Below are 57,671 nucleotides of genomic sequence, written 5' to 3'. Positions count from 1 at the left end.
CTGCTCATGCCTGACATATTTCTTCCCTTCAAGTTTTCGTAGTCTACGGTACACCCGGTGGATATTAGGTTCTCGAAACTTTAATAGAATCTGTTTGGCTGTCACCATTCCATTCCTCAAAATAAACGTAAGATACTCCAAATCTTTCTCTTTAAGCGAAGTATACTTTAGCATCAACTTCATCATCCTCTTCTAGCAAATATAGGAACCACTCTCCCTTTTAGCAGTTTACCAAAAGCCATGCTGATTGCATAAACCAAAATCGAAAAACAAACCGCAAATACAAACACAACCACTTTAAGAATTTTCACCGCACACCAGCTGACCAACACATAGAACAAAACCAATAAACCCAAATAGGCTTGCAGCCATTTATTCAGCATAGAGAACACAAAACACCTCCTTGAATTTTTATACATTTGACTTTATATTTCTACACTACTCACTACAACCAACACCCCATCAACCACCTCCATTTTTATACACTTACCAACCTTCACTTGAACTTGCCTTTATCCTTTTTCCCTTGAACTTTTCTTTTGATCTTGACCTTGTACTTATCCCTTGAACTTTATCTTTTACTCTTGAACTTTATTTCTTATCCTCCTCCCTCTTTCACACCAGACTCCTCATTTCCTCCCCGCCACCCCACTCACACTTTAGATTGACCTCCGCCTTTATTTAGTAGCAGAAGACCTCGGCTATGTTTACGTAGTATAGGCGAGGTCTTCTGCTGGTTACGAAAATAAACAGGAGTCAATCTGCCCTTTGTTTAATGGGGTTGGCGGCCATTTTCTACCGCAAATATAATGCAAATTGAGTTTCTTTTGATTTACGTATTTAAATCTATTGAATTTTCTTATAATTTCCTTTAAGACCAGTGTAGTATACGCACACCTGTTTGGCAATGATTGTAAAGGTAATTCGTTCCATATGCTCACTTGTTATTTCATATATGTGATATTTTTACTATCTAATCATAACAATTCTATATATCTCCCCAGCCTTTTTCTTAACCTCCTCCCTTCACTTCTATCTAACTTCTTCTGCACCTGATTTCCCTAACATAGATTAAAAGTTTAGATTTAAGTCCTGAATTACACATTGACTTAATTTGAATACTGATTGCATATACTAAATCTTTTCTTAATCTCCATCCCCTACTTTTTAATCCCTTTCCCTCCCTGATCTCCTTGCTCGCTTATCAATCCTCAGCCTCATTTTTTTTAGCGATATTCTTACTTTCGTATCGAGAGTAAGAATCGAAGCGCTAAACAGCTTTAATCACCATCAGCTTAAAGCACTAATTAACAGGATTCAGCATTAATTATTAGCAAAAGTTTGCAACAATCTCTTGCCTTTGTTTTAGTTGGTTGACATATTCTCAAGAAACTCTAGTTAATTACACCTAGAACCAATAATAATTGAACAGAAAGCTTTTAAAAGGCATTCCCCAAGAGTAGAAGGAGAGGTTACTAGATATGTATAGGCAGAAGAGACAATTAATTTTAGGCAGACGAATGGATAGTTAATTGCTTGTCAAGAGGCGCTCCGCGAGCGATGTTTAAGCCTTTTTCAACTGCTAATAGAATACTATCCATCTCGAACTTGCGAACATCTAATGCCTTGATAATGCTCTTATAAAAGGCTGTTTTCGTTTGCTTCAGCTGAATTAAATAGTGGAATAGATGTACTTTTGTCGTAAAACCAGAATTGCTGTTTCTCCCTTTTCCAAAGCACTTTTTGTATAGTTTAGTAGATTTCTTAAATACAACATTCAGCATGGATCTAGAGATTCCGATTGCTTCAGAAATCTCTTTCTGCGTGCATTCATAGAATGGTTTGTTGGCTGTAATATTCTCCTGGATAAAGTTGATCACGTCTTGCTCCCACTCATACCAATGTGAGCGTTCACGCTCTTCACGAGGTTTCGCGTGTTTATGCCATCCTTGTACACCAAAAGAAGACAGACCACTCCCCCATGTTTCTAAAAGATGAGATACATAGTCTTTGCTAGCGCCTTTATATTTACCAGAATACGCACTTTTTATGGACTTCTTCAGTTGTGGAAGTGTTACAGGGTACTCCAAGTTCGAATTGAACTCATCGAGTAGATTAAAGGCTGCGTCTTTACTCTTCCCTGCCGAAAAGCACGCTAAAGCGATCGTGAAAATAACGTTATCACGACCCATTAAACCCTTCTCCCCTTTTATGTTTGTCAAACGTATTAATTCCTGAAACCATTCCTGATCGAGTGCATTAAAGTTGCTCTCTACAGAGCGCACCGGATATAGGTGCACACCTTCATTATCGGACTCTTTAGAAGACCAGCTGATCAGTTGCTTCATGGAATATACATACTCTGGGTTAAACCATCGAATGTTTTCCTCATTTGGCATACGGAAGAAACCAAAGTCGTTGCATGCTAAATCAACGCCTTTGATGCCTCTAGCATAGGATTTTCGTAGATTACTAGATATGGTTTTTGCAACAAATAGACCTCTAAAGTCATTTTTATTCGAAATGAACAGAGGATCTTCAAGTATGTAATACAACTGGAACCCTTTTGGTGTTTCTAAAATTAAAGTCGGCAAGCCGATACTTTCGTCTAATCCGTGGATCAGTAGATCATTGACCGTAACACCCTCTTTCGTATCACAGTCAATCACAAAACAGTTTACTTGTTGGAGGTTGTCTTCAGCATGGCCTTTTATGTAAGTACGTCGAGCATCTATGTAAGTCAATGTATTATATATATTTGGTGTCCAATGGGACACGTCGTTCGCAATGTTATATAAAGATTCTTTGGATGTGACCGGAAAACCTTTCACTCCTGCAGCTGTCGCAAGATGTTTCTTCTCTTTGACCACTGCCACAGATCCTTTTTTATTTCTTCTACTGTTCTCTTCACGCATCGCTTGAATTTGTTCAGCCATAGATCCTTTTGATTGCTTTGGTTTATAGCGAGTTAACCCATCATGGATGATTAGATCGATAACATTTTGATACACTTGTCCCATTGTTTCACCTCCCGAATTATCGGGATAAATAACCAGGACACGACAAAAAAGGCGTGATCTCTGAAACCTGTAAACGCACTCGTCCGTGCACAAGTTAAAAAGATCACGCCTCACTAGAAACCCTGTCGTTTTTTGTATGATTTTTTACCAAAAAGTAACATAGAAAAACTGTAACTTCGGGTTGAAATACATACCAAAAGGGTAGTATAATAAGTGTGTAGCTAATTAACCTGAATCCCGGCTAAGGAGTGTCAGGTCAAAAGTCATTTTAATCGTAGCGTTTGGCGACGCCGTGATCGATTAAAATGGCTTTTTTATTTATCCTACATCTATTAATTTTTTAAAAGGAAATATGTATCGATTTTTAATGATTTATGTACATCTCTGTTGTGAACTACTCTACAACAGTTTTTTTTTTTTGTAAATAGTGGAATTTTACAATTCAGTTTAAAATGTATCATAAATGATAATAGATAAATATGAATATATGATAATTTATCTATAGATAAATAAAGGAGCTACTTATTTTTTGGGTTAATTTAATTTAGAGTGGTTTAATACCTGCCGTTGTTATCCTTGCTATTTAAGTATTTTTGCGGTTTAGGAACATTCATTAATGTATCATACTCAAACTTGATGTATTATAGATATTATCATATTTATCTATATTTAAATTTATCTATATGAATATAGATATAAAAAAATATTTTTGAAGGTAGGTAGATTTTGTGGCACTTACACTATGTGTAGGCAATTATAAAGGCGGCGTAGGAAAAACAAAAAACAACGTAATGAACGCTTACGCACTAGCTAAAAAGGGTTATAAAGTACTTGTTGTTGACCTCGATCCTCAAGCAAATTCAACCACTGTACTTGTACGAACGAAAAGAGCTCATTCTTCGGAGATATTTAGTTTTGAAAAAACACTTATGTCAGCGGTGAGAACGGGTAATCTTGAAGGTTTAGAAGTCCAGATTATTGATAATCTTTGGCTACTCCCTTCTTACATCGACTTTGCGAACTACACCACATTTTTAGATATTCAATTTGGAATTTTAGAAGAAGATGATCCAGATTATCATGAAGTAACGAAAAACAAGATCACTTACTTTTCAAAGCTATTAGAACCATTAAAAGATAAATACGACTACATCTTTATTGATGTACCACCGACTAAATCTTATATTACTGACAGTGCTGTTATGTGTGCAGACTACATACTGATCGTCTTACAGACACAAGAGCTATCCCTAGATGGAGCTCAAATGTATTTAAAAGATCTTCAGACATTAGCTGATGAATATAATGGTGAATTCGAAATATGTGGAGTACTACCTGTTTTAATGGATGGAAATGCCACCTTAGATCAATTTGTTTTAGATCATGCTGCTGAAGTGTTTGGAGAAGAAAATATTTTTGAAAACAAGGTACATAACATGGCTAGGTTAAAGCGTTTTGACAATACTGGGATTATTGAAGTAGATCAACATGATAAGCGAGTGATTAAATTGTATTCCAAAGTAGCAGATGAACTTGTAAGCAGAATTAAATACTTCGAAGAAAGTGGTGATACAAATGACTGAAAATAACCGAAAAAAGCCCTCTGGTTTAATAAAGCAACCTAGAGTAGTGCCTGAACTTCCTGATAAAACGGTAATCAAAGAACAAAAAACAAAATTAAAAGAAAAACAAGCTGACCAGGAATCTGTCAAAAAAATAAATCTTAATCAACAAAGTAACATTAAGGTTTCTCTAAATACGAAGCAGCAAATTGATATATTATTAAAATTTTCTTCTCACAAATTTGCTTACGAACTCATTGATAGTATGATTGATAACTATGTAGATACTGCATTAGACGTTGATCAAAAAAGAGCATTTAAAACTTTGAGCAAGCTTATAAGCGAATAAACAAAAATAAACCCACCCATATATAGCTTAACCAATACAGGATAGCTTACCACTCTATAATAATTCAGGGGTCGAGGAACTTTCATAATCGTGGTATTATTAATCTACAATTGCATAGTAGGGTGGGCGGTTGAGCCTCTCATAAGGGAGGTGCAACTGATGGACTTAGACACAGCGATGTTTATGATAGCGTTAATTACATTAATAGTCCTATTAATCGATAGAAAAAAGTAATCCACCCTGCTAGTTTGGCGACTGAGGGTGGATTACTTCTGTAATTGCTTTAGACTGCCAATCGCTCACTTTGCGATCGCAATTGTATCTATAACCGTATGGGCGCAACCATACGGTTATTTATATTTTTATAAAAAAAACGATAATTTATTCATAGTAGTTTGAATTCCTAAATAAAGTATATCATTTTTTAAGAACAAAATACACAATAATAGTTTAATATATAACGCATATTTGAGCTTAAATATTGGACATATTACAAATCCTCCACCATTGAATAGCTCGCCAGCTTAAGATGGTTTTCCTTCTGCGTCGATCCTCCCCCCCTTTGAAAATACTCTGTCGTAAATGAGCCATTAGGTGTTAGCTGCACCTAGTGGTTTCTTTTTATTTTATGCAATGTCTACTATCAATATACAGCCCTGTGAACTTAAAGTGAATTATCCTAGTAGCTGAAAACAACTTTCGGTGTAATAACTATTGCAAATATTTTTACTGACAATATCCCTAATATTCTTAAAGATATTTTATAACATATTTATTAAACAATTATTAGAAATTAGTCGAATAATATAAAGAGGTAACGGGTAAACTCCCCCTTTAAATTGTACTTTTTAAGTGGATTTAACGATTAAAGTATTACATAACTTTCTAGACGGGGTCCCACCAACATTTTGACGTAAAACCCACGCTAATACATTTTTTGGTAGTAAAATGGTATTTTTCCCTACTCTAAGCTGATTCCCTTTAAGGTAAAGACTCTAATGAAAAGGGAATTACTTTTAGGGATGGATTTAGGGAACAAAAATAATCAGTTTTTAACTATCAGATCAGCGTTTTTCAAAACTCCCTAAAACGACCATTTAGGGGAAAGTCTTAAATACCAGGGTTTTCAGCCTTAGCGTGGGAAATATGATAAAAAGTTGGAGCTACCCCTAGACAAGATATTTAGTTTTAAAACAAAGATTGACGGAGGTAAAACTATGGGAATAACCACTGATAACAGACAAGGAATTATAGAGTTCCGAGGTACTGTTTATGATAACGGATACGGTTTAATTCCTCAAAAAGTAATGAGGGATGATAATATCAATGCTACTGCTAAACTTATTTATGCTTACCTTTGTAGTTTTGCTGGAAAAGTACCAGAAGAAGAAATTATGTTTAAAGAACTTGGTATAACAGATAGCACATTTTACAAGCACTTAAAACAATTAATAGAAATTGGATATGTTTCAATTAGTAAAATAGAAGGTCCCAATTCTTTTGACAAAGTGTATTTTATAGAAGCCATTCCAGAAGTTGCAGCCAATAAAGCAATAAAATTATTAACCAAGAACACTATCGAATCAGATACACTTTCCCAACGAACACATCAACATAATGCTAAATCAAGTAATGACACCAGCAAAACAATGAATACCAAAAACATCTCTTTAGCAAGGGAACAAAACAAAGCTATCCAAAATGGATTTAGAGGGTTAGTAGAGAATGTAGAAAAGCATTATTTGCTTCCAATAGAAATACGTTCATTACTTTATCACCATGCAGAAAAAGTAGAATATCTCATTAAAACCGAACAGTTTTCATTAAGTCTTCTACAAAGCAACATATCTACCTATACAAGACTATTTAGTTTAGAAGTGTTATATGCTGCTTTAAATGCTGCGTTAAAACAAGATGGACTTCCAGTTCTAAACGTATTTGTTGCTCAGTTAGAGGATTTTAAAATGGAAGAAGAATTAAGCGGAAAAAACCAGCTGCCGAATGAAATTGATCAGTTAGATTTACCAAATGAACTAAAGAAAGCACTTTATAATCTACTAATAGAATTAGAATATAAAGAAAAGAATCGCTATTTATTAATTTATCGTTCATTAAAACTTATTAACCAAATTTACTTAGATAAAAAACCATCAAAAGATGCTTTCAAAAAAGCATTGCATTATTTAGCAATAGATCCCCAGGTTAGTCATGTGAAATCTCACTTTGAACGAAATTTAAGAGAATATGATACACAATCTTATAGAAATACATACCAAGATCGATCTTATTTTAGAAAGAACAATAACAATGTCACCCAATGGAAAGACCGAAGTATAGATCTATCACAATTTGATGATATTGATCCCGATGACTTATTATAGGAGGAAAAACAATGAAAACTAACCTGCCTAATATCCGAGAATTTGATTTTACAGAAAAACACTTACGTTTTTATGAAGCTGCAAATGAGAGTGCAATATTAAAATGGGATGCAGAAAGAATATTTATCTCGTTAATGTCAGGGATAATAAGTAAAAAGCGCGAAGTAACACAAGAGGATGAAAAGAAAATGAGCCGTATTTTTCGTGATATTGCATGCTCGAGAGGAGAAAGTCCTTCAGCTATGTGGTTCTGGACCGATGACATGCAAGCAAGGTTTGATGAGCATTATAATAAGTACATCCTTCCATCTATAGAAGGACATACGCGTGAAGCAATTCCAGCTCTCCCACCTGAATATAAAGAGGATTTATTGGAATCCTTAAATAATTTGTTCAAAAAAACCAAAATCTAACAATCATTCCAATAGACTTTGAAATAAAAACCACCCTTGAATAGCTCGGCAGCTTAAAGGGTGGTTTTATGCCTGTGTTGAGCTTTTCCAAATGGAAATACTCTATTTATAATAGCTTTTAGACATTCTAACATCTAATAGCTATTTCTATTATATGCTTTTATTATTATTTACAAAATGGGATAATTAATTTTTTCTAATGCTTAATTAAGCATATTTAATTGGCTTCGATAAATTATATATAGCAGAATCTATTTTGAAATCTAAAGAACCAGGATGATACAAATAAAAACGATAATTTCTATCCCCCATATAAAGCCAAAACTTCAATGCTTCCCCACCATAAGTAACCGCAGAAGCTATATCCAAGATATTCTTAAATGTGTAATCAACTTTTTTCTAAGTTAGTAAAAAGATATTTATAAAGTTTTTCTACTTCTTTTCTCCTACTCACTCCCGTTTCAATGCTAAACCTAGGTTTTAATGAAATCATATAATTCCTATTGTCTATAACATACAAAAAATCCGGGACATTTTGCTTAACTTCAGTTGCTTTAATAGGTAATGAAAGATCTCCATTATTCATTTTATTTTGAAAATACGCATCTTTTAACATATTTTTCTTTTCATATTCATCCATCAAAAAAATATTCCCTATTCCTTCTGTAAAAGCAGTATAAACTTGATTTTCTTCATTGTAATCAGTTATCTCTGTAATTACATTTTTTTTGTTTTTATCTTCTTCAACAACTGAAAAACTATAGATATTGTTAATTCTATAATCTAGTTGGAAATCTTTTACTGACTTAATAGCTATTTTTTCAGCAACCGAATGGTTAGATACTTGTTGATTTACTAATTTTCTATAATCGTGGTACTTTGGATACAACTTAAAAAGCACGCTTTCTAAAACCACTATTACTATCCCCTTTTATTTTATTTTTCACTTATACTATGTATCGGAAAATCAAGTTGAACGTTAACAAAACCACCCCTATTAAATGGGTGGTTACTTAATTCAATAATTATCTGCTAAACAATCGTTTCCAAAAACCAGCCTTACTCTCTTTTTCTTGTTCTTTCTTCTCGATGGTTTGTGTAAACTGTTTTACAAGTTCGTCTTGACGTTTTTGAATTACTTCTTCATCGATTCTTTTTATAAGATCGTCTTGATTAATGGAAGGCGCAGGTTCAGCTAGCATAGTTTTTAGTTCTGTCATTTGTTCTCTTAATTGCTTGATTTCTTGTGCTTGAACAAGCAACATTTCATCTTGCTTTTTTATGTGAATTTCTTGTGCTTTCATTTGTTGGCCAAGTTCCTGAAAAAAAGCTATCATTTGCTCCTTACCGATTGCTTTTTCAAGCATCATCACCATTTTATCTTCTTCTTTTCTCTCCAAAACATTTTCTAAAGCATTATTCCTCTCAATTTCTAATAACGCAGCCTTTAAGGAACCGGTTCGCGAGACTACTTCAGCTACCTCTAAAATTCTATCAAAATCTTTTCGAAAAAATTTCCTGCCGTCTGTATCATGAACACAAAACGGTAATAACCCCGCACTTTCCCACCTTTGTAGCTTTTGCCGATCAAGTCCAAGTTCTTGAGCAACCAGTCCAACACTTAAGAGTTCATCTTCATTCATAACACGACCTCCTGATGTATCATTCAAGGTGTATTACGTAATACATCTTGAGCATGATATATATTACGAATTAATCACTAGTATACGATATAGATATTAAAATTCCTTTAATTTATATATATAAAATATGTATTATTGCTATTTACACATGCGTAATACACTAAAATTCTAGGGATTATCAATTAGTTAAAATGAGCTAACATAGTATATTACTCCACTTTATAAACTTACCTTTAAATTCAAAACTATATAAAATCACTTTTTGTTAACAATGTAAAAAAAGTTAACAAATTATATAATAACCTTTAAATAATTGATATAAACCTTTTTGTTTTATGTATTTATAACTATTAAAAATGTTAACAAATTACTTTCATCCTATTCTTATGTGTGCTAAAATGTTAACAAACAGCAAATATAATTTAAGGAGAGATTTAAATGAATGTTAAACGCATGAACACGGACTTTGGAAATTCTATTAACATGAATCTTATTGATGGTTATTATTTTGAACTCCCTACAAATGTCGTGGAACTAAGCAAAGAGAAAGCTGAGGGTTACTTCGTAACTTCGATTGACTCACCACAAGAATTACTCAAAAATCTCCTGGTTTCTTGCACTATTGATAATGAAGAGAGATATTTTTTAGTCGGAGAAGTTGCTGAGGATCAAATTCTTGGAAACAATCATATTCGAAAATTACATAATAAAGCTGAATCGCATATCCCATATGTTTTATTTCTTGCTTCAAATGCTTATTACTACACTATCAAAAATGAAAAAGAAGAAGATAATAAAATTGAAATTGATTACTTTTCTACAATGCTTCCTATATGGCTTCTATTTAAACTAAATAAGTTTAGTGAAATGCAACAAAAAATGGCTCAAAGATTTTTAGGAACTCATTCTGTAAAGATTCATACACCAGGGTTTGAAAAGGAAATCTCAATTGAAGTAAATGAGAGTAAATGCAGAACAGAGAGTGAAGTAGCTAGATGGGCAATTAAGAAAACGTTCGAACTTGAAGATAATTCAGATGCAGAACAGTTTAAGAATCATGATGTGGTCATGGTAGATTTAGGCGGAGGTTCAGGGGATCTATGTTTATTACCAGCTGGTTTAAACGCCCCAAGAAGTCGTGAATCAATGGCATTCATAGCAGATATCCCATTTTTAGGTCACATAGAAAAACTAAGAACTGAAAAATTAATTGAACATTTTGATGATGTTAGAGAACTTGAAAACTTTATTGTAAAAAATATCGGCAAGTCTAAGATGGAACGAAGGGACGGAAATAGTGGAAAATCTGTTGATCTTGCTGCTCCCATTAAAGCCGCATTAAAAGAGTGGACATCGATAGTTCTTTCGAAAATAGAAGATGCTTTTCCTTCTCCAAAGGACAAAACTTATAAATATTGTTATTTTGGTGGTGTTGCACCTGTAGTTCAAGAAGCAATAGAGGAAATTATCAAAGAAAAATACGGTTCTGACATTTTGGAATCTAATCATATTTTCTTGCCAGAAGCTCGAAAACTTAACTTGTATGGACTAGAAATTTTAAGTCGTGCAGACACATTAGTTAAGCCTTAATGGAGTGATTACATTGAAACGAAAAGCTACATTTGCTATAAGAACAGATCATATGTCTGAACGTGTATATAACTGTTTTGAAACCAAGTCTAAAAATAGAGAACTCAAAGACTATTTAATAAGCTTAGTCGAAAGGGACCTTAATGGAACCTTACCAGATCAATCATTGGCAGGTAGTATCTCCGAAATGAAAAGAGAAATGCACGAGCACTTTAAAGACTTAGCAAAAAGGATAGAAAATATTAATTTGTCGACGTCGCAAAATTTCAGCAAAGAGTATGAATCAAAAGATGAAGTTATAGAAGGACAAGTCATTTCAACGGAAGAAATCAAAGGTTCCATAGATGAAACTTATGATTTAGACTTTTAAAAAGCCCTTTTCAATACATTCAAGACCGGACCTTTTTAGGAACGGTCTTTTATTTAACCTTGAATACTTTGATACCTGGTTTCTTTTTAGCAGCTTTAACAAAATCTTTTAATTGTTTTTTAGTTAATCCTAATGAAGCTGATACATTAGATTTGGACATATATTACAACCTCCAAGAATTAATTTGTTCGTATTTTTATTGTTGACAGAATTTTTAAATTTTATACGTTCTATCCTCTAACCTTTCTCCATATAAATGACTATCTAACAAAATAACAAAATGACGCTGACATATTTAATGAGAAGAGAGCAAATTATAGAGGGGGAGAGGGGTATATGACCTTTATTAATCCATCTTATGGGAAGAAACAAGAAGGCGCAGCTAAACTTTCAGAAAGAAAAACCGTTCGGAAATTGAATAAAGACAAGCCTCGAAAAAAAAGATGTGATGCTAAGTTTGACATTCGTGTTTATGTCACCGAAGAAGAAAAAAGGATAATAAAATATTTAGCTTATAAAGCTAATATGCCTGTAACTCCATTTTGTACTTTGTTATTGAAGAAAGCTTTAACAAGGAATTTCGACTTCCCAGAAGTTGATTATAAAGCCTCCGGAAAGCCAGTAGAAATTAAACTAGAAAAAGAGTTTAACGACATATTAATGAATCACACATTTGATTGGGACTGTAGTAAAAGGAAGGCTGCACATAGAATATTAAGTTTTGTATTAAAATTAGAGGGCGGTACTCTATTATGAGGGCATATAGCCAAGTAAATATTATTGGAGAAGAATTAGACCGCATTGAAGGATCATATACAGATTCTTTTCTCTCGAAGGTTATTGACAGAATGTTAGGGATTAATAATAATGTCTTTCTAACTATTAGTATGCCTTCCGTAATTGTGATCCGTTCTAGAACACTGTGTTATGACATCACTAAAGATATTAAAGTGAAGTTTACACAAACACATCTCCTTTCCGCGTTATATGAAGATTTTTTACTATATCTTAGGAAGAGTAACAATAATCTTCATGAAATATATAATTGGCTAGTTGTTCGTGACACATCATCCGTTAAAATTAATGATTATTCGTTAAATAATGAGGTCGATAGAAACGGTGAATCGGTGGATCGTTGTCATATAAAAATCGGTATAGATCGCGAGGATGCATTAAGGGGAGAGAATTTTTTGTTAGACTTGGAGGATTTTTATCCTGGTCATCATTTCACCTTAGAATTAATATTAGAAATCATATTTACAGATTTTATCAATGAGTATAAGCAGGGTAATGTAAAGTGCATCGCCCAAAAACTAATAAAATATACAGAAAGTAAAAATTAAAAGTCCCTTAGCGTTTTATAATTATTTTTATCCCAATCACCTTAATAAAGGTGGTTTTTTTATTAAAATTGTGAAAAAATTACAAATATAGGGTTTTATATTAAAAGCACATCTTCGCCTGATCTAGTGAGAAAGGAATTAAACATGGCAGTCATAATGAACGCTAATGAAAGAGACAAAATTCTAAATGCCCTCGACGATGTTCAAATCGACTTTCTAAAGCTGCACCTCAAAAGAGGAAAGAAGACAGTATTTGCTAATTTCATGGCACGGGATAAAGGATTAGTATTTCCTGAAGATGTGCCTAGTGAAGAGATTGAAATACTACTTGATGAGTGGATTCTTGAGGATTATATAGATAACGGTTTTGTTAATCGTGAAACACCTTGTGAATGCGGCAGACCACTTAGGTATCAATACATCGTTAAACATAAGGGAACAGGAACTGTACGAAGATTTGGTATTACCCATTTTGAAGAGCATACCGGTATTCCTCCAAACCTTATTAAATCAATCGTTAACGGTTTTAATTTTATCGATTATGAACTGGATGAACTGCTATATAAGATAGCCACCGGATGGCAGATTCAGAATGAACTTCCGTTTATTACTGAAGACTACATCTTTCCTTCAGACATGCAACTGCATGTGAACGCCAATGTTCCACTGCTTAATAGGCAAGTTAAAAGGTTGAAACTTGCTTATTTAGCTGCACTAGAAGAGGAACAACTACTTAGAAGGGAAATAGAAGTAGAGGTTCGATCAAAACAGAATGATAGTGTTGGTGAGGAACTGGATACTTGGCAAGAAACTTTTTTTGAGAACCAGGAACTACCTGCCATAGACATTGGCCACAAAGATTTTGTTATAGCTGAATATAGGGATATAATAATGAAGTTTCTGGATCAGGGGATTAGTAGTGCCAGGGTAATATGTGAGTTATTAATTAAAGAACACGGAGCATCTAGAGAGAGGTACAGCACTAGTAAACCAAAAATTTACCCATCTGTATGTATGCACTTAGAAACTTTAGTAAAGCAAGGTAACCTTGGTCTACTTCGCACAAAAAACACTGAAGACCGTTACTATGAAAAAACTTCTACTCCAATTAAAGTTTAAAATGTTAAAAAGGAGCTCAAGATGTATGGTATCTCGAAAAAAGCAATTGCGTAAGAAGCAGTGGGAAGAACTTGATCTTGCGAAATTTAAACTTTTACCCTCGGCTAAACCACCTTTTTTTCATGGTAGCACTGTAAGGAAAGCAGCCCAATATTTTTGGAATAAGAAACTTCGTCCAGCAGTGTTAGAACAACAAGAGAATAAGTGTTCCATCTGTGCGTGGGTACCCGATAAGGAAGAAAACATAAAACGCCTTCATTTACATGAGTTGGAGAATTACGATTTTCAAAATAAAGTATGCCACTTAATAGAAATAAAACTCATTTGTAGAGATTGTCACTCGCTTCAACATATTGGACGAACAAAATCAGTGCTTAGTAAGGAACAATGGGAAAATCTAATGCAACATTTCATTAAAGTCAATGGTTGCTCTCCAGACGTTGACTTTGATTTAGTATTAGCCAAATCCATACAAAGTGAGGGGCATTTTGAAGCCCAACGTAAAATGACTTTTGAAATGACGTTAGAAGAAAGAATGGAACTTGCAAAAAAGCCGGTTCGCTTCACTATTAACCCTGAAATCCCTCTTGCTGAAGAATTAAAAGTACAGCTATCTAAACGGGAATTGTTGTATGAAGGCAATGACTAATATCAAGGTTATTCGAGAACCTGTTGCCAATGATAGGGACAATAATATCCCACTACTTTGGCGGGGTCTTGCCAATCATAAACAGCAGTACTTTGCTTAGAAGAAATCTCGCTACATGGTAATACAATGGAGGTGTTTTTGTATAGAACAAAAGACAGGCGTTATATTGTAGCTATACCTAGCATTCACTGGTCTACAGAGTTTAGAGAAATTGATAAAATTACTTTACAGACGGATCATCTTAAAAACTCTTTAAACTATCACTTGTATGCTGGTGACACAAATAAATTAGTAACCTCAATCATTAATCTTATTAAGAACTGCGCATAGTAATTTACGCAATAAGAATGATTAAATAATAAAGAAGAGTAATACATAAGCGAACTACAAATATGAATAACTTAGATTTATTTGTACTGTATCAGTTATTAGCATTAGTAAACTCATCAAACTTATCATTAAAAACATTTAATTATTCGACGGGTCTGATATTCCATAACAGTCATGTTACAACCTCCTTTAGAATATTTTCGAAAGAGTTCTTTAATTTTTCTTCTAGTTCTGACTAGACTGAAAGGGAGGAAATAGCTTGTATAACGTTTTATTATTTTGTGATCCTGGTATTGATGACTCATTAGCCATTATGTATGCACTCCTAAACCCCAAAATAAATGTAGTTGGCATTGTTTCAAGCTATGGTAACGTACCCCAACAACAAGCCATACAGAATGTAGCATATCTCCTTCAGCTTGCAGGAAGAGAAGATATACCAATCATCTCTGGCGCCAGAAGTCCTCTTAGTGGCGAAATTGCTATCTTTTATCCTGAAATTCATGGAGAGGAAGGACTAGGGCCAATACGTCCACCAGACACTGTTCAACGTGAAGTTGTAAACTTTGATGAAATTTTTAAAATCATTAATACTTATGCCTATAACCTTTACATTGTAGACGTTGGAAGGTCTACTTCATTAGCTATCGCATTCTTGTTAGGCGGTGATGAACAACTTGGTAAAATAAGTGCTTTTTATAGTATGGGTGGTGCTTTTTTAGTCCCCGGAAATGTAACACCTATAGCTGAAGCTAATTTTCACGGAGATGCTCTAGCTGCAAATCTGATACTAAACAAAGGAAGAAATGTTTTTATTACACCCTTAAACGTTACAAACTTCTCAATTATTAAACCTGAAAACATTGAACTTATTACTTCTCAGCCATTTAATGCTTTTACTTTTTTAATAAAACCCATATTTGATTATTACAACACAGCATATAAAAAACTAGATCCTAGCCTCTCGGGCAGCCCATTGCACGATGTATTTACTATGTTTGCTTTAGTTAATCCGGATAAGGTATCTTATATAAGTCGAGAAGCATCCGTATCTATAAACTTTGACAATACTAAAGGACAAAGTATAGCTGATTTTAGAAAAAGATCAACAGAATCGATTTCAGAAGCAACTGACCATATCGCTATATCTTTTAATTATGATGCGTTCATAGAAGATTTTATTAATGTGATGACTATGCGCTACAACTAACTATTACATTTACAAAATAAATGTGTATACAGCCTGGACTTAAATAAGATCAGTAATAATTCAATAGGGTTGATAAAATTAAAGACCGCAGATTTCATTAATCTGCGATCTTTATATGTCTACCTATCATTTATTGCTCTTTCTAATGTAGATGTAATTGAGATGTTTTCAAAATCCAAACCCAATTGTATAGCAGTGTGTGCTATTTCAGGTCTTATTCCAGAGAGTGTACTTTTCACTCCTAAAACATCTAATGTGTTAATTAATTGAAAAATTTGGTGTGCTACCATCGTATCTATTATTAATACACCCGATAAATCAATGAGGAGATGTTCAATTTCTTTTTCAGAACATTGTTTTAAAGTTTGTTCCAGTATATGTTTAGCTCTTGCGGTATCAATTTCTCCTATTAGAGGTAGTAGTCCTGTATTATTATTTAAACAAATAACTGGTGAACTCAATTCTAAAATCATTTCCTTTGACGCCTCTAACTGCCTATTAGCATAATTAGTAATTTCTTGCGTAAACCAAACCATCACCTTTGCAAATGTTTGAGTAATAACATTTTTCCAAAGGTTCTCCGTCTCTCTCGAATACTGATTTGGGTTTTGTTCAATAAATTGATTAATTAAATTAATATACTGTTCTTGAGATTTAAAGAATTCTCTTAATATAAAGTGTATGGGAGTATCAAGATGTTCTTCATCTCGGGCAATATTAACAATCCAAGGTTCAAATTTCAACAAGAAATTAGACTCAGATTCCGCTTCATCAAAGAGTGTACAAAAACGCTTATGAAATTCATAGTTTTGTTGCTTAAAAGTATTAATTACTTGAGGATCAGTTGAAGAATACATTACCTTTGGATCGCTTTTATCAAGTGACTGATACCAATCTTCGGTCAACTTCCAAGTTTTATCTAACATATATAAGTATAATTCATTATTTTGATGCATAATTTTCAGTCTCCTGCAAAAATAGTGTATATAACCATATTAACATGGAAATTAGGTCCAATCGGACAAAATTTCATTAGTAATGTTTCTCTAAAATGTTAATTTTACTCAGTTGTATTTAGTTATCTGAGAATGAGGAATTAAACATTTAGGGATACTATCAGTTTTAAGAAGGAGTGATTACATAATCAATCTTAGAAGCAAAGAAAATATATTACCAAAAGATGTAAAGATGAAAGACTTAACCTTCGTAGGTGCTGCAACAGCTTCTGTTATTTTTCTTGCATATAAGCAGAATCGAATTAAGGCTAAAGGCAAATTGAAAGATTTATAACGTTCTATATCTCTGGTTGTAATTGAAGAAACACAATTACCTATTAAGACATAAAGCCCCAGTTTTATTTGATAACGAGATAGCGAAGGATGAATGAAGAATTTGTATGAAATCACAATACTAACAATCAAATTAAAGAATAAACCAAAAGCCATACCCAGGGGTTTATAATGCAAAAGTTACTCTGTAATACCAGTTCTTAAAAGGGAGAAATCAACTTTTAAATCATATTGAATATGTTTGTATTTTTGGTGCCATTGACTTTTTGTTAAATTAGCATGTCGAACAGAACTTCTATACGCTTCACCAAAACCAAATACATCTGAATTTCTTTTTTTACAGTACTCAATGGTGTCAACGATTTCTTCTTTCATTTTCTTTCTTATCTCTCTCTCTAATAGATTAACATTTTTGGGGTTCATGAGATCTATTGCCCCCTGAACTTCTAATAATCTTCCCTTTATCTTTAATTCTAAATCAAAACTCGGCACATTTTTTTCAATAAGGTCGAGCCCACTTGAATTTTTTATGGTATCAATAACCGCTGTTACTGTATGTTTTTTCCCTTTATCATCTTTTAAATCAAAAGTTAATTCTATACTCCCCGCATTGTACTCATCTCTAATTAATTTAACAAAGAAGCTTTCCTCAACTGTTAATTTACCAACCATTTTATCGTTCCTCATAATTGCATTACCAGATACACGAATAGTTTCACCGTCCCTGATTATTAACGGTAATATGGGATCAATCCCCTCTGAAAAATAGCTTTGCTGCACACTCTGCAGTGTAGCATTTGATATTTGTTCTTTCTCCGTTAACTGTTCTATCTGATTATATAATTGCTGGCCAATGTCAGGGATATTTTTATACTGATGTTTTAGAAGTTCCTTCGTTGATCCCTCAACAATACCAAGGTACGTAAGGTCACTTATTGATGGGTCTCGAGCAAGAGTATCAACATAAGGTCTTATACCTCTTTTAGCTAACTTTTCATTGTACAGAGCTACCCTAAGCTGACCTGATTGAAGTGCCTTTGAAGCTTTTAGATTTCCCTCTATCCTTCCTCCTTTACTTGTTAGAGCATCACTAGAAATAACATCTATTTTTTGAGGAGCTTCTGGATTAATTTGCATCACTACCATTGTGGACATTATCTTCTTCCCTACAGGATCATATCCAACCGTTGTAATCAGTCCAATATCTTCTAGAACTTTTTGTTCTGCACAACCACTAAGAATTAAAGTTGTTGCAAGAATAAAAATACTATTTTTAATTTGTTTCCTCATGAGCTGACCCTCTTTCTTAACCATGCAGTAGCATATAGAACAAACGGATAGCAAACTACTACATAAAAAGCAAACTTTGCAAAATAGTCGTTTATCATGTTAACTTGTGTTCTGGTTACGATAAACTGTACAGCTATTAAAATAATTGCAGAAAAAAACCACACACTCTTATTTTCTTCTATGTTAAACATCCGTTTTATACCTCTGCATGCAGACCACATATAAAAAATTAAGTTAGGTAATATTATTAACATCCAATAAGTAATGGCAACATATTCAAATCTTTCAATGAATGGAAGTCGTACTATTTTAAATAAAGACAACGTTGCCCAAATTGTTCTCTCGAGTTGCATACCACTAAAGTAGATAATAGCGACTATCATTAATGCCACATAAATTATAGTTGAAAAGAGAAGACCGAACTGAGCAAATTTTTGCACCTTTTTCTTTTCCTTTATATAGGGATAAATAACATATAGAATCTCAAAACCCAACATTGTAAATGTCATATTATAGGCACCTTTTAACAAACTTAGGATATCTGCTTCCATCATAGGAAGCATTTGATCCCATCTTGCATATTGGAGTGGGTAAACTAAGAATACTAGCAACCAAAGTGAAAGTGTTACACTAAAGAATGCTATTCCAACCATGCTTCGAATACCAGAAGTAATACCGTAAACGACAAGTAATATGATTGATAATGATAAAAACCATAATGACAACTCAGGGAAAACCCATGCTTGAATAACTTCTATATAATTTCTTAATACTACAAAAAAACAAATAAGAACGTAAAAAATATAAATAGCGTTAAACAGTCTTCCAAAAAAAAAGCCATAAACATCATAGTGTATACCATATATATCTGAGGATTCATACAGTTCTAGAGTCTTTATAATTACAAAAACAAGAATACTAGTACCTAAACCTGCAATAAGAACAGAAATCCAAGCATCTTGGTGAGCATCTCTATAGATTATTCGTTGGAAACCTTGTAGACCAACACCGATTTGAGTGGCATGAACAACAAAAAAGACCAAAAAAGCATTTACTAAATAGTTAGATTTGATTTTTTGCTGTACGTGCATATTATAACCACCTCTAGTTCACTTCATCTGGATTATATTTTTGTTTGTCTGCTGGTCTTGTCAAAGCTTGTCTTTTGTAGATAAAACGAAACGGAAGGCGAACAATACTATCAACCCAATCTTTAAATCGAGGGGGGTAGAATGGAGCCATGTAGGGACTCCCAAGTGTTGTGAGTCGTAATAAGTGAATCATGATAAAACAAAAACCAAACATGATACCATAAAAGCCCCAAAAGCCTGCTAAAATTAATATGGGAAATCGTATGACACGTATTAAGCTACCCATTGGGTAACTTGGAGTTGTGAATGATGCTAAAGCACCTAAAGCCACAATAATAATTAGAATATTACTCGTAAAACCGGCCTGTACAGCAGCAGTTCCGATTACAATACCACCCACGATACCCATTGTTTGCCCTACTTTTGTAGGTAGTCTCGCACCGGCTTCCCTTAAAAGTTCAATAATAAACTCAAGTAGTATCGCTTCAAATAAGGGTGGAAAAGGAACCCTTGATCTTGACTCACCCAAAGGGACGAGTAATGCTTGAGGAATTACTTCGTAGTGAAACGTAAGTGCTGCCACATAAAGTGCTGTGAAAAAAACAGATAAAAACACTGCTGTAATACGTAACAAACGAACAAAACTCGCAATTGGCCAACGAACATTGTAATCTTCCTTGCTTTCAAAGAACTCTATAAATGACAAGGGGCATAAAATAGCCATTGGGCTCCCATCTACTAAAACAGTAATCTTACCGTTTAACAAACCATGGCATACTCGATCTGGTCTCTCAGTTAACAACATTTGAGGAAAAATAGATAAAGAGTTATCATTGATTAATTGATTTAATTCAGCACTATCTAACAATCCATCTATATCGATTGATGACAGTCTTTCCCTCATTCTTTGAACAAGATCGTTTGATGCAAGACCTTCTATATATAGTACTGAAACCCCAGTATTTGTTCTTCTACCAATAATGTAAAACTCATTTTTTAAATCAGGAGTCGCAAGTGATCTCCGTATCAAAGATACATTTGTTGAAAGACTTTCATTAAAACCTACTTGTGAACCAATTACTTGTGATTCGTTTTCTGGTTTACTAAGTGACCGATTATTTTTACTTGGAATTTTAATTAAGATCACTTCTTGTATGCCATTAGTATAAATACACACGGAACCCTTTAATACCGAGAGTAAGGCATAGCTTATGTCACTTGATTTTTCTATATCTCCTACAGATATGACGTTAATGACATCATCTATCTTATAGTTTGTTTGATTATTTAGCCTTCCAATTATATTCAGGTTAAACTCACTTTGATTTACTTGGTTATCAATAAAGAATAGTGTAAGATTTGAAATTGTTAAGATCTTAAGATCTGAAGTCTGGTGACATTTCTGTAAAAGGTAGTCCACTAATTGTGATGAACTATCAAGCACACTGTCTAAATTCGTTTCTTGGTTATCGTTGTTATTGATATGGTGGTTCTTAGAATTTCCCTTTCTAAACATAGGCACACCCCCACATTTAGTATCTACCCAGAAGATATTTTTTATACTAGAGAGATAACATGTATCATTCTTAGCCTCTGCACAATATTTGTAGTTAATGAATATATTAAATAGCTGAGAATTTCTCAGTAACTTAAATAATAACCGTATAAGCTCTAACCCTTTTTACTCCAATCGCCTCTACACCCAATATAGAGGTTCTTTACTTTATAATAATCATTAAAAGCCCCCCTCAACTTTGTTTGAGGGGGGTATTGTATTATTCTGTTAATTTTTATTTACAGAATTTGAAAGGCAAATTATAATAATAAAACAAGTAAATTGATAGGAATTATTGAGTAAATAAAAAAATATTATGGAGGCTTAGTAATTTTGCTTGAATCGAGTAGGATAGTTATAGACTTTTTAATTGAAAAACTTACATTTAGTGAACTACCTAATGATATTAGAAACCAACTATATAACCTTAAAGTAATTAAGGAAAATGGCGATCTTGAAGAATTAGGTAAAATGATGAAAAGGTCTGCACAGTATTATGTAACTGATAAAGGTTTAAAATAATTATGCAATATATATAAAGAGATATTAATAGCATTACTAGAAGGTGAAACTAAATTTCATGATATTCCAGAACCTGTGACGTTGATGTTAATAGAATCCAGAATAACCAATTTAAGTGGTGAGATCCTTTTGAACAAGGAGACAATAGAAATCTTGTTATCATAAATTCAAGACTTGCTAACATGTAAAAATCATGAAACTCCTAACGTCAATTAGGAGTTTTTTATTTTTACTACCGTTTTGGTCAGTATTCAGAAAAAATCGAATTAATTAACATTATCTCCTTTTCAGTAAGCGAACTCTGTAAGTCTTGTAATATAATTATCTTTTTTTCCTCTAATCGATTATATTCTTGCCGTCCGAAATCAGTTAAGCTAACTTGCACCTTTCTTCTATCACTTCTATTATATGTTCGTGTAACAAGTTGTTTAATTGTTAACTTTTCAATTGTTATTGAAGTTGAAGCAGGATTAGTGTTTAAAAGCTTAGAAACTTCACCAATATACTGCCTTTCTTTTTTGGCGATAATGCTTAAAACTTGCATTTGCTGGTATGTAAGTTTTTCTCCTTCAATCATAAACTGCTTAAAACCATCAAGATACCTAATTACCTTGTCTATATCCAACACAATTTTATTAATTTTGTTCACCTCTAATATTTAAGTAATAGAATAATGGTTATACACTATTTTTAACTAATTTCATAAAAGAGAATATCCTATGCTCAAGTGTATTCCCTTTATTTGATACTGTCGATAGAAATGTATTCCATATATTAGAACTGAAGTATAAGAACAAAATAAAAACGTACTAAACGAGGACTAAAACACTAAAGAGAGGCTATAAACTAGAATTGCAAACAGAAAAAAGTACTTGAGGATAATCTCAAGCACTTTTTAGTTACTTCTTGATTTAAGAACTAGCCAAAAGTATTGGCACTCATATATTATTCAATTTTCAAAAAAAGGTTCACTTCTTTAAAAAATTGGAACTATATCCCGAAAGAATTACCTCTCTAATTAAAAAGACTCATAAAGGTTGCTTTACCTTCATGAGTCGCCGTTTTTCATTCTTTTGTTTATTTACTCTTTCCGATTGGTTTTATTGTTATTGTCTTTTTCATCTTTAGGTGAGTTTAAATCATCAAACTGACGATCTTTTGCGATTGTATGGGGTTTATTTATGTCTACGTCTATAAGATTGCTTTCTGGCTTTGATGAGTCTTTACGGAAATCTTTTAAGCTCGTCTTGTCTTTCCATTGTGCTGGGTCTGGACTTTGAATCGCTGTCTCTTCCATCTTTCGGCTCCACTTATTAAGGGTACGTCCAGCCGCATCACGACCACCAAGTCCAAAGGCTAAACCAAACGCAATCGTAAATCCACCTAAAATGAGAATGAATGCAGCGTTTACGATTGTTTTCGCTACTCCAAGCTGATCAAGGGCCATAAAGAAGGCAAGTGTGATAATCGTATACTTCGCGATGCTACCAAGCAGCTTCCCTTCTGTTTGCTGTTTGATCATACTCTGAACAACACGTTTCACAAGGTCTCCAGCATAGAAACCGATTCCTAGTATTAACACAGCCGTTAACACCATCGGGATATACGCTAGTACAACTGATAAAATATTGACTAAGCTCTCTAGCTTAACGAGCTGAAGCGCCTCAATAGTAAACAACAGCACAACAACCACTTGAGCTGCATATCCGATTATCTCAGAGATTGTGAACGTTTGATTTGTTTTATGAAGTGATCCAAGCCCCATCTTATGAAAGATGCCATTGAATCCAACTCGTTCTAATAAAGAGGTAACAGCTTGTTTCACCCATTTTCCAAGCCATAATCCAACAGCTACTAAAAGGATAGCAACAATAATATTCGGAATCATATCCATGATCTGACCTAACATTCCGATGGCAGGACCTGAAATCCCATTAATATCAAGCGTTTCTAAAGCTGAAATAACAACTGGAATTAAGATAAATACATAGACGATTGTTCCAATGATCTGAGAAAGAGATGTCTTATTTAGTGCACGATCCGCACCAAGTTTTAAAGCTAGACGGTCTGTACCAATGCTCTCTAAGAAATTAACGATAATCTCTTTAACGATCTTAGCAACGAGCCACCCTACAAAAAGAATGATTGCTGCGCCGAGCAATTTTGGTAAGAATGCGAAGAGGCCTGTCAGCATACCTTCCAATGGTTCAGAAATGGCATCAATGCCTAAAGCAGATAATACAGCCGGCAGGAACAATAACAAGGTGAGATAAAATACTGCTTTTGATGCAGAGAAAACTGCCTTGTCAGATTGACGAGGATCACGGGTCAGTTTCCAACGATGTAATAACCTTTCAAATCCTGTATTCTGACCCAGTTTTTTCACTAGAAGGGACAATCCTGATGCGATCAACCATGCAACTGCTGCGATAAGAGCTGCTTTTAGTAGGTTAGGAATCGCTGCTGCAATCACACCTAATGCATTTGAGATCGGTTGTGCGACATACGGAAGACTAAGCATGTTCAAAAACATGACAATGGCTACTGCCATCAGAATCCAAAATACAACTTTACTAATTACATCTTCAGGAGAATATTTACTGGTGCGAGTTTGTTCCACCTGATTTTCATGGACATCAGGTTTTATCCATCTCGCTACTTTGTTGTCAAAATTTGTTTTGTGTAAAGCTTTTTTAACTGCTTTTGCAACCAACGAGGCGATAAGCCAACCAGTTAATAAAACTAAAATAGCAAGAATTAAATCAGGCAATCTTCCTAAATAAACCATCCAAGAATCTATTACTCCATCGAAGTTGTACATTGTTTTCCTCCTTTTTTAGTTTGTTCTTTAAAAGACTACATAGGCTCTAATTTCCCAATGCATCAATTGTCTAAACTAGATACTTCATAACCAAAAATGTAATTTTTAGGGACAATTAGATTAGAATGATGGAGAAAGATAGTGAAAGATAATGTTTTGGTTAAAACAAACATGAATCCTCTACTTTAAGAAAATCTCATGACCGTTAAGAAAAGGATAGTAAACCAGATCATAGTTAACATAACACTATTACTAGATATATGAATAATGGAAGAAATGAGAATTAAATGCAGTACGTTTAAAAGAAGGTCTTTAAAATAGGAAAAAACGTGGCAAAAATCTGGGTGATAAATAAAGAGTTAAATTAGCGATACGAATGTATTTGAACAATGGATACCCAGTAAAAAATTTATGGAAGGCACTTTTATTTATTGAGGATTTTGGGACCTGGCTATTCATAAACACAACTTAAATAATGAAGCAATTTATTCCTCACTTCAGATAAAATACTTGAAAAAATATCCCTTATTCTGACTAATGGGGTTTATAAATAAATCTTAATTATTATTCAGTTTTTTTTTCAATAAACGTCTTCTATCTTTCATAAAGCGCTCATATAAACTGACATTCATCTGTTATATTTTCCCACGTATTACTCTTACTCCACTTAAACATTCTGAACACTCTAAGTTTTTCTTGTAGCCACCTCGAAAACCACAAAAATGCTCATTACTTAAGTAAAGAAAAGAAAGGAGTAATAATAATTAAGAGGGACAAACAAAAAACTGCTACAGAACCAAATCCATTCTTTTGTTTCCATAGTAATATGGAAAATCCTAATGTATAGAAAAACGTTCCAATCATAATCAGCCATATAACAAAGACCATTTAATCCCTCACTTTCTCAATACTTGGAAGCTCACTTTGTCGTCCAAATTCACCAAATTTTATGGTTGTGGTTACTTCAACCTTAATTTTAGGGTATGTTTTCATCCAATCAAAAGCTTCATACTGTGGTACGGTTAGAAAAGATTTTCTTGCTATCAATGACCAACCAAAAGGCTCACCTTTAAACTCGTTTTGACTTTTTTTGACTAGTTGGTTTAATCTTTGAGTAATCCGGGCATTTAAATACGACTTAAGTTCTTCTCTTTTTTTTGGATTCTTGGCGTAGTTTATCATACTGTGATCTGTTAAAACTTCAATCTGTAAAGGAACGGCAACAGATAAAGATAGCTTCTTTGGGTTGAATTTTGTTTTATTATGCTTCGTTTTAGCAATCTTCATTGTCATTTTATACTTAGGATCCACCATATCTGGTATTGTCGTGTAATATGACGAGTTTCCAGAATAATCGTTTAATAATTGCGCCATTCGTGTTTCCTCACCATCTAGTGTTCCTATCATCCTACCCTCTTTAAAAACGGCAGACCCTAATATTTGTGTTTCGTTTGTCTTTCCTTTTGTGTCCATCTCTCCAGCCAACAGTGAATTTGCCACATTCCTTTTTCTTTGCGTTGATCCAAAGACACTCAAGAATAGATCTCCATCAGCTTCGGTTATACGAAAAAAACGAATCAAATCAGATTCGGGATAAGACCTGCTTTAATACCATGCTCCATGATGAGAGTGAAATATTTATGAGGGCGTGTTTCAAGTTTAGGCTTATTATGCTCAATAAATGTTTTAGCTTTCTCTTTTGTAACAATCAAAGAAGTACTTCTTTTAATCTCTCTATCCTTTGTCGTGTCATACATATATCGTAGAAATCGTTTATCTGAGGCAAAACTTTTAGAAACAATAACCGCACTTAGAAGATCATAGGAAATCTCTTTTGCGATTACGGAATTAGCCAGATTTCTGGAAGCAATTACATCGTTGGCTGTAAATGCAATAATTTCCGTTGCGGGTTCATTTGTATTTCCCCCTTGTTGTGAAGCATATTCTTGATTAGAGATAAGGTAAGTAACATTGAGCATATTATCTTTACCTTTATCAAGCCCAATGGCTACAACAAATGCTTTCTTATCAATTTCAACTTGATCCCAACAACCGGTTAGCGTCAGGATTAAGGATAAAGACAAAATTATTGAAAATAAACGATTCATTATCTTTTTAAATCTCCTTTCCATTTTGATACGAACAAAAGGAGAATAGGAAAAAGAATAAATAAGGGGGTCAAAAATTGCAGAAATGTTTGTCGAATGATAAAGAATGAAAACGTTGGAGTTTCTGGAATTAGGCCTATAAAGACAAAGACGATGGCTATAGATGGAATCAAGTATGAAAATTCCTTAATGTTAAAGATTTCTCCGAATAATTGGGCATTTAAAAATAAATAAAAGGAGAACCGTATGAACGTTGCAATTAGCCAAAACGGAAAGAAAAATGTCTCGATGTTTGGTAAAAAACCTAGGTTAATATAACGGATGGTTTCATGAAAGGGATAATTCAACATCAATACAGGCTCATAATCAAACAGCACAATAAATGCTAGCATGGCAACTGATATCTCAATCACAAGAACAACTAAAGAGATGTAAATACCATTCTTAAACCCATTCTTACCGGCTATATAAGGGGCGATCAACCCTAAAAAAAGAAAATCTGCAAATATAGATGTATAGGAAGTACTGGATTTTACGATTTCCCACTCTCCTGGTCCGAAAAAAGGGTGAATGAAATCCAAATTCCCCTGAGAAAAAGTAAGGATTAAAGCAAATATTAAAGAAACCTTGATACCAAAAAAAACAATCCAAGCAAATGAACCAATTTGTTCTAGTCCTTTTTTTGCTCCATATGCACATGTACACATGAGTACAATATAGACAATGAATGGAGGAGTTTTTGTAAAATACATTGTTCCAATTATATCCGTATAGATGGATGAATCGATGATAATCGCTGTGGAACAATGACCCAAAAAACAAAGAGAATAGTTAATCCTATTTTTTTACCGAATACTAAAGTGGTAACTTGAGTTAGGTTTTTACCATTAAACTTATCAAATACATGCAATAAACAATAAACCGGTATTAGGGCGATTACTGCAATTTCAAGCACAGACATCCAGGCGGCGTTTCCAAATTTTTCGTATAAAATGGACGGTGTGTCATCCGCCATCTTAGTTCCTATAGTAAGGAGGATAATAGCGATAAATTCCCGAATACCAATCTTATTCTGAATTCTTTCCATGATTCTTCCCTCCTTTTACTGAATCATAAATTTTAAGATAACCCGGCCGAAACTTTTCATTTCGTAACAGTCTCCGAAAGACTGTATCTTTTGATGAAAGATACGCCGGTGTCATTGGTGATAAATAAGGAACTCCGAAAGACCTTAAAGAGATTAAATAAAAAAGTACAAAAGTTAACATGGCTGTGACGCCATAAAAACCCATTAAGGATGCAGCAAGAAGAAAAATAAATCTCGATAATCTTACTGCAAAATTTAAACTAATTTCCCCAATTGCGAACGAACACAAACCACCGAGGGCTACAACAATGACGACCATAGGACTTACTATATTTGCCTGAACAGCAGCTTGTCCTAGTATTAGCGCACCTACAATTCCTATTGTTGGCCCTATAGGTGTGGGTACTCGAAGACCTGCTTCCCTAATAAGCTCAAATGCAATCTCCATGATAAAAATCTCTATAACAGCTGGGAATGCTACTATTTCCCTCGTTGAGGAAATAGCCAATAGGAGGTCAGGGGGAAGCATCTCCGCATGATAGTTGGTAATAGCGATATAAACAGCTGATATAAATAGAGTAATGAATAAGGCAAGTAAACGAAGTGTCCTTGTAAAATTACAAAGGAAACATCGATTTTGGACGGTCTTCAATCTCCTGCTCTAACAAAGATAAATTTTGAATGGAGTCAATGTCCATAGAATCTAACTTTTTCTTTATCTTGAGCAACATCTCTTTATTAGCAAGATCGTGAATATAGAGAATATACACTTCATTATTTGATCGTTTTGAAGTATTATTGCTCTCAACAATTAAATTCTGATTTTTAATTCTTTTTCTTATTAAGGAAATGTTGGTACTAATATTCTCAGTGAACGCTTCTTTTGGCCCCTTAATGACCACTTCATTTTCTGCCTTATCTATTCCTCTACCTTGAAAATGATTAATCTCTATTGAATAGGCAATGATTTCTCAATTTATTAATAGAACAGCATTCCCGTTCCTTATACTCGCTACTATTTCGTTCATTGAATTAACTGTATGTAGAGAAGAAGCATATATAATATCTGCAACATTTAATTCTTGATCCTTTATTTGAAGTAGGGGACCAATAATATTCTCTTCAAGTTTGGCTTGATCTATAATGGTACGAATATAGACTAGACAACAATGTATCTTTTTAATTCCTACGTGAAACTCTCGGACAGTCACATCGCTATTTAAAGGTATTTTATAGATGCTTTTTATTTGATTAAGTGTAACTGTAAGATCTTTATTTATGATAAGTGGCTCTTCCTCTAATTGAGTTTTAATTTGCACCTTTTTAAAGAAACGCATAACAGCAACTTCGTTTGTTTTTCTAAGTTTTCCACATATTCTCATGAATTATGTAACTAATACTTAAGAACATCTCTTTCATCGAAAAGTTCTGCTGCAGATGCGACTTTGAGATTTTCAACCGGCATTTGAATCCTCAACTGGTAATCAATTTCCATATTTGAATACAATTTTTCTAGGATGGATATTAATAATAAATGAGTATGTTTAACGTTATGGTACAAGGAGAGGATAACCATTATTCATTTATTAAAATTAAGCATAAAAATGAATATAGTTTCATCCATTTTTATTGGGTTTATTAGTGGTTTAAAATTAATGAGTCTTTTACCGCATTTAAATGAAACGGGAAACCAATTATGGAGTAATATGCTTTTTATGTTTGGATATGCCACTCTTATGCTCATTTATGGGGACAAACTGCTATTATTTATGGAAAAATTTATAAATAAAAAAAGTTAACTGATGTACATATAAATTAATAATTGTTATAAAACAAATAAAAAAACGAAAGAAGATATCTTTCGTTTTCTTATCATTACGATCATAATTTTAATTAGGATGTAACAGATATATTTCCACATTGTGGGATCATTAAGCATTAGTTCGATATTATACGATAATCCTTATGTCTAACAACAAGTTTAACTTCTTCATTATTATTAATTGAAGTGAAGTTAGTTGTATCAACTACAACTGTATTCTGTAATACAGATACAACTTTCCCCTTTCTTTCATTAAAAAGTATGATATCACCAATATTCGCTTTAATCATTTTGAACCCCTCCAACTAAAAGTCTAACTTATTTAATTCACCCTACTTATATAAGAAATCCCTTCGGACAACATTAAACAACAATAAAAGAAATTGAATACTTCTATCTTTGTTTTTTATTCTTTTGATATCATGCAACAATAAGTAATTCTCAACAAATGTCCATAAAACTAATTAATAATCTTGAATGGTTTATAATGATTTAACAACTCACCAATCATTCCTTCTTCTTGATTCTTCAATGATGCACAGTGACCTATAACTTCTGTTACATATCCATCTTCAATGAATGGCTCACAAAAAACGAATAAAAAAACCTCTGTTGCTGATTGAGGAAAAAAATAGAAGAAAACTTCATTACCCTTAAATGCCATATCATATGCCTTTTTCATTTCTTCTGAAGACAGTTTATTGTCGGAAATTGAACTTCCAACTACATCATCCTCATCAAGGTTCATAACTTCTAAGAGCTTCCTATTTGCGTATGTGACTATACAGTCGTCATTAATTTTTCGTACTCTAAATTTCATTTCACCAAACTCAGTTTTGTAAGAGTGTAGCATTTCTTTATATAAGTTTGTACGTTGTTTTCGTTTTATTTTATTAACTTCATTCATACTTAATATATCCTCCAGATATTCTTCAATTGTTATTTTTACTATGTCCATTACAATAAAATATAGCTACTTTAATTAATAAGACTTGTGTATTTTTAATATCCCAAATAAATACCTATAACTTAGTCAATAAATAATCCATTCTCATTCTATACATTCATTTATCTTTTCTGAATAGTAGGAATAGTTCGATTAAGCACCTGTCAGGCTCTAGAATAAGTATTCAGCGAGTTTGTTACCTCTATTAAATTTTAGATCTTAAATTATCATTTAAGATAACTATAAAAACTTTATACCCTAAACAAAATTCCATTAATCTTATAGACCATAAACAGACCAATATGCTCTCATTATAGTCATACTGTTAAACGATAGCCTTAGCCCTAAATTTCACGAACTTCAATACGAATATTTCATTTATTTTAAATTTTTAAACATAATGATAAATTAGTTATAAAAGAAATTTTAATTATTGGTTGCATGTGTAACTATTAAAGGAGAGATCAACGTAAGATGAAGAGTGGGGATAAAGTTTCTTACAAAGGTAAAATCTACATAGTCATTCACATCTATGAATCTGGTTACTTGGAGATTAAGCAATTTAATAAGGTGGAATTAGTGCAGGTTACAGAGATAGAACAGGTTAAAGCTCCAGATTCCTTAAAGATAGATTCCTTAGTGTATAGAAGAAAAAATTAATGAAGGTTTATTTAGAGGGTAATTTGTGGTCTATGATTATAACGTATTAAAAAGGTTAAACGTTTTCATTAGTGCTTAAAGATACTTAGAATTAATATGCATATGTAATTTTCCGCTGTTACCTTCGGAGAGCATTCTAATGCTGAGTTCCGTTTAATGTTAATCATACAATTAAAAACTACACTTTATTTGTGTAGAGCTTTTACCTAGTTTGCATATGTTTTATAACGAAAACTAACTTTTAAGTACCTTAGTGATAAGTTGTATTTGAATTATAATATCTTCTTTTATAGGAGGATTGGTACACAACATACATTCCTTTTGAAGACGATCAAGTTCTCTTTGAAAAAGGAAACTTTCAAAATCAGTTAACATAGTGTCTCCCCTTACATTGGTTCATCGTTTACTTATACCCATATTTATGTAAAAGTAAACGATTGGGATCACTACATACCTACTGGAGTTATGGATACTTATCTGTTAAATGATAAAAAAGAAATAATCCTATGAACTTACCCTCCGATTTAATTTAAATATTTTTCTTTTTTTTGACAAATTAGGCATTGCTATTCGCACTGCTTGTCTACTAAAAGCATATATTAAAATACCAGCTTTCATAAGCCGGTAAATGATTTTTAGGGGGATTAACTATGGGATATAGATCAACTTGTTGCGGTTGTTACCGCAGAAATGAAAATCGATGTGAATCTTCTTCAAACTATATATATTTAAGATGCAGAAAGATTAGGAGAAACTATTCCGGTTGTCGTTGTTGTCGCCGTGAATGTCGCTAAATCTAAAACAATAAGCTTTTGTTAATCCAAGGTGGGGGTGCTTTGATATGAGTTTTATTAGTTTATTAAATGGTCTATTAGCAAACAAAAAAAGACAAAAAAGTAAAAAGAACAAAAAAAGAGTTGGCTCCAACTCTAAACATTAATAAAGTAAACGTTATACCAAAGCGACTGGACATTAATTGTCTGGTCGCTTTGGTTTTAGACTTCTTAGTATCCTTAATAAATATTATCTTTTCCATTTTTTTAATAATAAGTAAATTAGTTATGTATCAAATGGCTAAACTCTATTGATACATTTTGGAACTCTTGCTGTCATTTTTGGTAGTAAAAACCAGGTGACACAATTGTTGTTACTAAACTAGATCGGTTCGCTCGAAGCTCGAAGGATGCTATAACTACCATTGAGTTACTCAATGACAAGGATGTATCACTAATTGTACTCAATATGGGTGGAGACAGAATTGATACTTCCACTGCAATTGGAAAGCTAATGAATTGCAGAATTTGAAGCCGATATGATAAGAGAAAGACAACTTGAAGGAATTGCATTAGCGAAGGAAAGAAAAGTATATAAAGGAAAGTCCAAAAAGTATACGGATAGGCATAGAGGATTACAATACGCCCTAGAGTTATTCTTTAACCGTGACACCAATAAAATGACAGTCAAGGACATAGAGTCTATCACTAACATCAGTAGGGATACTTTATATAGAGCTGCTAAAGATAGAGAAAAGGTAAACGAAATATCCGGTTAATAATTGCTTTTATAAAAACTACGTTCGTTATTACTTCGATTTTCTTCGTGAATTCCTGTTGCTGCAGCTGACATTCTGAAGTTAAAATTCGAACAATACATAATTATAGTTACTGAAAAGGATGATATTAATGAAAAGTACAGGTATAGTAAGAAAGATTGATGCCTTAGGCAGAATAGTAATTCCAGTTGAATTAAGACGAATGTTAGATATTGAGATTAAAGATCCAATAGAACTATTCACAGATGACAACGGTAAAATTATTTTAAAAAAATATACAGCCGAACAAGCGTGTGTCATTACAGGGATAGTTTCTCCAAGCAATAAAGCATATGGTCATAATAAAATTATTTTAAGTCGAGAAGGTGCTAGATTGTTAATGAATGAATTAGAGGAAACACAATTCGTGAAACCATAAAGTAACATTTTCAAAAAACAAATAGAAAAGCGACTGGATATTTTTAATTGTCTTGTCGCTTTTGTTTTCCAATATTTCTTATGATTCTTAAAAGAATTAAAGCTATAAAAATGACCCCTACAAATGTAAGAATACTGCTCACTATAGTATCCACGTCAAAATGGCCAATAGGTAAAAAATCGTTACATGCACCCAAGAAGGTAAATTCTTGACCATCTGGCATAAGCATAGTGTAGGTCGAGAAGATTATATAATCATTTGCATGAGTTAATGAATCAGCCCAAGCTTCAGCTGCGAAATAAGTAATACCTTTTTCAATAATATTATCGCTTTGTTCAATACCTTTTTCTTCTACCCAACTTACAAAATCAGCTTTACTTGGGTTTGTAATCGCCATGATAATGAGTAGCCCTATAAAAATGATTAACCGTTTCACTTATCTACTCCTTCTACTTAACTGAACTTTTAAATTGATATTTCCACTACCTCTCATTCTCTTTATTTTTTCTACTTACTTTCTTAATCTCTCTATCGACATGTTTAATGATCTCAACGTTCGGCACTTGGCTTTTTTCCTTATTTTTAAAACGATTGATTCGTTCGTCTTCGCGCTCAATCAACTGTTCCGCAAAAGATAAAAACCCCTTAACATCCTGGTTGGCAAGAATGTTAATATAGTTTACTTTATCCTTTGCTTCAATGATTAATGGCGGAATTCCGTGCTGAAGCAAAGAGTAGTTCATAATTAAACGTCCCGTACGTCCATTTCCGTCTGAAAAGGGATGAATGCGCTCAAACTGAATGTGAAAATCACCTACGATTTTAATTATGTCTTTTTTACTTTTTGCCTCTCCCAGCTGCCAATTCAAATTTCCTACCCATTGATCCATTAACTGTGGTGTTTCGCTAGCTGAAGCTGTTAAAAAGTCAGCCCCTCTAATTGCATTATCTGAGGATTTGAATCTCCCTCTATCATGTTGCAACTTATTTGTAAGTAACTCGTGAATGTCTTTTACTGTATTTACTGTTAATGGTTGATCTGTCTGAATCTGATGGATAATATACTCAAACGCTTCTCGATGATTATCAACTTCATAAAATTCACGTAAATTAACTTGGCTCGGAACCGTATTATACAAAAGGATGGAAACCGTATCCGCAAGACTAATTGTATTTCCTTCTATTGCAGTTGAATGGTGCGCCAACCTTACTAAAACATCTTCTAAATATTCTTGTGGCAAAGCTTCTTTTTTCATGCCGAATCTCCTTTCTTAATTCCACTCTTCTTTTTTAAAAAAATTTACTGATTCTCATTCTTAAGCCTTATAAGAAGTTGGTTCAGTGCATCTCTAAAGACTGCTGCCTTAGTTACACCTTTTGTGTTCGTACGAATGACATATTGTTCAAGCTTCTCAAAAGCAGAGATATCCATAGACACCTTTAGATCTTCATTATAGGTTGGCCTAATTCTTAAAATCTCCCCGGACACTTGAGGGCCCTCATATTCTTCCATTATAAAATCTTCAATAAAAAAACTTCGCTCTTTTTTAGGAATATATTTATCTAATTCTTTAACGGTTCCTAGCTCCACTTTAAATGTGTTTCTTTTCATAACTCTAGAAGGAAAAGGGCTAATAGTATAACGTTGGATAAGTATATTTATTACATCCCTAAGAACAACAGATTTGTTTATGTTTATGCCTATCATCTGGGCTTTTTGTACAATTGCTTCTAACCTTTTAATACTTTCTGAATTAAAATGGAAAGGATAAATTTCATTTTCACCTTCCAAGTAAATTGGTAATTTTTTTATATCTGAAGGTAATTGATATTCCTTCAACAGATAATTTCTAATGGTTCTGGACCTCGCTGTTTCAGGTACTAAAGCATTAAAACGATCAATCATACCTTTGTCAAAGTTGAAACTTAACTTTTTCAACGCTTAATCCTCATTTCTTATAACAATATTTTTATAACACAAAGGCATTATTTTCTTTTTAAAAAGACCTGGAGAGTAGAGCTCCAGGTGAAGAAATAGCCAATATAAGAAAAAAAGTTCTTACAAAATAATCATACTGTAGTCAAACTCAAAAAGCCAAGAGTTTTCAAAAAAAGAACGACAGGAAATCTATTTTAGATTCCCTATCTTCCTGTAATTATTTCTAAGGTAGTCTACGCTCTTTATGGTAGAGCAATAGTCGTTCTGTGGTGAAATCAAAAATGAGTCCCTGATAATTCTCTTGTATAACGGTTAGTGAAAAGCTCTCCTTAAACTCTTGTTCTATTTTGGGTACTATTATCGAAATAAAATCTTGTACATTTGTGACTTCAATTTCTTTTTGTAGGATTAGTTGGCCGGCACTGTAGCAAATGTCTTTTTCCATTTCAAAAGAATCATCAAATACGTTCATAATCCTCATCCTTTACAAGGGAAAACCTCACCTGGCTTTCCCTCTTATTTTTATAATTCAAATCACTTCAAATTCGTATATTCCACTCGCTGGGATGAACTCAAGGTTTCCGTCTATTGTATGAAGCTCGATCAGTTCATCACCATCAGGATCTAAAAAGATCTGATCAACACGCCCCTCATATACGTATTCATCTGAATAATTAATCCGATAACTTTTACTGGTTTTAATTGTCCCATTAAACGTAAATGATGTATTACTTTGATAATCAACATGGTGTCGTTCAATCGTTAAACTATCCATACTTAGTCTCCTAAACTTTTTTTCTTATTGTTAGCTATTTATTCTCTCTATTCTACTGAGTTCCAAAGTACCTCTTGAAAATCGACCGGAAATCTCAATCCATTCTCTTCTTTAATGACAAACCACTCGCTGTGAACAGCGATTAACACACCACCATACGATTCATGTGATGTTCGTACAAATAAAGTAGTACCAATTGATAGATTACTGATAATACTCTTTTGACTCTCATAAATAGCACCTCCTTTCTTTAATTTAATTATAGCACATATGGATTAAAAATAATACATTTTAGTCCTTAAATGTTATAATTTTATTCCTGTACAAATAAGTTGGTTTCAACATTTTGAATAATATTCGAGGTCGTACCTATAATTTATTAACAACTCACTAAAAGATTATTGGTGTTTCCCAATCTCAAAATTGTTGAAAAAAGCAATAAAATGAAGAATTATTTCTGTATCTGATTAATAATGATTAATTTATAATTTAAACATTAGGTTCTTAGGAGGAGATCAAATGTCCTTTAAAAAGGTAAAGAGCAACTTAACTATCATAGTCACTAGTGCTATTTTAGCAATTGTCTTTCCTATAACACTTTTTGCTGAAGAAAATTCAATTGAACCAGAGACGATTGGAACCTACACAATAGTCACAGAGGAAGAAGAAGCACAAATAGAAGTAACAAATGAAGTGAATAACTCTTTTGACAAAACTTATATTGGGGAACCTGAAATTACTCTTCCTAGCTCTGAACAATTATCAAAGTCTGGGGGACCAGCCGAAATCCCTCCTTATTATGAGGCCCCAGCATATCCTGATGGAACTACTTCAATAAGTAATTATGCTTATAGTAATGGGACATTAATCAAACAAGATACCGAAGAGGGTGTATTAAACAACATATGGAGTAAGGGTATGTATGTAGCCGGATATATCTTTAAAACAGTAGGCGGACTTGTTATTGATGCTGCGGATGCTGCACTTACAACTATTGATAAAAGTCGTGGTTCAACTGTCTACACATATAAGTCATACCGTTATATTGGAAAAGAGGTTAGAGTATATGATCACCCAAGTTGGATAAAATGGTACGAAGCTAAATCACGTCAAAACTTCGCGCACAGCTTATCAACCTGGGTTAATACTGCTGGCTATACGAAAACAAAGTCTATTGATTACGATTACGACAATGGTTTTAGCCCCGTAAAAACAGAGTTTTCTACTAATTATAATAACAGTAGTGTTTTAAAGAATCGCGCTTGGACGAATTGGTATAAAGATTATAGATACTATAAATATCCTGAGTACGGGTATTAATTGATGCGAAACTTCCTTACATTAATCACCAGTATATGTATCCTACTATCTTTATCTAGCTGTTCTAACGAAAAATCTAATACTCCCGAATCTAAAGAACAAAGCACCACAAAACTTTCTGACGAACAGATACAAAGCATACTTGAAGACGAAGTAAAAGAGATTGAATCTTTAAACCAAAGTGAATTTTTATCTTCGTCTGAGGTTTTTAGAACGAATATAGATAGTTTTATAGAACCTGAAGGAAAAGTTACATTTGATGTTACAATTGACAAACCCAAAGAATACATGGAACAAGTCATTATTACCGCGGTATTGAATAAGCAAGCCAACGAATCTTTAAAAGCTCCTTTTCTTAATTTTTCTAACCTGATTAGTGTATATAAATCAGGAGAAACAGAGTTCTCAAAAAACTTCACGATTGGGCCTAACATCAAGGAAACCAAGGGAATATCCATGGGTAAAACTTTTATTCTTAATGAAGGGTATGACCTTGAAGATGTTTTAGCAGCCAGTCCAGAGTTACTTATTAAGGTCAGTTGGCTTACTGAAAAAAAAGAAAAGAAAAAAGAATACCTTCGAATCACGCGAGATCAAATTAATATTAGAAATTAAAAGAGAGACATATCTTAGGAAGGTGTCCCCTTCGAGATATGTCTCTCTTTCTTCAAAGGTAAGCCAATATGATTTATTGTATCATCAGCTTATCTGAATAATAAGTATAAGGACCAGTCAATTTCTTATTTCTATTAAACTGCATATTGAATACCTCATACTTTTGACCATTTAAAAAGATTAACAATCAAATAACTCCGGAGATTAACCGGAGTTATTAAGTAACATACAATACTCAAGCACAAAGAGTATTTACGAATACTTTACCTAATTTCTCCTGCGGTTTTAAGGCCAAAACATCATGCTTTCATTTCTTCATTTCTCTGCTGGCGGATCGCCATTGGTTTATGCTTATCCTTTTTCATATAGTCTACGTATTTTGCCAAATATCCTTCAGTGATTCGATGCGGAACATACCCCAACCGCTGACGAATAATGTTTTCCAGAACAAACATTTTACGTGTGATCTTTTCGTATTCCGTTCCACTATATGCTTCAGACTCTTTAAACTCATCCGTATTACCTTGCTTGCGTGCCTTATAAAAGGTGTTCAGATAACGATATAACGCTGTTCTTTCAGCTCGTGCATATTTCAATAAACTAAGCAACTCGAAGGTCGATAGCGTCATTAATTCCGGCGTTGTCCTCTCAAGATGGACTTCTAGCGCAAAATCTCTTACACGAACTGAAATTCTTTCATGATTGCGTTGCACAAGCGTCTCTGGAACGTTCATTACACAAAAATTACAATAGTATTCCCCCAGCTGCTGCATCAGTTCGCTACCACAATAAGGACAAGTAATCACACTTTGATTTTTCATATCAACTTTACTCCCTTCAATGATTAAGCACCAATTTTTGACTCGGTGCTTATGACTAATGCCATTGAAATTTGCCTGTTTCTAAACGTTCTAACTAAATTACACCATTTAGGCACTATTTTAACAATCTATTAGGATACTCCTCACTTTCTCTTCGTAATTTAATTCCCACTGGCCATACCTGGAATTAAATAACAGTAACTTGAATTTATTTTATATAAGGTCATCTTCCTTGATTGAGAGGAAGATGACCGATCCTTTGTGCTTGTGATGTTATAGGTTACTGCTTTTACTCGCCTTCAGGTTCTTCTTCTCCTAGAATGTAATCCGCGGCTTTTTGGGCTTGTGCAGCTGCTTGAACCACAAGACGACTGTCTTCTTTCAACGACCTTAGCCATGAATGGATATAGCTGGCGCTATTACTAATGGTGTCGTTGTCAATACCCGCAACACCACAAAGCATTGCAGCCCCCATTTCCGCCACTAATTCTTCCTTGGAATATACTTCATCCCCAAATGCTACATCTTGAGTGGTCACTCCTGAACGAGCTAGCCGGTTTTTATGCCCTGTGCTGTGCACCATTTCATGAAACAAGGTACTGTAGAATTCTTCGACTTTTGGAAAATCCTTTAATGGCGGGCAATTAACTTTATCTAGCGTTGGATAGTAAACGGCTTTTCCTGAATAGAATGTATAATCAGGAGCGTTGATATAGCCTTTATAAATTTCTTCAGCTTTCTCCATTGGATCATGGTCGAATGACATTTCTTTTCGTTTACTTTCCAACCCCTCCACCTGGGAATTGACCTCAAATACTCGGTAGTACCGAAGGTAAGGTATCTTTTCGACTTTTCCACTTTCGTCATCTTCTTTCTCTAACCACTTCCAGAAGACCACGATGTGCGACTTCTCGCCTTTTCTTACCTTTCCACCAGCTTCTTGAATTTGCTTATATGTCGCATATTCTCCGGATTCTAGAAGAAAAACATTGATCCCCCTATACGCCTTTTGCGTTTTCCAATTGACCGCCCCCCCGTTAATCCAAGGCTTGCGCCAAGGGACAACTCCTTTTTCTAGCTCTTCCATGACCTTCTCTGTAACGATTTCATACACGCTTTTTTTCATTTCGCTTTTCCTCCTTTTGATTTTTGCCTTCCGAAGCGAAAGCTTTCCCCAAAGGGAAGGATTTTGCCCCTTTGACAGGAGAAACGAACAATGAGCATAGAGAAGGAGTCAAGGGAGCTCTTAGCGGAAAAGTTTTTTATGTTGCAAAGCGTGGTTCATAAAAAAGTTTTGTGCCCCTTGACTTGTTGTCTATCCGACTTAGCTTCCAGCAGGTTGAGGGCAAAGCCTAGGAGGCTCGACCTGCTGAAAGGTTAGCTCGGATTGTGTGATTGTACGATTCGGAAGGCAAAGGGCAAATTCTTATTCAATAGCAGCCGTAGGGCTGCTTTCCGCTTTAGGTTTCATTCTTTTAAGGTTTTCGGCTCGTGCGGTACGGCCAGAATGGCAAATGGATCAGGAACCTACAGATTGTAGGCGAAGGGCCGTACAAGCTGTGGTTATCGAGCCATTTAGTGCCGTCAGCGACACGTTACAGCCTGTTAAAAAGCGTTCTTTGCTTTTTTACAGGTTGTCGTGCAGCCGCCCAAGAAAAGGTTTTAAATCGTTCAAAAGCCTTTTCTCAAGAAAAAAATTCCGCCTAAAGGCGAAGTCAGTCATGACAACAAACCTTTTTGCTTCAAGCAAAAAAAAAGAGAAGGGTTCATCCTTCTCTCTGATCACCAGTTTATAAGTCATTAAAAACCTGAAGTCATCTAAACGATCCCTTTGATCCAGCTCCTACGAATCGTTGATTTGCATTCATTTGTATTTCTCTAACCAGTGGGAAACCATCCCTTTCACATCCCCTGCTTTTTCTTTCATATCTTGAAAAATCATATCCATCAAGGTAAACCAAGATATTTCCTCGCTATAAGGATTGTTTTTATTGATGTATTTCAGCACATGTTTAAGCTCCTTCATTCTTGCCTCGTCTAAGTGTTCCTGAAGGGATACTTTCACAAAGGCGTTCAACAAATTCACATTGCGTATACTGGCATCCAACAATAAAGCTGTTGCTTTGGACGGCGTGACATCCAAAGCAGAAGATAAAACATAAATATCCTCATAAGACGTTTGGGAGAAGCGAGCTGTGATCCGTTCGTTTTTTCCTGGTTGGCATTTCCGCTGCAAGGATTCTCTTCCCCATTCCCCTATAAACACCGTACTCATGAATTGGTAATCTCGTCTGAAGTGCTGCGATAAGTGTTCAATGACTTTTCTTGACCTTAACCCTTTTTCACACAAAAGAACGGCTACGTCCTTTACAGGTGTATGTGTGATGTAAGACAAGCTATATATACAATCTTTAAGATTGCTAGAAATTGTCGGCTTGATGTCGCGTTTTGCATCTGATCTTTTCTTCCTGTTCTTCGTCATAACGGCCTCTACTCTCTCCATTCCTACCCCTCTTTTCCGCATTTTCACTTAGGACAGTGTCAGAGTGTCCTAGACTTTGTTTTATATATATGGGGGATGGGGGATAGATATGTTTAGATTTTCAAAAACCCGTCCATACTTTTATTAAGAGTACTAGCAAAGGGGAAAAGTAAATGAAAATGTCGAAAGAAGAAGCGCAGGTACTAGCAAAAAAAGCGATTGAACAAAGTGAAAAAAGGGGCATCCCCCTCAAAAACAAAAAGAAAAAACAGGCGTAATTCTGCCTGCTGATAAACGTTCGATCTTCGGTTAACCAATCCGGAGATCGATTTATTTTTATTAAAAGGACCTTGATAAGCTCACTTTTCTATACAGAGCGATCACTCGTTTGTTCTCTCTTTCCCACTCTTCATTCCTTAACATGGGAATCTTGTACACCTGCTCCATTTCTGTCATGAGCTCAGCCAATTTTTTGTCTTTTTTATCCCGTGGCCAGTCGGCATGAATAATTTTCTCATAGCGTTGATTGTATGGAACAAGCGTCATTTTTTTGCCTCCTGTTGAATGGATCCCATTCGATATCTCTCTTGTTCTGCATATGTTTGAACCGTCTCATCGGACCAATACTTCACTCCGCCTACAACAAGATCGGGATGCGGTACTTTCCCGCGTTCAAAATATAAATTTAACTTCTGTCGATCGTACCGCAGCCCTTGTTCACTTAAATAGTCCGCAAACTGACTCATGCTTTTATAGTCAGATCCCTCACGAATCAGGGAATACGTTGGCTTCTGAATCAAATACGTATCTTTCCTGAAATATTCCGTCATCAACTCCAATGCAAATTCAAGCCAGTCATTATCAAGGTGACGATACAGCAAACCAAGATCAAACGTCTCCTTTTCCGGATCTTCAAAAAACCACGCTAACTGTAAAAACGTTGCCTGAACATCATCTACTTCCTTCAGCGCTTCATCGACCAGCAGTATGTTTTCATAGGCATGTAGTTTACCCTCAAACTTAGGGAACTTCTCAACAATTCGACGAGTTGCGTTTTTCATGTCTCACCCTCCTATATACATTGTAAACAAAAAATTTCAATATAAATGGCAGAAACGAACAAAAAAAGGGAGGGTTTCCTCCCTCTCTCTTACAATCTAGCATGCTCTTTCAAGCTGTAGTATTTGGCTTTCGTGTTAATGATTAGATGATCTAGCACCTCAATCCCTAGGATCTTTCCGCATTCTACAAGCCTTGCTGTCACCTCGATGTCTTCTCGAGACGGTGTGACATCTTGACTGGGATGCTGATGGCTCACGATGATTGAGGCACTGTTGTTTAGAATTGCCGCCTTGAATACCTCTCTTGGCATGACGATGCTGGCGTTTAACCCTCCCACGTGGCAGCGATGCACCGCAACGACTTGATTCTTCGTGTTCAGACACATCACAAAGAACACCTCGCAATCATCGTCTCCAATAAATTGAGCTGCAACATCCGCAGCATCCTGTGGCGAACGGATAACGAACTTTTCGTTTACCTCCACTTCCTTGATTACCTGTTTGATTCTTACTACTTCATAGATTGTTTCCATTTAACTCTCTCCCTTCCGCGTTTGAGGAAACCTGAACAATTCGCGCAAACAGGGGGAAGGGTTCGCTCACGAAGAAGCGAACTTGCCAGAGAGGAGTAGGAAAAGGCCATGATTTACGGACTTTTTCGTTAGAAAACGAGTGAAGCCCAATGACTTAGGGATCGTTAGGTCACGTTCTTTGTGGCCTTACGGACCCTTAGCCGACTTGGCTTTGCCGATTTCTTTCCCCGAACGCCCGCCCTTCCGGCTGTCATAAGCGAAGTTGTTACACTGAAGAGAACGAAGGAAGGAGAAGAGCACCGCACCGCTTTTGGCGGCTGGAAAAACAGACCGGAAGGGCTGCAGCCGCCTAACGGTGAGGGTTCGATGCCCGAGACCGTTTCCTGTTTAAAGTTTTTTCGGCTCGTTCGGTACGGCGGCGCAAGCCGTAAAGATAGCAGGAACCTACGGCATGTAGGCTTCAGCCGTACAGACCGTGGTTATCGCTCCCTTTAGTGCCGAAGCGACACGTACAGAATGACAGAAAGCGTTCTTTGCTTTCTGATCAGTCTGTAGTGCAGCCGCCCGGATTCATTCTATTCCTATATTTCAGCTCATTCTCTTCTTTCTTTGCCTTCATCTATTTTTCATTAAACTGCTATAATAGAGAAGAAATATTGCTAGAGGTAATGAGTGATACCAACACAATACAAACAATTTATATGAAGATTCAATGGGGGATACAAAGTGATTACATCAGAAGAAATTAAAAGTAGATTATGGGACGGCGCTAACGAACTCCGTGGTTCAATGGACGCCAGCCGTTATAAAGATTACATGCTTGGATTAATGTTCTATAAGTTTTTGAGTGATAAAACTTTAGAAACATTTAAAATTACCAGTGGTTTAGAGAAAATGACTCAATCTGAATTGGTAGAGGAATATACAAAAGCAAAAGCAGAATACGGAGAACAGCTAAATAAAATGATTCAAAATGTGCTCGGTTATTATGTTTCACCTGAGTATCTTTATCAAACTTGGATAAAAGATATCAATTCTGGAGATTTTGAAGTTCAAAAAGTAACGGATAGCTTGAATAACTTTGAACGTACGATTGCCGTGTCCGGTGATACGAATGACTTCAAAGGATTGTTCTCAAGTTCTACGCTGGATTTAACGGATACGGCATTAGGTAGTAACTTAAACGAACGCAGCAAAAATATTAAAGCATTGATTTTGTTATTTGCAGACTTGAACATGGTCGCGTTACAAAAAGGCGATGTACTGGGTGATGCGTATGAGTATCTCATTGGTCAGTTTGCAATGGAGTCCGGGAAGAAAGCAGGGGAGTTCTATACCCCTCGACAAGTCAGTGAAGTTATGGCACAAATTGTAGCAAAAACGGCTGATATAAAATCAATCTATGACCCAACTGTCGGTTCTGGTTCGTTACTTTTAACGGTTAAAAAACATTTAGATGAAGATGTTCAAAAGGATTTAAGTTATTACGGACAGGAAAAGAATACAGCGACCTATAACTTAACTCGTATGAATTTATTGCTCCATGGTGTTCGTCCAGAAAAGATGACGATAAAGAATGGTGATACACTTTCTCAAGACTGGCCAGAAGATCCAGAGCGTCCAAATGAAGGCGTACAATTTGATGCGGTTGTTATGAACCCACCCTATTCTGCGAAGAACTGGAACAAAGCAGGTCTGAAAGTCAGTGATCCTCGTTTCGAAATCGCTGGTGCATTGCCACCAGACTCCAAGGGAGATTTTGCTTTCCTCTTACATGGATTATTCCACTTAGGACAAAATGGAACAATGGCGATTGTGTTGCCTCATGGTGTGCTCTTCCGAGGTTCCACAGAAGGAGAGATTCGAGAGCGGTTACTTGAGAAAAATTACATAGATACCATTATTGGCTTGCCAAGCAACTTATTTACCAATACGGGAATTCCTGTAGCCATAATAATATTGAAGAAAAACCGAGAAACTGGTGAGCCTGTACTTGTTATAGACGCTTCTCGCGGCTTTACTAAAGTAGGAAAACAAAATGTTCTACTAGAGAAAGATATTGCTAAAATTGTAGATACGTTCGTTGAACGTAGAGAAGAAAAGGGTTATAGCCAATTGGTAAAACGAGAGGATATTCTCAAAAATCAATACAATATGAACATTCCTCGTTATATTGAAGCGATTGATGAAGAGATCCCGCATGACGTAGATGCACACTTACTTGGTGGGATTCCTCAAAAGAATATTGACGATTTGAAGGTTTTGCAGTCTTCAGTGCCAGATATTATGGGACAATCCTTCAAGGAAATCCGTGAAGGCTATGTTGAGCTATTGAAACCGGTTGATGATATTTCTTATATGGTCTTCAACGATTCACGCGTTATTGAAAAATCAAAAGAAATCGAAGGAAAAGCAACATCCTTTATTAATAAATATTTCGATGCTTTACGAAATGTAGAAAATATCAGTAAATCATCCCAGTTAATGAATGACATGCTCGATGAAATAAAAGCGATTTTGTCAGCGTTCAACAATATTGATGTGTATGATGGCTATCAAATTGTCGCTGAAATTTGGAAAAATGCATTGTCCCATGATACGGAAATCATTGCTTTAAGTGATTTTTATACAGCTGGACGCACACGTGAACCAAATATGGTAACGAAGGGAACTGGCAATAAAAAACGTGTCGAGCAAGACGGCTGGATCGGCAGTATCGTACCAAATGAGTTGATTGCTAAACATTTATACAGTGATGAACTAGAAGAAATTGAAACAAAGAAAAATCGCATTCAAGAGATTGAAACAGAGCTGTTAGACTTGGTTGAAGCTGCGAAGGTTGAAGATAGCGATGAAGCCAATGCATTAGGCGATACGTTGAATGAAGCCGGTGAATCTTTTGATAACAAGTTGATCAAAGCAGAGTTAAAAAAAGCGGGCAAGGGAACAAGTGAATATAACTATCTGAAAAATGTTGAACAGTTACATGTAGATAAATCAACACTCAGTAAAGCAGTGAAAGCAGATGAAAAAAACCTAAAAGAAGCGGTACAAGAACGAATCTTAATATTAACAAACGAAGAAATCGACAACTTGATGTATGAAAAATGGTTTGGCAATACAGTGGGCGATTTGGTTCGCTTAATAGAATTACCGTTACAAAAGGAATTAAACACACTCCAAATGTTGCGCAATCGTTATGCCGATACTTTATCAGCAATCGACAAAGAAAGTCGTAGTTTAGAATCAACAATCGAAAACTGGTTGAATGAAATGGTGGTTGCGCCATTATGAAAAAAACAAATTTAATACCTAAGAGACGATTTAGAGAATTTCATAATGAAAATGGTTGGAATCAACTTAATTTGAAGAATATCGCTCCTTTACAGAGGGGCTTTGACTTAACTAAATCTTCAATGAAAAGAGGACCCTACCCTGTCGTATTTTCAAATGGAATCGGAGCATGGAATTCCGAGTACAAAGTCAAGGGTCCTGGTGTAGTAACAGGTCGATCTGGATCAATCGGAAATGTATCATATATCGAAGATGATTATTGGCCACACAATACTTCCTTATGGGTTACTAGTTTTTATGATAATTATCCATTATTTATTTATTATCTTTATCAAAGTGTGGACTTAACTAGGTTTGGAAGTGGAAGTGGAGTACCCACGTTAAATAGAAATGACGTCCATGATTATTCTACTTCTGTTCCTAGAATAGAGGAGCAAACTAGAATAGGAAATTTTCTTAAACATATAGAGGATATTATCAATCTTCACCAACGTAAATTAGAAAAATCAAAAGCGTTAAAATCTGCTTACCTTTCGGAAATGTTTCCTGCTGAAGGTGAGTGCGAACCAAAACGGAGATTTGCAGGATTTACGCAAGCTTGGAAACAAAAAACTGTTAGTGATTTGGCTGATAGATATGATAACTTGCGTATACCGATTACTGCATCAGATCGTGTAGCTGGCAAAACACCGTATTATGGGGCAAACGGCATTCAAGATTATGTTGAAGGATTTACTCACGATGGTGAGTTTATTCTAATTGCAGAAGATGGAGCAAACGATTTGCAAAATTATCCCGTTCACTATGTCAACGGCAAAGTTTGGGTAAATAATCATGCTCATGTTTTACAAGCAAAAACAGCAGTCACGGATAACAAGTTTCTAATGAATGCAATGAAGCACCTAAATATTGAGCCATATTTAGTTGGAGGTGGACGTGCAAAACTTAATGCTGATGTGATGATGAAGATTAGCTTACAAGTACCAGAATTAGAAGAACAAAAGTTGATTGGCTCTTTTTTTGCAAGCCTAGACCATCTCATCGGTCACCATCAACGTAAACTAGACAAGCTTCAAAATCTAAAAAAAGCATACCTACATGAGATGTTTGTTTAGGGGGAGATTTAGTCATGAGCAATGCGCCAAAAAGTGCTGCTGAGAAAACGTTTCAAGAGAATTTTGTAAAAGAACTACAGAAATATAAATGGGAAGCGCCTGATTTTCTAGATGGAAATAAGCAAAAAGTTACCGTTGCTGACCTAGTTAGACATTGGCGTAAAGAACTCAATCGTATCAATGCTGATCAGCTTGAAGGCGTCGAATTAACGGATAATGAGTTCAATCAAGTCATGTCTAAAGTTAATCAAATCAGCAATAGCTATGAGGCTGCAAAAATATTAGCCATTGAAGAATCAAAAGGCAAGATTGACGGTATTTATCGTGATGACAACCCCCATATCACAAGAAAACAAATCACTTTGACGATCTTTAAAAAAGCTGAAGTACGTGGTGGAGATTCAAGCTACCGGATTGCTAGGGAGGTACAGACGCCAAATAACAACCGTTTTGATATTGTCTTACTTATCAACGGCCTACCTTTAATCAATATTGAGCAAAAACGTACGGACAAAACGCTTGATAAAGCATATGGGCAGTTTATGCGTTATTATCGTGACGGTGAGTACAGTCATAACTTCATGGCTTTTTCGCAGATGATGGTCATCACTTCTGAAATCGCTACTCGCTATTTCGCTACACCGAAAACAGCACAAGACTTTAATCTTAGTTTTGTCTTCCATTGGGCTGATAAAAAAAACAATGTTGTAAATGCTTGGGAAAAAGTCATCGGGCAATTTTTAATGATTCCAATGGCGCATCAAATGGTAGGAGATTACTTAGTCATTGACGAAGCTCGCGAGGAAGAAAATAGACGGCATATGCTCATGCGCCCTTATCAAGTACATGCCTTGCAGGCTGTAGAAGGCGCAGCATTCGGTTGGGACAATAAGGATAAATTACCCCACGGTGGATTTGTATGGCACACGACGGGCTCAGGGAAAACGATTACGAGTTTTAAAACGGCTTTGTTTCTATCGACGAGAGCTGGATTTGATAAAGTTGTTTTTCTTGTTGATCGGCGTGAGCTTGACAACCGCACCAGTGAAAATTTCAAAGCATACGCAGCATACGAGTCCGTGTCTGTTGATGATACGAAACACACCTATCAACTAAAAAAGATACTCAAGTCACCTAAAAATGGAATTGTGGTAACGACAACATTCAAACTGAATTCCTTAGTGAAAGAACTGGAAGAAGCGCAAGATGCTGGTTTAGCAGATAAGAAAATTGTTTTTATCATCGATGAAGCCCATCGTACGACAATGGGTCAGATGATGGGAACGATTAAACGATATTTCAAGAAAAACGGGCTCTTCTATGGCTTTACAGGCACACCGCTATTTGATGAAAATAAGATTAAAGGTAAAATAGACGAAAAAAGTGAAGTGATCAATACGACTGAAAAGCTATTTGGACCTAATCTTCATCAATATACGATTGATGAAGCAATCGCAGATAAAAACGTATTAGGATTCCATGTTGACTATATCAACACTGGGGAATTTAAAAGCTATGAAGATTTAAGAGAGCAACTTGTTGAGAAAATGAAAGAAGAACATCCTGATTTGGCTGATAGAGAAATTGAACGCCAAGTTCAAGAATTATCCGAATCCGACGTAGAAAGACAAGCGAAAAAAAGAAACTTGCTTACATATCATGACGAAACACATATTCCGCGCGTTGTAGAAGAGATTCTGAATAACTGGGAATCACAATCGCAAAGAAAGGAATTTAATGCGATTTTGACAGTTGCTTATAAAAATCGTGTCATGGCTTATTATGACGAATTCAAAAAACAACTAACAGCGCGCAGGGAAAATTTGAATGTGGCAATGACGTTTAGTTTCGGTAACGAAAATGACCCTACACCATTAGATCCTAAAATTGTAAAAGATATGTTTAAGGACTACGCTGCATTTACAGGTATTTCGTTTGTTGCCGGTGATAAAAAACACGGCGAGGATGCTTACTTTGAAGACGTTGTGGAACGTGCTACTCGGGGTGGAAGTGGACGAAATCCAAAGAATATAGACCTCGTGATCGTGGCAGATCAGCTTCTGACAGGTTACGACTCTAAACGTTTGAACACACTTTACATTGATCGTTCACTTGAACTTCAAGGTTTAATTCAGGCCTACTCACGAACAAATCGTGTGTTTGGTCCAGCTAAAGAATTCGGTACGATCATTAACTTTCAGTACCCTCGAATTACTGAAGAAATAGTAAATCAAGCTTTGAAATTGTATGGAAGTGGTGGCAAGAGTAGCAAAGCAATTGTGGAACCCTATGAGACATCCGTAAAGAAGTTTGCAATAAAAATTGCTGAATTGGTGCCGACTTTACCTGATCCCACAGATTGGCAAACGATCGAACATGATGAGAAGAAAAAAGAAGCATTCCTACTTGCTTTCAAAGATGCTGCTGAGCAGTTGAACCTGGTGGAGCAATACTACGAATTCAAGTGGAATGATAGTACCTTTGGAATGAATGAGCATACGTGGTTGCAATATGTCGGTGCGTTTAAAAACTTAACCTGGCAGCCTGGTACTCCTCCCCTGCCATCACCTGTCAATATTCTTGTCGGTAAAACAAAATTAGCAGGCACCCAAGTAATCGATGCGGATCATATTCTTAGTTTAATCGATTCAAAAATCACCTCATCAAATGGCGTGCAAACAGTAGATAGTGAAACACTGCGTATCATCTATCAACAAATTCAAGAATTAAGTAATATGGGAGATAATGAACAAGCCCAACTGTTAAGAGAGTTTGTCGATACTGAGTTGGTACCAGGAAATTTATCTAGTAGTATGAATTTTGATGAGGCATTTGAAATATGGAAAGAAAATCAAATGCAAAAAGCAGTAAGTGATTTCTCTTCGGAGTGGGGACTAGATAGCAAGCTGCTTGAAAAATCAGTTAGCTCATATTCCCCTTCACAGCCAGATACTGTACCATACATCAATGAGCTCATTAGTAGTATTGATTTTGACAAAGCAAAAAATCAAACGGCAGGCAATAGGTTAAGACATATAATGACATTAACTGAAAACCTTCCAAAGTTGATTGCTGAGATAAAGCATAGATATAGCTAAGTGATTGAAAATTTTAACAATGCCCGCAAATACGTAATTTTAGAAAAGGAGGCTTTTTATAAGTCTTCTTTTTTCATGTGCATATAGTAACTCTATAAATTACCAAAATTAAAAAGATGCAAATTTACTATCACCTATCAAAAACCACCGTTTTTGATAGACACATAATCCCACTACATTTATGTTTCTTTTTCATTGAGACGTTATTCCAAAACTCATACCAAAAACTATAATTCAAAAAGGTGCGTTAATGATATAATAATTATATAAATAGAACGGTAGGAGGTTATCTATGTGATTGTTGGATATGCAAGAGTGAGCACCGCGGATCAATCATTAGATTTACAGATGGATGCGTTGAATGAATATGGATGCGAAGAGATTTTTCAAGAAAAGATGTCAGGGGCTAAAGATGATCGGCCAGAATTGAACCAGGCATTAAGGATGCTGCGTGCTGGGGACAAGTTTGTTGTCTATAAATTGGATCGTCTTGCACGATCAACTAAAAGATTAATAGAGATCGCAGATGAATTAAAAGAGAGAGATATAGAGTTTGTAAGTCTTCAAGATAATATTGATACAAGTACACCAGCTGGAAAAGCGATGTTTGGGATGCTCTCCGTTCTTGCGGAATTTGAAAGAGACATTATTAGAGAGAGAACGATGGCAGGACTTAAAGCAGCAAGAGCACGCGGAAGAAAAGGTGGAAGACCGAAGGCAAACACTCAAAAGTTACGGCAGGCAATCATATTGTATAAATCTCGTGAAATGACAGTAAAAGAGATCCAGCAAGAAACAGGTATTTCTCCATCGACACTCTATCGCGCACTTTCTGAAGAAAAATAATAGTCGCCATGAAGGCGACTTTATGTAACTAGAGCAGGAGCACTAGAGTAAATGGAACATAGGGGGATGGGAAATTATGAAAGTGATTTACAAAATAACTTATCCTAATGGCAAAATCTATATAGGAAAAGACTTAACTAATACTTTAAATTATTTTGGCAGTGCTAATAGTAAGTTGATTGAAAGGGATTTTACAAGAGAAGAACAAAGGGACTTTACTATTCGTAAAGAAATAATATGGGAATCAGAACTAGCAACAGATAAAGAGGTTAATGCTAAAGAAGTGGAATACATAAGATTCTATAATTCAAACAATCCTCAGATCGGTTACAATCAATGGCCAAGATTAAAAAACGAAATTCTTTCCTAAAAGGATTTCTAAAGTTTTTTGTACGTTTATCCGAATCTAACAAAATATCTACTTTGTTAGACTCGGATTAGTGCGAGACATAATCTCAACTAATAGATCAGCTATGATTTTTGCATTCTCAAATAGAATGCTATTTTTAGTGAATGGATCAATATATTGTCCAAGTCCCTCACTAAGAGTAACTTCAAACTCATCCGTCTCTACTATCATACCCGACATTATCGTGTCACTTTTACTGATTTCTTTATAATGCATTAATACCTGACAAGTTGAAAAAACGAGTGGTCCGAGCAACTCTTCACTCTGAGTATCCATGTCTTCAGCTATTCTTTCGTTAAGAACAAAATCAATCCCATCATCACTTTTGTCAAATTGAAACAAAAAAATCAAGTCTCAGATCCCCCGTCAATACTGACCGATAAAGTAGCTGGCTCCATATCCTCTATCGGCGATGAAGTTTGTTTTTCATAAATATACTGACCTCTATATGGCTTTTTCACTTTGGAATCAGTTGTCATAACACGATTCATAAATTGCGTAATGTTTCCAACGCTTTTTCCTGTACTCTTTTCAACGGATGCAGCTATTTCCTTTCCACTAATCGCTGCAGAGTGTTCTTTTAATACTTTAATCGCTTCTTTCGTAAAAGTGGTATGCTTTCTTTTATTTTTTCGTCTCTGAGATTTGGTTTTAACCTGAGCAGAAGCAAGTGTTGCTTCTGGTTTTATTGTTTTGGAAGTGGCGTTTGTTGTCTCCGCTTCCTCATCTAATTCTCTAATTCGATTCAAAATTTGACTTCTTTCCTTTTGAAATTCTTGTATGATTCGAATTTCTAAATCTTGAATCTGTTCTAGTCTCATCTTCATTGCAGCTCTTTCATCAAACATACATTTCCCCCGTTACTGTTTCTATACTTTAAATTTCTTCAAGAAGTTACAAAATCCTGTATATTCTTTATGATGATTTACCAAGCAATTACTAATTATATAATTCTAGGAGCACCTAGAATTTATTGTAGATGGACTCATTCTTAATTCTTAATGCTTTTGTATTTAAATTAAAGAGTGAAGTTCTTGTTCATTTGATTTATAGTATGAATAAACACATGTAGAGGATGGTGTAATATGGGAAGAACTAGTTCGAAAATCAATGATCTACAACGCAGAGTAGCTCAACTCGAAGAGAATGATCAAAGAAAAACAAGAGAAATAAAAGATATAAAACGACAAGTTGATTTATTAACTGATGATAGAATTATACAAATGTTACAAGAAACAAATTCACCATATTCTAATAAACCGAGATACTCATATGATGAAATAGCCTCAGCATCTGGCCGTTCAACAGGTTATATTTCCAACTTAGCAAAAGACAATGGTTTATCAAGAAGAAATTTAAAATCAATTTAGTAAAAAGACTTTAAACAAAATCCTTCAAGCTCATAAAGAAAAAACTCTCGTTTCACACAACGAGAGTTTTTTCTTTATTGTAAACCTTGCGTATGTTGGTATCTTACTGTAAACAAAGGATCGTTTTGATAGGCGAATGTGACCGCCTTACGATTTACGTTTGGCATTTCATAGAAAATTTCACTTATTTCTGCTCCGTTCAAATCAATACCCTTTGTTTCGTTTGGATCTGGTTCTGCAAATCTTGGAAGAACTACAGTTACTTCAACTCGTCCACCTTGAACAATACCTAAACCATCAAATGGAACTCGGATTTGGAAATCATAACTGTCTGGAAGACCTATAGCAGCTAATGGAAAAATCTTATATTCATAAGACAATTCGTAAGTATTCACAGCACCTGCGATGGGAACAAGTGGTGTCTTTTTAAGAATGGAGAGTAGGAGCAGTTTAGCTGCATCTTCTAATGTCCCACTCGGGTTTCCGTTTAAAGCTTGCGTTTGAATATCATCAGTTCCAGATAATAAGGTGCTTGCTTTAAACGGTGTCACTTCAAGATTTTGGAGCTTCAGTAGATCTAATATTCCTGGTGTTACATTCACTCCACTTGGAACATAATAATCTTCTGTAATAGGCTCGTCCGTTTGAATCGTTGTTTTAACGGTTACGGTATCAAAAGCGTTGTTGTTAAATCGAGAAGTTCCGTTCACAAAAACCATGACATCTTGAATCTTAATGTTAGCCATATTGATTCATTCCTTTTTTTATATATTTTTGTTATCATGGAAATACTGTTTTTTATATAAAATTTTCAATTAAGTAGGACGTTGCCGCGTCCTACTTTTCTTTTCGAACACCTTTAAAAGGAGCCGCACTACTCGTTTTTTGGTCCATAAAACGACCAGTTGTTGCATCTCGCTTAATAAAATTACCGTTTGGTCCTTTGAACTGACTTCTTGATTTGACTGCACCAATTCGGCCATTTCCTGCACTTCCGTTCTTCGCCACCGCTTTCACAGCATCTGATTGGCAGCATGTCTCAGCTGAAATAAAATCAACAAAAGCGTTCAACTCAATCGATGTCCATTATTACTACTGGAATCAGAAGGGTACCGCCTGGTTTGATGCCATGCGTCTAGAATTAGGTGCTTCACATACTGTTAATACGTATGACGCAAATGAAAACTATGTAACCAGCATCAAAAACCCACTAGGTGATACCGTTTCATATCAGTATGATGCGGCTGGAAATCAAACGGCTGTGACAGATGGAAAGGGCCAAAAAACGTCCTATGCATTTGATGCACGTAATTTATTAACCAAAGTGACCGATGTGAACCTTGGTGTTACACAATATGGCTATGATGCTACTGGTAACCGAACTACTGTTACGGATGCTAAAAACAATCTTACTAAGTATGAGTACAATGAGTTTGACCAAGTTTCTAAAATTATTAACCCGTTAAATCAAGCTATTCAGTTTGAATACAACAAAAACGGGGATCATACAAAAGTCAAATATCCAAACGGGAGCACGGTTTCTAATACGTTTAATGCTTTTAATCGTTTAGAAAAGGTTCTTTACAATGGTGTAGAGAAATGGCGCTATGGATATGATGCTAATGGAAACATTACGTCCGTAACCGATGCATCAGGAAAAACAACAACATATACCTACGACAAGAATAAAAAGGTAACTGAAAAAGCAGAAGGTGCATCTAATAAGGTTGTTTACGGCTATGACGACAACGGGAATACAACTGCTTTAACCGCGACAGCTGGTACAACTCAGTTTACGAATGGATTTTCCTATAATAAACTTAACCAGTTAATCGCTATGTCTCGTAGTAATTCCGATATTGTACGCTTTGTTTATGATGAGCGTGGAAATGTAATTTCAGAGAAACGAGCGAACGGTACGTACTCAGCTTATGAATATGATAGCAACAACCGCCTTCAGTCCGTTATCAACTACAATGCTAGTGGGGGTATCGTCGATAAGTTTATTTACACTTATGATGCCAACGGTAACTGGACTGGAATTGCAACAAAAGATGGAAATCTTTCTTATCAGTACGATACATTAAACCGATTAACAAAAGAAATCTTAAAAGATGGAACAACCATTTCTTATGAATACGATGCAGTAGGCAATCGTACAAAGAAAGTTGAGACAAAAGGAACAACATCTACTACTACGTCTTACACTTACGATGCTGCTAATCAGTTAATAAACAATAACGGTAAAGCACAGACGTATGATGCCAATGGAAACTTGACAAATAACGGTGACAAAACATTTGTTTACAACCAAGAAAATCGCCTCATCGAGGTGAAAGATAAAAATGGTGCATCCGTGGGTACCTTCACGTATGATGATCAAGGCCATCGAAAGAGTATGACCACATCAAGTGGAACAGTTCATTACTTTTATGATGAGGATAAAGTTATTTACGAAACGGATGGAAATAATAATATCCTTACAGAATATACGTGGGATCAAGAAGGCAACCCTGTCACGATGACGAAAGGTGGCAAGACTTACTATTACCACTTGAATGGCCACGGCGATGTCATTGCTTTAACAGATGTAAGTGGGAATACAGTTGCAGAGTATAGCTATGATGCATGGGGGAATATCCTATCCCAGACAGGCACAATGGCGTCTTCCAACCCTTATCGTTATGCAAGTTATCGATTTGATGAGGTTACAGGTCTGTACTATTTAAAAGCTCGCTATTATGATTCAGATACAGGACGTTTCATCACGAGAGATACTTTCCATGGTTTTGAAGACGATCCAAAATCGTTAAACCAATACGCTTATGCTCATGGGAATCCTGTTCGCTATGTGGATCATGATGGAAACTGGGTATGGTTAGTATTTAATGCTGCTTTGGCTACGTATGACGGATATAAAGCTTATAAGAAAGCTAAAGCAGAAGGAAAAAGAGGATACAAACTATGGTCTGCTGTTGCATGGGCAGTTGCCGGGAACTATATTAAGGTTGGAAAGATAAGCAAGTATCTAAAACTTGCTAACAATGCAAGGTCTTTAACAAAAGGAATAAATAAATCATTGTTAGAGGGAGATAGAGTCATTCTTTCAAAATTCAAGAATGGAAAAAATGGTCGGTTCAGACTTGAAAAAGACAGAGGTAAAAATAGTGGTGTAGGAGGACATGGGGGAAGCACTTGGAAGCTAAAGATTGAAGGCGAAAGAGGCTATTGGACATTGTCTTCTACCGGTAAAGTTTTAAGAAGAAAATAATTGATAAAAAGAAAAAGGGATATTTACAGATGTAAATATCCCTATTTATGAGGTGATAAGTATGGGTGTTGAAAGACCTTCAAAAGATGAAGTGAGGCGTCTCACTAATATTTTTAAGCGGCTTGATATCGAGGAAGAAGAATTTCCCAATAAACATTTTTTTATAGGTATTTTAGATCGTTTCAATTATTGTTTATCAGAGACGGAAGCTTCAGAGCTTTTATCGTCATTTGAATATGACATGCTTTTTGAAGAATCTTATCTCAGTTTTTTTAATAAAATATATTCCTTGAATAACTATCAAACTTTTATCTTTTGTCCTTACTTGAAAAGTTTATCTGAAAATGAAATTAAGGTAATTAGAGAAAACTTTAAGAGAGATGATTTACTACTATTTGAGAAACTATTAAGCCTTGAAACCGATTTATACGAGGTTCGGAATGTCAGTTATCTTAGATTATTTGTGAAGCTGTCAACTAGATCCTTATGTTTTTCTAACTTCTTTTTCCCAATAACTGAATCTTTAATTATTGGAAATTATGACTTGGCCTTCCCTGTATATAGTCGAAAGGAAAATACACTTTACAGTTATGAAAAAGTGGCTAATGATTATGGGTTATATATTAGGAGAAGCTAACTTTCTTTTTCCTGTGTATAATTGTAAGAAAAAACAGTAAAATATGAACGAATACTATTAGAAAGGTAGAATAAACAACATGAATGAACACAAAGTAGCAGGATTTTGGATAAGATTAGGATCAATTATTATTGACGGATTATTACTTATACCACTTTATCTTCTTTGTAAGTTAATAGGTGTATCTGACATCGCCACAGAAATATTTGTAAATAGCATTAATTTTTTATATTATCTCATTATCCCTGTGATATGGTCAGGTTTTACAGTTGGTAAAAGAGTAGTAGGGATTAAAATTGTTCGTACAGATGGCAAAAAAGTTGGAATTAGTACAACATTAAAACGATATATTTTAGCTTCACTTGTTTATGTTATAACACTTGGACTTGCATTCATTATCAGTGCATTTATGGTAGGGTTACGAAAAGATAAACGATCTATACATGATTTAATTGCAGGAACTCAAGTAATTTATACGTCTAAAAATTAAATCAGTCTTGAAAATTACAAAGAGCTACCTTACTAATGTAGCTCTTTTTCTAATTGGGGCATTTGCTTATAAACTCCACTGATTTTCTCATTTACAATTTCAAATTGTATAGAAACTCACGGGTTATCTGACGTTAAAATATGGGTGTCTCCTAACGGTTTGGAAATAAAAGTAAGCAAGTGACCCATTTTTACACGTATCTCGGCTGAACCCCTAAAGAGCTCATAAGAATTCTCAATCTTTTAATCCAGCATTAATCATTCATTGTAATCAGAACACTCGTTCTAATATAATGAAATAAGTGGAGGGTTTTATTATGATACGTGATCGTGGAAACAATATTAAGTGGACAGCATTGATACTTCCAGAACATGTCAAGGAACTAAGAGCCTTTGATTCGGATCAAACAAAGAAAGAGAAACCTGAACTTGATGAACAACACCTATCACTCATGT

General features: G+C 34.9%; 62 protein-coding genes and 1 pseudogene (1 of these 63 running past the window's edge). 29 read left to right on the top strand and 34 right to left on the bottom strand.

The features are described from left to right. The 3 genes from IHV12_RS20260 to IHV12_RS20250 form a co-directional block, all read right to left on the bottom strand. Positions 1 to 186: the beginning of a hypothetical protein gene (locus IHV12_RS20260; RefSeq protein WP_197192088.1), read on the bottom strand. It extends 618 nt beyond the left edge of the window; the window shows 186 of its 804 coding nt (coding positions 1–186); the start codon lies at positions 184 to 186; its stop codon lies beyond the left edge, outside the window. Next, positions 183 to 383: a hypothetical protein gene (locus tag IHV12_RS20255; protein ID WP_197192087.1), complete on the bottom strand. Its 201-nt coding sequence runs from the start codon at positions 381 to 383 to the stop codon at positions 183 to 185. The genes IHV12_RS20260 and IHV12_RS20255 overlap by 4 nt, the downstream gene beginning before the upstream one ends. 1,125 nt (positions 384 to 1,508) lie before the next feature. Then, positions 1,509 to 3,020, bottom strand: coding sequence for a primase C-terminal domain-containing protein (locus IHV12_RS20250; protein WP_197192086.1), 1,512 nt, complete (start codon positions 3,018 to 3,020; stop codon positions 1,509 to 1,511). Positions 3,021 to 3,748: 728 nt separating this feature from the next. Between IHV12_RS20250 and IHV12_RS20245 the strand changes: the two genes are divergently transcribed. The 4 genes from IHV12_RS20245 (at position 3,749) to IHV12_RS20230 (ending at position 7,725) form a co-directional block, all read left to right on the top strand. Next, positions 3,749 to 4,603, top strand: coding sequence for an AAA family ATPase (locus IHV12_RS20245; protein WP_197192085.1), 855 nt, complete (start codon positions 3,749 to 3,751; stop codon positions 4,601 to 4,603). Beyond that, positions 4,596 to 4,931, top strand: a complete 336-nt coding sequence (locus IHV12_RS20240) for a hypothetical protein (RefSeq protein ID WP_197192084.1) — start codon at positions 4,596 to 4,598, stop codon at positions 4,929 to 4,931. The genes IHV12_RS20245 and IHV12_RS20240 overlap by 8 nt, the downstream gene beginning before the upstream one ends. Positions 4,932 to 6,148: 1,217 nt before the next feature. Continuing rightward, a complete protein-coding gene (locus IHV12_RS20235; protein ID WP_197192083.1) occupies positions 6,149 to 7,312 on the top strand; it encodes a helix-turn-helix domain-containing protein in 1,164 nt (387 codons plus the stop codon). A gap of 11 nt (positions 7,313 to 7,323) precedes the next feature. Further along, positions 7,324 to 7,725: a hypothetical protein gene (locus IHV12_RS20230; RefSeq protein WP_197192082.1), complete on the top strand. Its 402-nt coding sequence runs from the start codon at positions 7,324 to 7,326 to the stop codon at positions 7,723 to 7,725. A gap of 388 nt (positions 7,726 to 8,113) precedes the next feature. Here the strand turns inward: IHV12_RS20230 and IHV12_RS20225 are convergent, their stop codons facing one another. Together IHV12_RS20225 and IHV12_RS20220 are read right to left on the bottom strand one after the other, a co-directional pair. Further along, entirely contained in the window at positions 8,114 to 8,641 is a 528-nt protein-coding gene (locus tag IHV12_RS20225; RefSeq protein ID WP_197192081.1) for a hypothetical protein, read from the bottom strand. 109 nt (positions 8,642 to 8,750) lie between these two features. After that, positions 8,751 to 9,368 carry a hypothetical protein gene (locus IHV12_RS20220; RefSeq protein WP_197192080.1) on the bottom strand — a complete coding sequence of 206 codons (618 nt, stop codon included), beginning with the start codon at positions 9,366 to 9,368 and terminating at the stop codon, positions 8,751 to 8,753. Between the two features lie 438 nt (positions 9,369 to 9,806). Here IHV12_RS20220 and IHV12_RS20215 point away from each other — a divergent pair, with 438 nt between their 5' ends. The 8 genes from IHV12_RS20215 to IHV12_RS20180 all read left to right on the top strand — a co-directional run bounded on the left by IHV12_RS20215 (position 9,807) and on the right by IHV12_RS20180 (position 15,979). Continuing rightward, positions 9,807 to 10,958, top strand: a complete 1,152-nt coding sequence (locus IHV12_RS20215) for a ParM/StbA family protein (RefSeq protein ID WP_197192079.1) — start codon at positions 9,807 to 9,809, stop codon at positions 10,956 to 10,958. Positions 10,959 to 10,971: 13 nt separating this feature from the next. Continuing rightward, positions 10,972 to 11,328, top strand: a complete 357-nt coding sequence (locus IHV12_RS20210; RefSeq protein ID WP_197192078.1) for a hypothetical protein — start codon at positions 10,972 to 10,974, stop codon at positions 11,326 to 11,328. A gap of 336 nt (positions 11,329 to 11,664) precedes the next feature. Further along, positions 11,665 to 12,084: a hypothetical protein gene (locus IHV12_RS20205; protein ID WP_197192077.1), complete on the top strand. Its 420-nt coding sequence runs from the start codon at positions 11,665 to 11,667 to the stop codon at positions 12,082 to 12,084. Next, a complete protein-coding gene (locus IHV12_RS20200; RefSeq protein ID WP_197192076.1) occupies positions 12,081 to 12,671 on the top strand; it encodes a hypothetical protein in 591 nt (196 codons plus the stop codon). The genes IHV12_RS20205 and IHV12_RS20200 overlap by 4 nt, the downstream gene beginning before the upstream one ends. A 264-nt stretch (positions 12,672 to 12,935) precedes the next feature. Beyond that, positions 12,936 to 13,790 (top strand): DUF3895 domain-containing protein, encoded by an 855-nt coding sequence (locus IHV12_RS20195; RefSeq protein WP_197192075.1) that lies wholly within the window; start codon positions 12,936 to 12,938, stop codon positions 13,788 to 13,790. A 25-nt stretch (positions 13,791 to 13,815) separates the two neighbouring features. Then, the gene (locus tag IHV12_RS20190) at positions 13,816 to 14,439 is read left to right on the top strand and encodes a hypothetical protein (protein WP_197192074.1); all 624 of its coding nucleotides are present in this window, start codon (positions 13,816 to 13,818) and stop codon (positions 14,437 to 14,439) included. A gap of 105 nt (positions 14,440 to 14,544) precedes the next feature. Next, positions 14,545 to 14,769 (top strand): YueH family protein, encoded by a 225-nt coding sequence (locus IHV12_RS20185; RefSeq protein WP_370568855.1) that lies wholly within the window; start codon positions 14,545 to 14,547, stop codon positions 14,767 to 14,769. A 259-nt stretch (positions 14,770 to 15,028) separates the two neighbouring features. After that, complete coding sequence (locus tag IHV12_RS20180; protein WP_197192072.1) at positions 15,029 to 15,979, top strand: nucleoside hydrolase; 951 nt, start codon at positions 15,029 to 15,031, stop codon at positions 15,977 to 15,979. Between the two features lie 119 nt (positions 15,980 to 16,098). Here IHV12_RS20180 and IHV12_RS20175 read toward each other — a convergent pair whose 3' ends face one another. From IHV12_RS20175 to IHV12_RS20160, 4 genes are all read right to left on the bottom strand, one after another. Beyond that, on the bottom strand, positions 16,099 to 16,935 hold the full coding sequence (locus tag IHV12_RS20175) for an STAS domain-containing protein (protein WP_197192071.1): 837 nt from the start codon (positions 16,933 to 16,935) through the stop codon (positions 16,099 to 16,101). 513 nt (positions 16,936 to 17,448) lie between these two features. Continuing rightward, complete coding sequence (locus IHV12_RS20170) at positions 17,449 to 18,558, bottom strand: Ger(x)C family spore germination protein (RefSeq protein WP_197192070.1); 1,110 nt, start codon at positions 18,556 to 18,558, stop codon at positions 17,449 to 17,451. Next, a complete protein-coding gene (locus IHV12_RS20165) occupies positions 18,555 to 19,649 on the bottom strand; it encodes a GerAB/ArcD/ProY family transporter (RefSeq protein ID WP_197192069.1) in 1,095 nt (364 codons plus the stop codon). The genes IHV12_RS20170 and IHV12_RS20165 overlap by 4 nt, the downstream gene beginning before the upstream one ends. 13 nt (positions 19,650 to 19,662) lie before the next feature. Beyond that, complete coding sequence (locus IHV12_RS20160) at positions 19,663 to 21,165, bottom strand: spore germination protein (RefSeq protein ID WP_197192068.1); 1,503 nt, start codon at positions 21,163 to 21,165, stop codon at positions 19,663 to 19,665. A 372-nt stretch (positions 21,166 to 21,537) separates the two neighbouring features. Here IHV12_RS20160 and IHV12_RS20155 point away from each other — a divergent pair, with 372 nt between their 5' ends. Continuing rightward, entirely contained in the window at positions 21,538 to 21,726 is a 189-nt protein-coding gene (locus tag IHV12_RS20155; protein WP_197192067.1) for a hypothetical protein, read from the top strand. A gap of 244 nt (positions 21,727 to 21,970) precedes the next feature. On the opposite strand, the gene IHV12_RS20150 is transcribed toward IHV12_RS20155, so the two are convergent. The 10 genes and pseudogenes from IHV12_RS20150 to IHV12_RS20105 form a co-directional block, all read right to left on the bottom strand. Then, on the bottom strand, positions 21,971 to 22,351 hold the full coding sequence (locus IHV12_RS20150; RefSeq protein ID WP_197192066.1) for a MarR family winged helix-turn-helix transcriptional regulator: 381 nt from the start codon (positions 22,349 to 22,351) through the stop codon (positions 21,971 to 21,973). Positions 22,352 to 22,807: 456 nt separating this feature from the next. Continuing rightward, entirely contained in the window at positions 22,808 to 24,547 is a 1,740-nt protein-coding gene (locus IHV12_RS20145; protein ID WP_231620821.1) for a mechanosensitive ion channel, read from the bottom strand. Positions 24,548 to 25,435: 888 nt separating this feature from the next. Continuing rightward, the gene (locus IHV12_RS22795; protein ID WP_231620820.1) at positions 25,436 to 26,020 is read right to left on the bottom strand and encodes a Ger(x)C family spore germination C-terminal domain-containing protein; all 585 of its coding nucleotides are present in this window, start codon (positions 26,018 to 26,020) and stop codon (positions 25,436 to 25,438) included. Positions 26,021 to 26,124: 104 nt separating this feature from the next. After that, on the bottom strand, positions 26,125 to 26,655 hold the full coding sequence (locus IHV12_RS22790; RefSeq protein WP_231620819.1) for a hypothetical protein: 531 nt from the start codon (positions 26,653 to 26,655) through the stop codon (positions 26,125 to 26,127). Next, positions 26,655 to 27,470: a GerAB/ArcD/ProY family transporter gene (locus IHV12_RS20135; RefSeq protein WP_197192065.1), complete on the bottom strand. Its 816-nt coding sequence runs from the start codon at positions 27,468 to 27,470 to the stop codon at positions 26,655 to 26,657. Before IHV12_RS20135 ends, IHV12_RS22790 begins: the two co-directional genes overlap by 1 nt. Continuing rightward, positions 27,416 to 27,742: a GerAB/ArcD/ProY family transporter gene (locus tag IHV12_RS23120; RefSeq protein ID WP_197192064.1), complete on the bottom strand. Its 327-nt coding sequence runs from the start codon at positions 27,740 to 27,742 to the stop codon at positions 27,416 to 27,418. Before IHV12_RS23120 ends, IHV12_RS20135 begins: the two co-directional genes overlap by 55 nt. Next, the gene (locus tag IHV12_RS20125) at positions 27,723 to 28,394 is read right to left on the bottom strand and encodes a spore germination protein (RefSeq protein WP_197192063.1); all 672 of its coding nucleotides are present in this window, start codon (positions 28,392 to 28,394) and stop codon (positions 27,723 to 27,725) included. Before IHV12_RS20125 ends, IHV12_RS23120 begins: the two co-directional genes overlap by 20 nt. After that, positions 28,360 to 29,079, bottom strand: a pseudogene (locus IHV12_RS22785) (spore germination protein). The gene IHV12_RS20125 and the pseudogene IHV12_RS22785 overlap by 35 nt, the downstream one beginning before the upstream one ends. A 601-nt stretch (positions 29,080 to 29,680) precedes the next feature. Continuing rightward, positions 29,681 to 29,854 carry a DUF2187 family protein gene (locus tag IHV12_RS20110; protein ID WP_197192061.1) on the bottom strand — a complete coding sequence of 58 codons (174 nt, stop codon included), beginning with the start codon at positions 29,852 to 29,854 and terminating at the stop codon, positions 29,681 to 29,683. Positions 29,855 to 30,024: 170 nt separating this feature from the next. Further along, positions 30,025 to 30,471, bottom strand: coding sequence for a hypothetical protein (locus tag IHV12_RS20105; protein ID WP_197192060.1), 447 nt, complete (start codon positions 30,469 to 30,471; stop codon positions 30,025 to 30,027). Between the two features lie 513 nt (positions 30,472 to 30,984). Here IHV12_RS20105 and IHV12_RS20100 point away from each other — a divergent pair. From IHV12_RS20100 to IHV12_RS20090, 4 genes are all read left to right on the top strand, one after another. Continuing rightward, on the top strand, positions 30,985 to 31,170 hold the full coding sequence (locus IHV12_RS20100) for a hypothetical protein (protein WP_197192059.1): 186 nt from the start codon (positions 30,985 to 30,987) through the stop codon (positions 31,168 to 31,170). Between the two features lie 1,140 nt (positions 31,171 to 32,310). After that, positions 32,311 to 32,475, top strand: a complete 165-nt coding sequence (locus IHV12_RS22780) for a recombinase family protein (RefSeq protein ID WP_370568854.1) — start codon at positions 32,311 to 32,313, stop codon at positions 32,473 to 32,475. 7 nt (positions 32,476 to 32,482) lie between these two features. Beyond that, on the top strand, positions 32,483 to 32,722 hold the full coding sequence (locus tag IHV12_RS22775; RefSeq protein ID WP_231620818.1) for a hypothetical protein: 240 nt from the start codon (positions 32,483 to 32,485) through the stop codon (positions 32,720 to 32,722). 130 nt (positions 32,723 to 32,852) lie between these two features. Next, the gene (locus IHV12_RS20090) at positions 32,853 to 33,140 is read left to right on the top strand and encodes an AbrB/MazE/SpoVT family DNA-binding domain-containing protein (RefSeq protein ID WP_197192058.1); all 288 of its coding nucleotides are present in this window, start codon (positions 32,853 to 32,855) and stop codon (positions 33,138 to 33,140) included. 43 nt (positions 33,141 to 33,183) lie between these two features. Here the strand turns inward: IHV12_RS20090 and IHV12_RS20085 are convergent, their stop codons facing one another. The 5 genes from IHV12_RS20085 to IHV12_RS20065 form a co-directional block, all read right to left on the bottom strand. Then, on the bottom strand, positions 33,184 to 33,576 hold the full coding sequence (locus tag IHV12_RS20085) for a hypothetical protein (protein WP_197192057.1): 393 nt from the start codon (positions 33,574 to 33,576) through the stop codon (positions 33,184 to 33,186). Positions 33,577 to 33,622: 46 nt separating this feature from the next. Then, on the bottom strand, positions 33,623 to 34,396 hold the full coding sequence (locus tag IHV12_RS20080) for a Fic family protein (protein ID WP_197192056.1): 774 nt from the start codon (positions 34,394 to 34,396) through the stop codon (positions 33,623 to 33,625). Between the two features lie 44 nt (positions 34,397 to 34,440). Further along, positions 34,441 to 35,079 carry a hypothetical protein gene (locus IHV12_RS20075; RefSeq protein ID WP_197192055.1) on the bottom strand — a complete coding sequence of 213 codons (639 nt, stop codon included), beginning with the start codon at positions 35,077 to 35,079 and terminating at the stop codon, positions 34,441 to 34,443. Between the two features lie 223 nt (positions 35,080 to 35,302). After that, entirely contained in the window at positions 35,303 to 35,551 is a 249-nt protein-coding gene (locus IHV12_RS20070) for a hypothetical protein (protein WP_163103569.1), read from the bottom strand. A gap of 57 nt (positions 35,552 to 35,608) precedes the next feature. Further along, positions 35,609 to 35,854, bottom strand: coding sequence for a hypothetical protein (locus IHV12_RS20065; protein WP_163103570.1), 246 nt, complete (start codon positions 35,852 to 35,854; stop codon positions 35,609 to 35,611). A gap of 519 nt (positions 35,855 to 36,373) precedes the next feature. Here IHV12_RS20065 and IHV12_RS20060 point away from each other — a divergent pair. Then, on the top strand, positions 36,374 to 37,174 hold the full coding sequence (locus IHV12_RS20060; protein WP_197192054.1) for a hypothetical protein: 801 nt from the start codon (positions 36,374 to 36,376) through the stop codon (positions 37,172 to 37,174). A gap of 3 nt (positions 37,175 to 37,177) precedes the next feature. Further along, a complete protein-coding gene (locus tag IHV12_RS20055) occupies positions 37,178 to 37,789 on the top strand; it encodes a hypothetical protein (protein WP_197192053.1) in 612 nt (203 codons plus the stop codon). A gap of 299 nt (positions 37,790 to 38,088) precedes the next feature. Here IHV12_RS20055 and IHV12_RS20050 read toward each other — a convergent pair whose 3' ends face one another. The 6 genes from IHV12_RS20050 to IHV12_RS20025 all read right to left on the bottom strand — a co-directional run bounded on the left by IHV12_RS20050 (position 38,089) and on the right by IHV12_RS20025 (position 42,686). Beyond that, the gene (locus IHV12_RS20050) at positions 38,089 to 38,610 is read right to left on the bottom strand and encodes a hypothetical protein (protein ID WP_197192052.1); all 522 of its coding nucleotides are present in this window, start codon (positions 38,608 to 38,610) and stop codon (positions 38,089 to 38,091) included. Between the two features lie 289 nt (positions 38,611 to 38,899). Continuing rightward, entirely contained in the window at positions 38,900 to 39,736 is an 837-nt protein-coding gene (locus tag IHV12_RS20045) for an ArdC family protein (protein WP_197192051.1), read from the bottom strand. A gap of 738 nt (positions 39,737 to 40,474) precedes the next feature. Then, the gene (locus tag IHV12_RS20040; RefSeq protein WP_231620817.1) at positions 40,475 to 41,113 is read right to left on the bottom strand and encodes a hypothetical protein; all 639 of its coding nucleotides are present in this window, start codon (positions 41,111 to 41,113) and stop codon (positions 40,475 to 40,477) included. A 318-nt stretch (positions 41,114 to 41,431) separates the two neighbouring features. Continuing rightward, positions 41,432 to 41,638 (bottom strand): hypothetical protein, encoded by a 207-nt coding sequence (locus IHV12_RS20035; RefSeq protein ID WP_197192050.1) that lies wholly within the window; start codon positions 41,636 to 41,638, stop codon positions 41,432 to 41,434. Further along, positions 41,635 to 42,153, bottom strand: a complete 519-nt coding sequence (locus tag IHV12_RS20030) for a hypothetical protein (protein ID WP_197192049.1) — start codon at positions 42,151 to 42,153, stop codon at positions 41,635 to 41,637. The genes IHV12_RS20035 and IHV12_RS20030 overlap by 4 nt, the downstream gene beginning before the upstream one ends. Before the next feature lie 89 nt (positions 42,154 to 42,242). Next, the gene (locus IHV12_RS20025; RefSeq protein WP_197192048.1) at positions 42,243 to 42,686 is read right to left on the bottom strand and encodes a JAB domain-containing protein; all 444 of its coding nucleotides are present in this window, start codon (positions 42,684 to 42,686) and stop codon (positions 42,243 to 42,245) included. Positions 42,687 to 43,412: 726 nt separating this feature from the next. Between IHV12_RS20025 and IHV12_RS20020 the strand changes: the two genes are divergently transcribed. The 5 genes from IHV12_RS20020 to IHV12_RS20000 all read left to right on the top strand — a co-directional run bounded on the left by IHV12_RS20020 (position 43,413) and on the right by IHV12_RS20000 (position 51,409). Further along, a complete protein-coding gene (locus tag IHV12_RS20020) occupies positions 43,413 to 45,980 on the top strand; it encodes a type I restriction-modification system subunit M (protein WP_197192047.1) in 2,568 nt (855 codons plus the stop codon). Then, positions 45,977 to 47,095 carry a restriction endonuclease subunit S gene (locus IHV12_RS20015; protein ID WP_197192046.1) on the top strand — a complete coding sequence of 373 codons (1,119 nt, stop codon included), beginning with the start codon at positions 45,977 to 45,979 and terminating at the stop codon, positions 47,093 to 47,095. Before IHV12_RS20020 ends, IHV12_RS20015 begins: the two co-directional genes overlap by 4 nt. Before the next feature lie 14 nt (positions 47,096 to 47,109). Beyond that, positions 47,110 to 50,193 carry a type I restriction endonuclease subunit R gene (locus IHV12_RS20010; protein WP_197192045.1) on the top strand — a complete coding sequence of 1,028 codons (3,084 nt, stop codon included), beginning with the start codon at positions 47,110 to 47,112 and terminating at the stop codon, positions 50,191 to 50,193. Positions 50,194 to 50,487: 294 nt separating this feature from the next. Then, complete coding sequence (locus tag IHV12_RS20005) at positions 50,488 to 51,039, top strand: recombinase family protein (protein ID WP_197192044.1); 552 nt, start codon at positions 50,488 to 50,490, stop codon at positions 51,037 to 51,039. A 76-nt stretch (positions 51,040 to 51,115) separates the two neighbouring features. After that, positions 51,116 to 51,409, top strand: a complete 294-nt coding sequence (locus IHV12_RS20000) for a GIY-YIG nuclease family protein (protein ID WP_197192043.1) — start codon at positions 51,116 to 51,118, stop codon at positions 51,407 to 51,409. Positions 51,410 to 51,457: 48 nt separating this feature from the next. Here IHV12_RS20000 and IHV12_RS19995 read toward each other — a convergent pair whose 3' ends face one another. Beyond that, a complete protein-coding gene (locus IHV12_RS19995; RefSeq protein WP_197192042.1) occupies positions 51,458 to 51,799 on the bottom strand; it encodes a hypothetical protein in 342 nt (113 codons plus the stop codon). Beyond that, positions 51,796 to 52,296 carry a hypothetical protein gene (locus IHV12_RS19990; protein WP_163103562.1) on the bottom strand — a complete coding sequence of 167 codons (501 nt, stop codon included), beginning with the start codon at positions 52,294 to 52,296 and terminating at the stop codon, positions 51,796 to 51,798. Before IHV12_RS19990 ends, IHV12_RS19995 begins: the two co-directional genes overlap by 4 nt. 237 nt (positions 52,297 to 52,533) lie before the next feature. Here IHV12_RS19990 and IHV12_RS19985 point away from each other — a divergent pair, with 237 nt between their 5' ends. After that, entirely contained in the window at positions 52,534 to 52,818 is a 285-nt protein-coding gene (locus IHV12_RS19985) for a hypothetical protein (protein ID WP_197192041.1), read from the top strand. Positions 52,819 to 52,892: 74 nt separating this feature from the next. On the opposite strand, the gene IHV12_RS19980 is transcribed toward IHV12_RS19985, so the two are convergent. Then, a complete protein-coding gene (locus IHV12_RS19980; RefSeq protein ID WP_197192040.1) occupies positions 52,893 to 53,564 on the bottom strand; it encodes a hypothetical protein in 672 nt (223 codons plus the stop codon). Positions 53,565 to 53,655: 91 nt separating this feature from the next. Continuing rightward, a complete protein-coding gene (locus IHV12_RS19975) occupies positions 53,656 to 53,889 on the bottom strand; it encodes a hypothetical protein (protein ID WP_197192097.1) in 234 nt (77 codons plus the stop codon). A gap of 58 nt (positions 53,890 to 53,947) precedes the next feature. Between IHV12_RS19975 and IHV12_RS19970 the strand changes: the two genes are divergently transcribed. The 4 genes from IHV12_RS19970 to IHV12_RS19955 all read left to right on the top strand — a co-directional run. Continuing rightward, positions 53,948 to 56,089 carry an RHS repeat domain-containing protein gene (locus IHV12_RS19970; RefSeq protein WP_231607569.1) on the top strand — a complete coding sequence of 714 codons (2,142 nt, stop codon included), beginning with the start codon at positions 53,948 to 53,950 and terminating at the stop codon, positions 56,087 to 56,089. Between the two features lie 61 nt (positions 56,090 to 56,150). Continuing rightward, positions 56,151 to 56,726, top strand: a complete 576-nt coding sequence (locus IHV12_RS19965; RefSeq protein ID WP_197192038.1) for a hypothetical protein — start codon at positions 56,151 to 56,153, stop codon at positions 56,724 to 56,726. Positions 56,727 to 56,805: 79 nt separating this feature from the next. Then, complete coding sequence (locus tag IHV12_RS19960; protein WP_197192037.1) at positions 56,806 to 57,216, top strand: RDD family protein; 411 nt, start codon at positions 56,806 to 56,808, stop codon at positions 57,214 to 57,216. 316 nt (positions 57,217 to 57,532) lie between these two features. Further along, the coding region (locus tag IHV12_RS19955) for a YolD-like family protein (RefSeq protein ID WP_231620822.1) at positions 57,533 to 57,671 on the top strand (139 nt) is incomplete at its 3' end.

Source organism: Fictibacillus sp. 7GRE50 (assembly GCF_015903875.1).
In the GTDB taxonomy this organism is placed as follows: domain Bacteria; phylum Bacillota; class Bacilli; order Bacillales; family Fictibacillaceae; genus Fictibacillus; species Fictibacillus phosphorivorans.
The sequence above is the reverse complement of the archived record's forward strand: the minus strand, read 5'-3'. Positions and strand labels throughout refer to the sequence as shown.

What these genes read in the sequence shown, in the direction of transcription:
- IHV12_RS20255 (WP_197192087.1), bottom strand. Translation starts at nt 383, where the DNA reads ATGCTGAATAAATGGCTGCAAGCCTATTTGGGTTTATTGGTTTTGTTC.
- IHV12_RS20250 (WP_197192086.1), bottom strand. Translation starts at nt 3,020, where the DNA reads ATGGGACAAGTGTATCAAAATGTTATCGATCTAATCATCCATGATGGG.
- IHV12_RS20240 (WP_197192084.1), top strand. Translation starts at nt 4,596, where the DNA reads ATGACTGAAAATAACCGAAAAAAGCCCTCTGGTTTAATAAAGCAACCT.
- IHV12_RS20235 (WP_197192083.1), top strand. Translation starts at nt 6,149, where the DNA reads ATGGGAATAACCACTGATAACAGACAAGGAATTATAGAGTTCCGAGGT.
- IHV12_RS20230 (WP_197192082.1), top strand. Translation starts at nt 7,324, where the DNA reads ATGAAAACTAACCTGCCTAATATCCGAGAATTTGATTTTACAGAAAAA.
- IHV12_RS20220 (WP_197192080.1), bottom strand. Translation starts at nt 9,368, where the DNA reads ATGAATGAAGATGAACTCTTAAGTGTTGGACTGGTTGCTCAAGAACTT.
- IHV12_RS20215 (WP_197192079.1), top strand. Translation starts at nt 9,807, where the DNA reads ATGAATGTTAAACGCATGAACACGGACTTTGGAAATTCTATTAACATG.
- IHV12_RS20205 (WP_197192077.1), top strand. Translation starts at nt 11,665, where the DNA reads ATGACCTTTATTAATCCATCTTATGGGAAGAAACAAGAAGGCGCAGCT.
- IHV12_RS20200 (WP_197192076.1), top strand. Translation starts at nt 12,081, where the DNA reads ATGAGGGCATATAGCCAAGTAAATATTATTGGAGAAGAATTAGACCGC.
- IHV12_RS20195 (WP_197192075.1), top strand. Translation starts at nt 12,936, where the DNA reads ATGGCACGGGATAAAGGATTAGTATTTCCTGAAGATGTGCCTAGTGAA.
- IHV12_RS20190 (WP_197192074.1), top strand. Translation starts at nt 13,816, where the DNA reads ATGGTATCTCGAAAAAAGCAATTGCGTAAGAAGCAGTGGGAAGAACTT.
- IHV12_RS20175 (WP_197192071.1), bottom strand. Translation starts at nt 16,935, where the DNA reads ATGCATCAAAATAATGAATTATACTTATATATGTTAGATAAAACTTGG.
- IHV12_RS20170 (WP_197192070.1), bottom strand. Translation starts at nt 18,558, where the DNA reads ATGAGGAAACAAATTAAAAATAGTATTTTTATTCTTGCAACAACTTTA.
- IHV12_RS20165 (WP_197192069.1), bottom strand. Translation starts at nt 19,649, where the DNA reads ATGCACGTACAGCAAAAAATCAAATCTAACTATTTAGTAAATGCTTTT.
- IHV12_RS20160 (WP_197192068.1), bottom strand. Translation starts at nt 21,165, where the DNA reads ATGTTTAGAAAGGGAAATTCTAAGAACCACCATATCAATAACAACGAT.
- IHV12_RS20145 (WP_231620821.1), bottom strand. Translation starts at nt 24,547, where the DNA reads ATGTACAACTTCGATGGAGTAATAGATTCTTGGATGGTTTATTTAGGA.
- IHV12_RS22795 (WP_231620820.1), bottom strand. Translation starts at nt 26,020, where the DNA reads ATGGACACAAAAGGAAAGACAAACGAAACACAAATATTAGGGTCTGCC.
- IHV12_RS22790 (WP_231620819.1), bottom strand. Translation starts at nt 26,655, where the DNA reads ATGAATCGTTTATTTTCAATAATTTTGTCTTTATCCTTAATCCTGACG.
- IHV12_RS23120 (WP_197192064.1), bottom strand. Translation starts at nt 27,742, where the DNA reads ATGGAAAGAATTCAGAATAAGATTGGTATTCGGGAATTTATCGCTATT.
- IHV12_RS20110 (WP_197192061.1), bottom strand. Translation starts at nt 29,854, where the DNA reads ATGATTAAAGCGAATATTGGTGATATCATACTTTTTAATGAAAGAAAG.
- IHV12_RS20105 (WP_197192060.1), bottom strand. Translation starts at nt 30,471, where the DNA reads ATGAATGAAGTTAATAAAATAAAACGAAAACAACGTACAAACTTATAT.
- IHV12_RS20100 (WP_197192059.1), top strand. Translation starts at nt 30,985, where the DNA reads ATGAAGAGTGGGGATAAAGTTTCTTACAAAGGTAAAATCTACATAGTC.
- IHV12_RS22775 (WP_231620818.1), top strand. Translation starts at nt 32,483, where the DNA reads ATGATAAGAGAAAGACAACTTGAAGGAATTGCATTAGCGAAGGAAAGA.
- IHV12_RS20090 (WP_197192058.1), top strand. Translation starts at nt 32,853, where the DNA reads ATGAAAAGTACAGGTATAGTAAGAAAGATTGATGCCTTAGGCAGAATA.
- IHV12_RS20080 (WP_197192056.1), bottom strand. Translation starts at nt 34,396, where the DNA reads ATGAAAAAAGAAGCTTTGCCACAAGAATATTTAGAAGATGTTTTAGTA.
- IHV12_RS20070 (WP_163103569.1), bottom strand. Translation starts at nt 35,551, where the DNA reads ATGAACGTATTTGATGATTCTTTTGAAATGGAAAAAGACATTTGCTAC.
- IHV12_RS20065 (WP_163103570.1), bottom strand. Translation starts at nt 35,854, where the DNA reads ATGGATAGTTTAACGATTGAACGACACCATGTTGATTATCAAAGTAAT.
- IHV12_RS20060 (WP_197192054.1), top strand. Translation starts at nt 36,374, where the DNA reads ATGTCCTTTAAAAAGGTAAAGAGCAACTTAACTATCATAGTCACTAGT.
- IHV12_RS20055 (WP_197192053.1), top strand. Translation starts at nt 37,178, where the DNA reads ATGCGAAACTTCCTTACATTAATCACCAGTATATGTATCCTACTATCT.
- IHV12_RS20050 (WP_197192052.1), bottom strand. Translation starts at nt 38,610, where the DNA reads ATGAAAAATCAAAGTGTGATTACTTGTCCTTATTGTGGTAGCGAACTG.
- IHV12_RS20045 (WP_197192051.1), bottom strand. Translation starts at nt 39,736, where the DNA reads ATGAAAAAAAGCGTGTATGAAATCGTTACAGAGAAGGTCATGGAAGAG.
- IHV12_RS20040 (WP_231620817.1), bottom strand. Translation starts at nt 41,113, where the DNA reads ATGGAGAGAGTAGAGGCCGTTATGACGAAGAACAGGAAGAAAAGATCA.
- IHV12_RS20035 (WP_197192050.1), bottom strand. Translation starts at nt 41,638, where the DNA reads ATGACGCTTGTTCCATACAATCAACGCTATGAGAAAATTATTCATGCC.
- IHV12_RS20030 (WP_197192049.1), bottom strand. Translation starts at nt 42,153, where the DNA reads ATGAAAAACGCAACTCGTCGAATTGTTGAGAAGTTCCCTAAGTTTGAG.
- IHV12_RS20025 (WP_197192048.1), bottom strand. Translation starts at nt 42,686, where the DNA reads ATGGAAACAATCTATGAAGTAGTAAGAATCAAACAGGTAATCAAGGAA.
- IHV12_RS20015 (WP_197192046.1), top strand. Translation starts at nt 45,977, where the DNA reads ATGAAAAAAACAAATTTAATACCTAAGAGACGATTTAGAGAATTTCAT.
- IHV12_RS20010 (WP_197192045.1), top strand. Translation starts at nt 47,110, where the DNA reads ATGAGCAATGCGCCAAAAAGTGCTGCTGAGAAAACGTTTCAAGAGAAT.
- IHV12_RS20000 (WP_197192043.1), top strand. Translation starts at nt 51,116, where the DNA reads ATGAAAGTGATTTACAAAATAACTTATCCTAATGGCAAAATCTATATA.
- IHV12_RS19990 (WP_163103562.1), bottom strand. Translation starts at nt 52,296, where the DNA reads ATGTTTGATGAAAGAGCTGCAATGAAGATGAGACTAGAACAGATTCAA.
- IHV12_RS19985 (WP_197192041.1), top strand. Translation starts at nt 52,534, where the DNA reads ATGGGAAGAACTAGTTCGAAAATCAATGATCTACAACGCAGAGTAGCT.
- IHV12_RS19980 (WP_197192040.1), bottom strand. Translation starts at nt 53,564, where the DNA reads ATGGCTAACATTAAGATTCAAGATGTCATGGTTTTTGTGAACGGAACT.
- IHV12_RS19970 (WP_231607569.1), top strand. Translation starts at nt 53,948, where the DNA reads ATGCGTCTAGAATTAGGTGCTTCACATACTGTTAATACGTATGACGCA.
- IHV12_RS19965 (WP_197192038.1), top strand. Translation starts at nt 56,151, where the DNA reads ATGGGTGTTGAAAGACCTTCAAAAGATGAAGTGAGGCGTCTCACTAAT.
- IHV12_RS19960 (WP_197192037.1), top strand. Translation starts at nt 56,806, where the DNA reads ATGAATGAACACAAAGTAGCAGGATTTTGGATAAGATTAGGATCAATT.